General features: G+C 57.1%; 39 protein-coding genes and 3 tRNA genes (2 of these 42 running past the window's edge). 33 read left to right on the plus strand and 9 right to left on the minus strand.

Going from position 1 to position 57,671, the window contains the following annotated elements; translation table 11 throughout:
- Window positions 1–225, plus strand: the 3' end of a protein-coding gene (locus tag PZBJ_RS07660) for an MFS transporter (RefSeq protein ID WP_101761973.1). It extends 939 nt beyond the left edge of the window; the window shows 225 of its 1,164 coding nt (coding positions 940–1,164); its start codon lies off the left edge, out of view; it ends in the stop codon at window positions 223–225.
- Here PZBJ_RS07660 and PZBJ_RS07665 read toward each other — a convergent pair.
- Complete coding sequence (locus tag PZBJ_RS07665; protein WP_101761974.1) at window positions 222–1,142, minus strand: LysR family transcriptional regulator; 921 nt, start codon at window positions 1,140–1,142, stop codon at window positions 222–224. The two genes, PZBJ_RS07660 and PZBJ_RS07665, sit on opposite strands and share 4 nt — an antisense overlap.
- 110 nt (window positions 1,143–1,252) lie before the next feature.
- On the opposite strand from PZBJ_RS07665, the gene lysA reads away from it, so the two are divergent.
- Together lysA and PZBJ_RS07675 are read left to right on the plus strand one after the other, a co-directional pair.
- Window positions 1,253–2,506 (plus strand): diaminopimelate decarboxylase, encoded by a 1,254-nt coding sequence (lysA, locus tag PZBJ_RS07670; RefSeq protein ID WP_101761975.1) that lies wholly within the window; start codon window positions 1,253–1,255, stop codon window positions 2,504–2,506.
- Window positions 2,506–2,955, plus strand: coding sequence for a GNAT family N-acetyltransferase (locus PZBJ_RS07675; protein WP_101761976.1), 450 nt, complete (start codon window positions 2,506–2,508; stop codon window positions 2,953–2,955). Before lysA ends, PZBJ_RS07675 begins: the two co-directional genes overlap by 1 nt.
- Before the next feature lie 155 nt (window positions 2,956–3,110).
- On the opposite strand, the gene galR is transcribed toward PZBJ_RS07675, so the two are convergent.
- Window positions 3,111–4,112 carry an HTH-type transcriptional regulator GalR gene (galR, locus tag PZBJ_RS07680; protein WP_036649453.1) on the minus strand — a complete coding sequence of 334 codons (1,002 nt, stop codon included), beginning with the start codon at window positions 4,110–4,112 and terminating at the stop codon, window positions 3,111–3,113.
- Window positions 4,113–4,309: 197 nt separating this feature from the next.
- Here galR and PZBJ_RS07685 point away from each other — a divergent pair, with 197 nt between their 5' ends.
- The 15 genes from PZBJ_RS07685 (at window position 4,310) to lplT (ending at window position 31,640) form a co-directional block, all read left to right on the plus strand.
- Window positions 4,310–6,571: a molybdopterin-dependent oxidoreductase gene (locus tag PZBJ_RS07685; protein WP_101761977.1), complete on the plus strand. Its 2,262-nt coding sequence runs from the start codon at window positions 4,310–4,312 to the stop codon at window positions 6,569–6,571.
- Window positions 6,572–6,844: 273 nt separating this feature from the next.
- The gene (locus tag PZBJ_RS07690; RefSeq protein ID WP_101761978.1) at window positions 6,845–8,575 is read left to right on the plus strand and encodes a penicillin-binding transpeptidase domain-containing protein; all 1,731 of its coding nucleotides are present in this window, start codon (window positions 6,845–6,847) and stop codon (window positions 8,573–8,575) included.
- Between the two features lie 367 nt (window positions 8,576–8,942).
- Window positions 8,943–11,168, plus strand: coding sequence for a hypothetical protein (locus PZBJ_RS07695; protein WP_206098204.1), 2,226 nt, complete (start codon window positions 8,943–8,945; stop codon window positions 11,166–11,168).
- Window positions 11,158–11,637, plus strand: coding sequence for a hypothetical protein (locus tag PZBJ_RS07700; RefSeq protein WP_101761979.1), 480 nt, complete (start codon window positions 11,158–11,160; stop codon window positions 11,635–11,637). The genes PZBJ_RS07695 and PZBJ_RS07700 overlap by 11 nt, the downstream gene beginning before the upstream one ends.
- 87 nt (window positions 11,638–11,724) lie before the next feature.
- Complete coding sequence (locus tag PZBJ_RS07705) at window positions 11,725–12,162, plus strand: hypothetical protein (protein WP_101761980.1); 438 nt, start codon at window positions 11,725–11,727, stop codon at window positions 12,160–12,162.
- 291 nt (window positions 12,163–12,453) lie between these two features.
- Window positions 12,454–12,642, plus strand: a complete 189-nt coding sequence (locus PZBJ_RS07710; protein WP_101761981.1) for a toxin-antitoxin system HicB family antitoxin — start codon at window positions 12,454–12,456, stop codon at window positions 12,640–12,642.
- 290 nt (window positions 12,643–12,932) lie between these two features.
- Window positions 12,933–14,069 carry an efflux RND transporter periplasmic adaptor subunit gene (locus PZBJ_RS07715; RefSeq protein ID WP_101761982.1) on the plus strand — a complete coding sequence of 379 codons (1,137 nt, stop codon included), beginning with the start codon at window positions 12,933–12,935 and terminating at the stop codon, window positions 14,067–14,069.
- A gap of 9 nt (window positions 14,070–14,078) precedes the next feature.
- Entirely contained in the window at window positions 14,079–17,216 is a 3,138-nt protein-coding gene (locus tag PZBJ_RS07720) for an efflux RND transporter permease subunit (protein ID WP_101761983.1), read from the plus strand.
- Window positions 17,203–18,603 (plus strand): efflux transporter outer membrane subunit, encoded by a 1,401-nt coding sequence (locus PZBJ_RS07725; protein WP_101761984.1) that lies wholly within the window; start codon window positions 17,203–17,205, stop codon window positions 18,601–18,603. Before PZBJ_RS07720 ends, PZBJ_RS07725 begins: the two co-directional genes overlap by 14 nt.
- 142 nt (window positions 18,604–18,745) lie before the next feature.
- Entirely contained in the window at window positions 18,746–19,993 is a 1,248-nt protein-coding gene (locus PZBJ_RS07730; protein WP_101761985.1) for an MdtA/MuxA family multidrug efflux RND transporter periplasmic adaptor subunit, read from the plus strand.
- Entirely contained in the window at window positions 19,990–23,142 is a 3,153-nt protein-coding gene (locus PZBJ_RS07735) for an MdtB/MuxB family multidrug efflux RND transporter permease subunit (protein WP_101761986.1), read from the plus strand. Before PZBJ_RS07730 ends, PZBJ_RS07735 begins: the two co-directional genes overlap by 4 nt.
- Window positions 23,139–26,243: an efflux RND transporter permease subunit gene (locus PZBJ_RS07740; RefSeq protein WP_101761987.1), complete on the plus strand. Its 3,105-nt coding sequence runs from the start codon at window positions 23,139–23,141 to the stop codon at window positions 26,241–26,243. The genes PZBJ_RS07735 and PZBJ_RS07740 overlap by 4 nt, the downstream gene beginning before the upstream one ends.
- A complete protein-coding gene (locus PZBJ_RS07745) occupies window positions 26,244–27,647 on the plus strand; it encodes an efflux transporter outer membrane subunit (RefSeq protein WP_101761988.1) in 1,404 nt (467 codons plus the stop codon).
- A 655-nt stretch (window positions 27,648–28,302) separates the two neighbouring features.
- A complete protein-coding gene (aas, locus tag PZBJ_RS07750) occupies window positions 28,303–30,453 on the plus strand; it encodes a bifunctional acyl-ACP--phospholipid O-acyltransferase/long-chain-fatty-acid--ACP ligase (protein ID WP_101761989.1) in 2,151 nt (716 codons plus the stop codon).
- A complete protein-coding gene (lplT, locus tag PZBJ_RS07755; RefSeq protein ID WP_101761990.1) occupies window positions 30,450–31,640 on the plus strand; it encodes a lysophospholipid transporter LplT in 1,191 nt (396 codons plus the stop codon). The genes aas and lplT overlap by 4 nt, the downstream gene beginning before the upstream one ends.
- A 119-nt stretch (window positions 31,641–31,759) precedes the next feature.
- Here lplT and PZBJ_RS07760 read toward each other — a convergent pair whose 3' ends face one another.
- The 3 genes from PZBJ_RS07760 to mutH all read right to left on the minus strand — a co-directional run bounded on the left by PZBJ_RS07760 (window position 31,760) and on the right by mutH (window position 33,954).
- On the minus strand, window positions 31,760–32,800 hold the full coding sequence (locus PZBJ_RS07760) for an NADP(H)-dependent aldo-keto reductase (protein ID WP_101761991.1): 1,041 nt from the start codon (window positions 32,798–32,800) through the stop codon (window positions 31,760–31,762).
- 144 nt (window positions 32,801–32,944) lie between these two features.
- Window positions 32,945–33,163 carry a YgdI/YgdR family lipoprotein gene (locus PZBJ_RS07765; RefSeq protein ID WP_101761992.1) on the minus strand — a complete coding sequence of 73 codons (219 nt, stop codon included), beginning with the start codon at window positions 33,161–33,163 and terminating at the stop codon, window positions 32,945–32,947.
- Between the two features lie 104 nt (window positions 33,164–33,267).
- The gene (gene mutH / locus PZBJ_RS07770; RefSeq protein WP_101761993.1) at window positions 33,268–33,954 is read right to left on the minus strand and encodes a DNA mismatch repair endonuclease MutH; all 687 of its coding nucleotides are present in this window, start codon (window positions 33,952–33,954) and stop codon (window positions 33,268–33,270) included.
- Between the two features lie 682 nt (window positions 33,955–34,636).
- On the opposite strand from mutH, the gene rppH reads away from it, so the two are divergent.
- The 12 genes from rppH (at window position 34,637) to recD (ending at window position 52,887) form a co-directional block, all read left to right on the plus strand.
- Window positions 34,637–35,164: an RNA pyrophosphohydrolase gene (rppH, locus tag PZBJ_RS07780; protein ID WP_007890933.1), complete on the plus strand. Its 528-nt coding sequence runs from the start codon at window positions 34,637–34,639 to the stop codon at window positions 35,162–35,164.
- Window positions 35,165–35,176: 12 nt separating this feature from the next.
- Window positions 35,177–37,423: a phosphoenolpyruvate--protein phosphotransferase gene (gene ptsP, locus PZBJ_RS07785; RefSeq protein WP_101761994.1), complete on the plus strand. Its 2,247-nt coding sequence runs from the start codon at window positions 35,177–35,179 to the stop codon at window positions 37,421–37,423.
- A gap of 94 nt (window positions 37,424–37,517) precedes the next feature.
- A complete protein-coding gene (gene lgt, locus PZBJ_RS07790; RefSeq protein ID WP_008109262.1) occupies window positions 37,518–38,399 on the plus strand; it encodes a prolipoprotein diacylglyceryl transferase in 882 nt (293 codons plus the stop codon).
- Complete coding sequence (gene thyA / locus PZBJ_RS07795; RefSeq protein WP_101761995.1) at window positions 38,396–39,190, plus strand: thymidylate synthase; 795 nt, start codon at window positions 38,396–38,398, stop codon at window positions 39,188–39,190. Before lgt ends, thyA begins: the two co-directional genes overlap by 4 nt.
- A gap of 177 nt (window positions 39,191–39,367) precedes the next feature.
- A complete protein-coding gene (locus PZBJ_RS07800) occupies window positions 39,368–39,838 on the plus strand; it encodes a prepilin-type N-terminal cleavage/methylation domain-containing protein (RefSeq protein WP_101762023.1) in 471 nt (156 codons plus the stop codon).
- Window positions 39,829–40,368: a prepilin peptidase-dependent protein gene (locus PZBJ_RS07805; RefSeq protein WP_101761996.1), complete on the plus strand. Its 540-nt coding sequence runs from the start codon at window positions 39,829–39,831 to the stop codon at window positions 40,366–40,368. Before PZBJ_RS07800 ends, PZBJ_RS07805 begins: the two co-directional genes overlap by 10 nt.
- Window positions 40,365–40,787 (plus strand): DUF2509 family protein, encoded by a 423-nt coding sequence (locus tag PZBJ_RS07810; protein WP_101761997.1) that lies wholly within the window; start codon window positions 40,365–40,367, stop codon window positions 40,785–40,787. The genes PZBJ_RS07805 and PZBJ_RS07810 overlap by 4 nt, the downstream gene beginning before the upstream one ends.
- The gene (locus tag PZBJ_RS07815; RefSeq protein WP_146001291.1) at window positions 40,720–41,061 is read left to right on the plus strand and encodes a prepilin-type N-terminal cleavage/methylation domain-containing protein; all 342 of its coding nucleotides are present in this window, start codon (window positions 40,720–40,722) and stop codon (window positions 41,059–41,061) included. The genes PZBJ_RS07810 and PZBJ_RS07815 overlap by 68 nt, the downstream gene beginning before the upstream one ends.
- Before the next feature lie 69 nt (window positions 41,062–41,130).
- Complete coding sequence (gene recC / locus PZBJ_RS07820) at window positions 41,131–44,511, plus strand: exodeoxyribonuclease V subunit gamma (RefSeq protein WP_101761998.1); 3,381 nt, start codon at window positions 41,131–41,133, stop codon at window positions 44,509–44,511.
- 107 nt (window positions 44,512–44,618) lie between these two features.
- Window positions 44,619–47,516 (plus strand): pitrilysin, encoded by a 2,898-nt coding sequence (gene ptrA / locus PZBJ_RS07825; RefSeq protein ID WP_101761999.1) that lies wholly within the window; start codon window positions 44,619–44,621, stop codon window positions 47,514–47,516.
- Complete coding sequence (gene recB / locus PZBJ_RS07830; protein WP_101762000.1) at window positions 47,513–51,052, plus strand: exodeoxyribonuclease V subunit beta; 3,540 nt, start codon at window positions 47,513–47,515, stop codon at window positions 51,050–51,052. Before ptrA ends, recB begins: the two co-directional genes overlap by 4 nt.
- Window positions 51,049–52,887 (plus strand): exodeoxyribonuclease V subunit alpha, encoded by a 1,839-nt coding sequence (gene recD / locus PZBJ_RS07835; protein ID WP_101762001.1) that lies wholly within the window; start codon window positions 51,049–51,051, stop codon window positions 52,885–52,887. Before recB ends, recD begins: the two co-directional genes overlap by 4 nt.
- A 142-nt stretch (window positions 52,888–53,029) precedes the next feature.
- Here recD and argA read toward each other — a convergent pair whose 3' ends face one another.
- The gene (gene argA / locus PZBJ_RS07840) at window positions 53,030–54,358 is read right to left on the minus strand and encodes an amino-acid N-acetyltransferase (protein ID WP_007891884.1); all 1,329 of its coding nucleotides are present in this window, start codon (window positions 54,356–54,358) and stop codon (window positions 53,030–53,032) included.
- Window positions 54,359–54,591: 233 nt separating this feature from the next.
- Between argA and amiC the strand changes: the two genes are divergently transcribed.
- Window positions 54,592–55,827 (plus strand): N-acetylmuramoyl-L-alanine amidase AmiC, encoded by a 1,236-nt coding sequence (amiC, locus tag PZBJ_RS07845; protein WP_146001292.1) that lies wholly within the window; start codon window positions 54,592–54,594, stop codon window positions 55,825–55,827.
- Window positions 55,828–55,899: 72 nt separating this feature from the next.
- Here the strand turns inward: amiC and PZBJ_RS07850 are convergent.
- From PZBJ_RS07850 to PZBJ_RS07860, 3 genes are all read right to left on the minus strand, one after another.
- Window positions 55,900–55,976 (minus strand) — tRNA-Met (locus tag PZBJ_RS07850).
- A gap of 51 nt (window positions 55,977–56,027) precedes the next feature.
- Window positions 56,028–56,104, minus strand: a tRNA-Met gene (locus tag PZBJ_RS07855).
- A gap of 53 nt (window positions 56,105–56,157) precedes the next feature.
- Window positions 56,158–56,234: transfer RNA gene (locus tag PZBJ_RS07860), tRNA-Met, on the minus strand.
- 204 nt (window positions 56,235–56,438) lie between these two features.
- Here PZBJ_RS07860 and mltA point away from each other — a divergent pair.
- The gene (mltA, locus tag PZBJ_RS07865; protein WP_101762003.1) at window positions 56,439–57,587 is read left to right on the plus strand and encodes a murein transglycosylase A; all 1,149 of its coding nucleotides are present in this window, start codon (window positions 56,439–56,441) and stop codon (window positions 57,585–57,587) included.
- A gap of 28 nt (window positions 57,588–57,615) precedes the next feature.
- Window positions 57,616–57,671, plus strand: the 5' portion of a protein-coding gene (gene tcdA / locus PZBJ_RS07870; protein WP_101762004.1) for a tRNA cyclic N6-threonylcarbamoyladenosine(37) synthase TcdA. It continues 751 nt past the right edge of the window; the window shows 56 of its 807 coding nt (coding positions 1–56); its start codon is at window positions 57,616–57,618; its stop codon lies beyond the right edge, outside the window.

Here is a 57,671-nt window from a genome sequence, read left to right on the forward strand (position 1 = left end):
GTGCGCCACGGCAAAGATGCGCCGAATCTGGTCTCTACGCTGAATATCTCCGCTTTCAACGTCGGCAATGCGCTCGGCGCGTGGGTCGGTGGCGCGGTGATCGAGAAAGGGTACGGCCTGACGTCGGTGCCGGTTGCCGCTGCTGCGCTGGCCGCGGTCGGACTGGTGATCTGCCTGATCACCTTCCGCAAAGCGGGCGGGCAGGGCGAAGCGGTCAACGCTTAAGCCAGCCGCTCGGCAATACGTTGTGGAAACGCCGCCACGTGCTGTTGCAGGTGGTCGCAGAAGTGATCGACCAGCGCCGAAGCCGGTCGATGCTGCGGCCGCACTAAACTCACGGTGAAGGGCACGGCAATATTGAAGCGACGCATCACCACACCGCTGTCGGCGTAATCCAGCGCCGTCAGCGGATTCACAATCGAAATCCCCACGCCCGCGCGCACCATCGCGCACACTGACGCCGCGCTGTGCGTCTCCAGCACCAGACGACGCTCCACATTCTGCTCATGAAACAGGGAATCCAGCAGCTGGCGATAGCTATCGCTGCGCGACAGGCTGACGTAGTTTTCACCGTGGAAATCCTGCGGCGTCAGCACCTCGCGCTGACACAGCGGATGCTGTGGCGGCAGCACGCACACTTCGTCACAGGTCAGCAGCGGCAAGCGTTCGGTGCCCGCCGGTGCGTGTTGGGTTTCGGTCAGGCCGAGATCGTAACGCTGTGCCGACAGCCACTCTTCCAGCAACGGCGACTCCTGCGGAATGATATTCAGGCTGACCTGCGGATAGCGCTGAAGAAAGGGCTGCAGCAGCGGCGGCAACAGCGACTGAGAAAACACGGGCAGGCAGGCGATCGACAATTCACCCTGACGAAACTGACGCAACCCTTCGGCGGCATCCATGATGCGATCTAGCCCGTACCACGAGCGCTGCACCTCTTCGTACAGCCGCAAGCCTTGTACCGTGGGCTGCAGGCGGCCGCGCACCCGTTCGAACAGCTGCAGGCCGAGCTGCTGCTCAAGGCGCGCCAGTTCGCGGCTCACCGTAGGCTGCGAAGTGTGCAGCAGCGTCGCGGCCTGCGTCAGGTTGCCGCTGGTCATCACCGCGTGAAAAATTTCGATATGTCGCCAGTTAATTTTTGCCATTGTCTCCTCCAGATAACCCATATCATATTTGTATAGACGTCGCTAAAACAGATATTTTTCTGAATTGATGCGCTGTGGCTAAATAGCCTCAATGACACAGGAGAATTGACATGCCACGCCCACTCAACAACACCGAAACCGCGTTAACTGCCGCCAACTTACTGCCGCTGGCGCAGCGTTATGCCGGCCCATTCTGGGCTTATGATGCGGCGATTATTCAGCAGCGCATTGCGCAGCTCGGCGCCTTCGACGTGGTGCGTTTTGCGCAAAAAGCCTGCTCCAACATCCACATTTTGCGTCTGATGCGTGCGGCGGGTGTCAAAGTCGATTCGGTGTCGCTGGGTGAAATCGAGCGTGCTATTGCCGCCGGTTATCAGCCGGGCGGCGAAGATATCGTCTTCACCGCCGATGTGTTTGATCAGCCAACCCTGACGCGTATCGCCGAGCTGAAAGTGCCGGTCAATGCCGGTTCGGTGGATATGCTGCATCAACTGGGCGAGCTGTCACCGGGCCACGCGGTGTGGCTGCGCATCAATCCGGGTTTTGGTCACGGTCACAGCCAGAAAACCAACACCGGCGGTGAGAACAGTAAACACGGCATCTGGCACAGCGATCTGCCGCTGGCGCTGGCGGCGATTCAGCAGCACGGCCTGCGTCTGGTCGGCCTGCATATGCACATCGGTTCCGGCGTGGATTATGGCCATCTGCAGCAGGTGTGTGACGCGATGGTCGATCAGGTGGTGGCGTTTGGGCAGGATTTGGAAGCGATTTCTGCCGGTGGCGGTTTGTCGATTCCGTATCGTTTTGACGAGGAAGCCATTGATACCCAGCACTATTACGGCTTGTGGAACGGCGCGCGTGAGCGTATCGCTGCGCACCTCGGTCACCCGGTGAAACTGGAGATTGAGCCAGGCCGCTTCCTGGTTGCTGAATCGGGCGTGCTGGTGTCACAGGTACGCGCGGTAAAAGAGATGGGCAGCCGTCACTTTGTGCTGGTCGATGCCGGTTTCAGCGATTTGATGCGTCCGTCAATGTACGGCAGCTATCACCACATTTCTCTGCTGCCGGTCGATGGCCGCGCGCTGGGCGACGCCACCGTGGAGAGCGTAGTGGCCGGTCCGCTGTGTGAATCGGGCGACGTGTTCACGCAACTGGAAGGTGGCAAAGTAGAAACCCGTGCGCTGCCTGTGGCGCAGGTCGGCGATTATCTGGTGTTCCACGATACCGGCGCATACGGCGCGTCGATGTCGTCGAACTACAACAGCCGTCCACTGATTCCGGAAGTGCTGTTCGAGAATGGCGCGGCGCGTGAAATTCGTCGTGCGCAGACCATTCAGGAGCTGCTGGCGCTGGAGCTGATTTGATGAAGATCGTCGCGCTCAGCGAGGTGCCGCATCACGCCACGCAGATCACCGACTGGCTGTGGCAGGCGTTTGGTGACGGTACGTCGCGTGAGTTTTACCACAGCATTGTGCGCAGCAGCCTCAACGGCGCCGACTTTCCGGTGACCTTCGTAGCGCTCGACGGCGACATACCGCTCGGCACGGTGGGATTCTGGCGCTGCGATTTGATTAGCCGTCAGGATCTCACGCCGTGGGTGGCGGCGCTGTTTGTTGAGGAGTCCGCGCGCGGCAAGGGATTGAGCAAAGCGCTGCAGCAGCATGTGATCGATTTCGCGCAGCAGCGCGGTCATGACAAGCTGTGGTTATGGTCCACCTTTGGCGGCTATTACGAACGTTTTGGCTGGCAGTATCAATGCGACGCGCTGGAGTTCCCGGATGTGCGGGTGAAGGTGTATTCGCGGGATTTGTGATAGTTGGGTGCGCGTTGTCCCTCATCCCAGCCTTCTCCCGCAAGCGGGAGAAGGAGCCGCCCGAGCAAGCTGTAAATCCGAGGTTCACTCCACCTAATCATTCCCTCTCCCGCTTGCGGGAGAGGGTTAAGGTGAGGGAAAGCGCGCACCAGGATTTAACCCGGCCCACTCACCGAATGCCGTCTTACCAGCGTGGGGCTAAACATATTGGTCACTTCCGGCATCTCGCTGCCATTGGCTAACGCCAGCGCCAACTGCGCGGCCTGTTGCGCCATCGTGACAATTGGATAACGCACCGTCGTCAAACGCGGGCGCACATAGCGCGACACCAGCACATCATCGAAGCCAATCAGCGACATCTCTTCCGGCACGCGAATGCCGTTATCACTCAGCACCGCCAGCGCACCGGCGGCCATCGAATCGTTGTAACAGGCCACCGCCGTGAACTGCTTGCCGCGTCCCATCAATTCGGTCATCGCCTGTTCGCCGCCCACCTCGTCTGGTTCGCCCCACGCCACCAAACGGTCGTTACACGGCAAACCGTGCTCTTTCAGCGCGTCGTAATAGCCTTGCAGACGATCTTCGGCATCGGAAATGGTGTGCGTGGAGCAAATAAAGGCGATTTGCGTATGGCCTTGCTGAATCAGATGGCGCGTTGCCAGCCAGGCGCCGTAGCGGTCATCCAGCGCGATGCAGCGATGTTCAAAGCCTTTCAGCAGGCGATTCAGCAGCACCATGCCCGGCACTTGCTTCATCAGCATCTCTAAATCGTCGTCGGGGATTTTCTTGGCATGCACCACTAAGGCGGCGCAGCGATGGCGCATCAGTTGCTCAATCGCCTGACGCTCTTTTTGCTCATTGTGGTAACCGTTACCAATCAGCAAAAAGTTGCCGGTCTGGCCTGCAACTTCATCCACCGCTTTGACCATCGCGCCAAAAAACGGATCGGAAACATCGCCCACCACTAAACCCAGTGTTTCGGTGGATTGCTGCGCCAGGGCGCGTGCGTTGGCGTTCGGGTGATACTGCAACTGCTCCATTGCCGCCGTAACGGCGAGGCGAGAACTCTCGCTGGCTTTGGGCGAATTATTGATGACGCGGGAGACGGTCGCAACCGACACCCCAGCCATACGGGCAACATCCTTAATGGTAGCCATGCGATTATCGACATCCGGGAAAACGTTTACACATGCCACCAGTGTTACGGAAAACCCACCCTGTAGCAACCCGGCAGAATGCCAGCGCTGTCGCAAAAGCACGGAAAATCAGGCGCTCACAGCCGCGCTTTAGCTCGATTACAGGCTCATGTTATGCTGCCAGACACAATCACACCTGCCTGCCGGACCCAAAAACCATGAAAACTCGCGTGCCACACCTGGCGCACTGGGGCGCATTCACTGCCGTCACCGAAAACGATCGCCTGATTGGCTGTGAACCCTTCTTCGCCGATGCCGATCCCTCGCCGATGCTTAACACCATTCCTGAACTGGTCTATTCGGATAAGCGTATTCGCCAGCCGATGGTGCGCCGTTCATGGTTGAAGTCGCGTGAGAACAGCGATCGCACCTTGCGCGGTCGGGAAGATTTCGTGGCGGTGGATTGGGATACCGCGCTGGATTTGGTGGCGGAAGAGAATCGCCGCGTGCGCGATCGCTACGGCGCAGCGGGCATTTTCAACGGCTCTTACGGCTGGTCATCGGCGGGACGCGTCAACCACGCGCGCACGCTGATCCGTCGCTTCTATTTTCAGGGCGGCGGCGGCGTCGATCAGCAAGGTAACTACAGCTGGGGCGCGGCGCAGTTCTTCCTGCCGTACGTGATTGGCACCTACATGCCGCTCACCGGCCGCGTCACCGACTGGCCGGAAGTGGTGCAGCACGCCGACATCTTTATCGCCTTCGGCGGCCTGGCGCTGAAAAACGCGCAGGTGGCGTCCGGCGGCGCAGGGCAGCACAGCCTGAAACCGGCGCTGGAGCAGCTCAGCGCCAAAGGCACGCCAATTATTAACATCAGTCCAATGCGCGATGACTGCCCGGCGTTCGTCAATGCCGAGTGGATTCCGATTCGCCCGAACACCGACGTGGCGCTGATGCTGGCGCTGGGTTTTGAAATCACCAGGCGTAACGCGCTGGATGAAAGCTTCCTCGCCAGCCACTGTACCGGCTGGCCGCAGCTGCGCGGCTATCTGCTCGGTGAAAGCGATGGCATCGCCAAAACGCCTGAGTGGGCCAGCAGCATTACCGGCATTCCGGCGGCGCGCATTGCTTTGCTGGCGCAGCAGCTGATCGGCAAACGCAGCTTTATTACCTGCTCCTATTCGGTACAGCGCGCCCATCGCGGCGAGCAGCCGTACTGGATGATGATTGCGCTGTCGTCAATGCTCGGTCAGCCAGGCTTGCCGGGCGGCGGTTTCTCCTTTGGTCATGGCTCGATGAACAGCGTCGGCAATCCGCGTCAGGATGGCCCGGCACCCATGATGAGCACCGGCCCGAATCCGGGCAATTTGTCGATTCCAGTGGCGCGCATCAGCGACATGCTGCTCAATCCCGGCCAGCCGTACGCATTCCAGGGTGAAACCCAGCACTATCCGGATATCCATTTGGTGCACTGGGCGGGCGGCAATCCGTTCCATCATCATCAGCAGCTCAATCGTCTGGTGGAAGGCTGGCAGCGCCCGGATACCGTGATTGTGCAGGATATCGTCTGGACGCCGGCGGCGCAGATGGCGGATATCGTGTTGCCCGCCACCACCACGCTGGAGCGCAACGACATCGGCGGATCGTCGCGCGATCGCTTCGTGCTGGCGATGCATCAGGCGATCAAGCCGCAGCATCAGGCGCGCAATGATTTCGACATCTTCGCTGATATCGCCGATCGCCTCGGCTATCGTGATGTGTTCACCGAAGGGCGCAATGAGATGCAGTGGATCGAGCATCTGTATCAGCAGTGCGCGGTAGCGCATGCGCGGCGTGATATTCCGTTCCCGGAGTTCGGGGAATTCTGGGAGCGCGGTTTTGTCGAGATTCCCGAAGGCGGCAAGCCGTTCGTGTTTATGGATGATTTCCGCGCTAACCCAGAAACGCATCCAATTCAAACCGCCAGCGGCAAGATTGAGCTGTTCTGCCAAACTATTGCCGATTATCAGCTGGAAGATTTCGCCGGACATCCCGAGTGGCGCGAGCCGCAAGAGTGGCTGGGCGCGCCGCTCAGTTCACAGTTCCCGCTGCATATGATCTCGATTCAGCCATCCGATCGTCTGCACAGCCAGATGGACGCCACCGCCACGGTGCAAGGCAACAAAACCGCCGGACATGAGACGCTATATATGCATCCGCAGGATGCGGCAACGCGTGATATTCAGGATGGCGATGAGATTGAGGTGAGCAATGCGCGCGGGCGCATGCTGGCCGGTGTGCGCCTGACCGACGGGGTAACGCCGGGCGTGGTGATCATCGCCACCGGCGCCTGGTTCGATCCTGGCTTTGGTCGCGCCTGGCAACCGTGGGATCGCGCCGGCAACCCGAATGTCCTGACATTGGATATCGGCACCTCGTCGTTAACGCAGGGTCCTAACGCCATGAGTTGCCTGGTGGAAATCAAAAAACATCTGATGTGAATGGGCAACGAATAATCTCATCGCTGGTTACATTTTGCCGGTAACTGTTGCGTTTAGGCGATGGTTTCCCAGCGTGCCACCTTGCTACAGTCAGGGTCCCAGAGGTATTGATGGGTGAACATCAAAAAGTTTTCTTGATTACACCGACCTGCGCAGATGCGCAGGTTTTTTTTTGCTTAACGAATCGAAACACAGTTTTCCTGTCAACTCGCTTTACGTTTCTTTATAACTGCAAGCAATAAGCTTCAGATTCACTTACAGCAGCGGATTGCCATGCCTCAAATAAAAAAATTTCTGGGAAAAGACCAGATAAAAGCGCCCTTTAACCCGTTTCGTTTTCGCCTGATCTGCCTTGGCGTGTTCTGCTGTTTGGTGCTGTTGCTGATTTGCGTTGGTGACCTGCAGCTGATCAAGCATCCGATGCTGGAGCACGAAGCCGATCAGCGCTCGCTGCGTACCGTAACGTTGCCAACTAACCGTGGCACCTTGCTGGATCGCGACGGCCAGGCATTAGCGCTGAGCGTTCCGGCGCGTGACATCATCGCCGATCCAATGCGCGTGCTGGAGGCAAATCCCGATTTCACCAGCGCCAAATGGGCTTATCTGGCGGCCGCGCTCAATCAGCGTCCGGAAGATCTGCGCGCGGCCATCACCGCCAACCCGAAAAAACGCTTCCTCTATCTGGGCCGCAAAATCGAACTCGGCATCGCCAAAGATATCGCCGAGCTGAAACTCAAAGGTATCAGCTCGGTGTATAACGACAGCCGCTTCTATCCAATGAGTGAAGCAGCTGCGCCGCTGATTGGTATTGTAGGGGCCGACAGCAATGGCCTGAACGGCATCGAGAAGGGCTTCGACCATGTGCTGCAGGGCGATCCAGGTAAAGAGGTTTATCGTCAGGATGGTGAAGGCAACATCATTGCGATGATCGATTACCAGCCGCCACAGCAGCCGCCAACCGTGCAGCTCAGTATCGATAAGTTCGACCAATTCACGCTCTACAGCAAACTGCGCGACGGCGTGCTGCTTAACAAAGCGGATTCGGGTGCGGCGGTATTGGTGAAAATCGATACCGGCGAAATTCTGGCGATGGCCTCTTATCCGTCGTTCAACCCGAACAACTATGAAAATGCCACGCCGGCGCAGATGCGTAACTCGGCGATCAACGACAGCTACGAACCCGGCTCCACGGTGAAACCGCTGGTGGTGATGGAAGGGCTGGAGCGCCATCTGGTGCGCGCCGATTCGGTGATCGATACCACGCCGTACAGCGTCAACGGCCACTTAATTCGCGACGTTGGTCACTGGCCGCGCCTCACCATGACCGGCATTTTGCAGAAATCGAGTGACATCGGCGTCTCGCACATTGCGCTGGCGATGCCCGCTGAAGCGCTGGTTAATACCTATCAGGCATTTGGCCTGGGTAAACCTACCGGGCTGGGATTGACCGGTGAGAGCGTGGGGTACTTCCCGCTGCACCGCGAGCGCTGGGCCGATATCGAACGCGCCACCTTTGCCTTTGGCTACGGCCTGCGCGTCACGCCGCTGCAGATTGCGCGTGAATACGCCACGCTTGGTTCGTACGGCGTTTATCGTCCACTGTCGATCACCAAAGTGACGCCGCCGGTGTTAGGCAAACAGGTGGCGAATCCGCAGGTGGTGCAAACCGTGGTGCATATGCTGGAGAGCGACGTACTGCCGGGCGGGACCGGGGTAAGAGCGGCGGTGCCGGGTTATCGTCTGGCGACCAAAACCGGTACCGCAGAGAAGATGGGCACCAGCGGTAAGTACGATGGCGGTTATATCAACTACACCGCCGGCATCGCGCCTGCCAGCCATCCGGAAGTGGCGCTGGTGGTGATGATCAATCATCCCACCGCGGGCGATCACTTTGGTGGCTCGGTGGCAGCACCGATCTTCGGCAACATCATGGGCCCGGTACTCAAGCACATGAACGTGGCACCCGATGCGATCTACAGTAAACCTTCTTCAGACAAATCTTAGTTAAATCAAAAGTGTAAGTGAGGTGTGGAGAATATTCACACCTCGTTTCACTTCCCCAAACACCGTTGCTTTTTGCACCTGTCTTTCACCGACTCAACGGTGCGAGTATGGAGATCCCAGAGGTATTGATGGGTGTGAAACAAGCTGCTTTGGCAGTACCCTGTTATTACACCGACCCACGCAGATGCGTGGGTTTTTTTTGCCTGTAATTTAGCTCCGAACTGATCATCTTAATTACTCACTGCCTGTAATTTGTTCTTTTCTTTTTTAAAAGCCATGCGAAGATTGTGCCTTAAGGTTTTTCACAGGATTCAAACGAATCGGTGCCGCCTTACATCACAGGATGAACGACAGCTAAGGATGCGTTATGAAATTCTCCTATCCCATCAGAAACCTCAATGGCAGTGAATTCCAATCACATGATGAGGTGATGAGCCTTATCGCCAGTGAACCGCATGGATCCTGGGCTATTGGTGCCAACGGCTTCTGGCATGGCGGAATACATATCAGTGATGTCTCCCAGCCATTTTCGGCACTCATACCAGATGCACAGAACAGTGAAGATCCTGTGCCGCTGCAATTCATGACTGATGGCACAATCGTTGCCTATCGCTTAAATGACACCTACCCAACAGCGCGGCATTGCGGCACGACGCTTTGTCATAGTTCTTCGTTTGTGTTGGTGAAATCGCTTTGCAAACCAAATCCGGACAGAGAAGAAACCTGGTTAGAATTCTATTGCCTGTACATGCATCTTGCTGCACTCAACGATTATCCCTCATCGCAGTGTTACAAAGTTGCTGCTGATCGCCGTGGTATCACACTGCGGCGTTTCAAAAAGGGGCATTTTGGCGTGCCTGAAGGTGACGAAGCTAAAAGGCAATACGCGCTTTATCCTGCGCCACCAAGAAGCGGTCAGGTCATTAATGATGGCGACCGGATTGTAGTCTCACGGCAAGGTCGGTTTTATCTTCACAAGAATGGAAAAAGCGAACTTAATACTTTCGGCCTTGCCAGGTTGCTGAAGGCTGGCAAGCCGGGCAAAGAACAGTTTTGGGTAACATTAGATCCTGAGCTGCTGGAGCCTGATGGGGAGATGTATGATCTTCTGCCAGACTGGATGGCAATTGCCGCCGATAAGGGCATCTCTAATGATGTAATAATTACGGATGAAGGTGATAAATGGAAAGTCAACGCCGGGACGCCATTAGGATTTATGGGCCTTACCGAAAGGCCAGATACGACTGAGTTAGTTAAAAAGGAATGGTTCATTCATTTGGAATGCCTGAGTGTTGATAGCAGAATGCCTCGCTTTCTTTCTAATCCAGGCCGCGTTCAAACCGATAAGCGTATGCTCAGAGCCGCAAAGGGTGAGCTGATTTATCTTCGAGATGATTTCCGTGAAACACCTGAATTTAGAGAGACGGGCGTTCCGTTAGGAGCACAGCAATTTTTGTCGCGTGATTCAGCCGTACCTCTCCTCGATGATGCCGAACGCTGGTGGTATAACGTCAGCGGTTCAGGCTGGTTGCCACAAGATAAAGTTCTAATAACCGAACAGTTTGATTTGCTGAGCCAGGGTTTCACCCCTTTAGAAGAAGTGACCGTTAATGATGTATCAGAAACATTCAAAGAGAACTGGGTTATTACTGCTCTGGAACTGATAGCAAGCAGTGCAGAGCACCAACGGGTTATGAAGCACGCTTTTGTTCCTGATAACTATCGCAGGCTTATCGCTAAGCTGGAAAATCCGCAATACGATGGCGTTAATGCCGTGCGTGGCGCCTTACGCGTTCGTCATTCTTTAGTTCGGGATGTCGTTGATCGGCTTGTTATTCGGCACCACAGCGAATGGTATGGATCGATCTCAAGCGGTCGTTGGAACGGGGTTTATAAAGATCTGGATGTTTTCGACAAGAAATATTGTGAGAAATGGCAATCCGATATGGAGTGGATGAGCCAGGTTGAGCCGTTTAATCAGGACGAACCAATATGGCATTTTCATCCCATAGTATTTCTCGACGCATTAAAAGAATCAAAGAAGAAAGGGTGGGCACATAGTCCATTCGCTAATTTATTAGGTCGAGTGGAATCAAATAATGATTACACTGCCTATAATCGTACTTATCCGCATCCTAAACCAACTAATAGTGAAGCAAAGTATGGGACAAGCCTTACTTCGTTGACTATTCAACAAGTCATGGACGCTCAGAAAAAACACGATATGTTTGCTACAGGCCGGTTTCAAATAATACCATCAACTCTAAAAGATGCCGTAAGTAAACTCGCACTTGATATGAATGCGTTGTATGACGAAAGTCTTCAGGATAAAATATTTGAAGAATATCTCATTAAGATTAAACGTAAACCTATTATTAATTTCTTAGAGGGGGATGGTAGCGTTGAAGACGCAATGTATGCATGGGCTATGGAATTTGCTTCTGCGGGTGTGAGGAAAGGGAAGAAGATCTCAAGAAATCGAATTGCAGATAGTGAAGGGGTTTCTTACTACACTGGTGATGGGCTAAATAAGGCTCATATCTTACCCGATAAAATGAAAGAACTATTGGAGGAGTCTAAAAATGGAATTTAATCGTTTTTGCAAGGGATTATTATTTATTCTATTGTTAGGGCTTGAATCAGGCATTTCACAAGCGGAGACACATTTGTCTCTTTCTGATTTTAATGTCCATGATTCATACAAGGGACCGGTAAACCACAGAGAAAATGTTAAAAATCTGTCACCAAATCTTGCATGGGAATATAAAAATGCTAAAAAAATAAATTTTGCTGGGCATTATGTCCTCTTCACTTTCGGCAGTGGTGGTGGTTCATTAGGTTATGGCTTACTGGACGCTAGGTCGGGAATCTTAGTGGAAAGTGAAATTCCAAATTATTATGCTGAGGGATTAGAGAGCGATCAATTTAACATCAATAGTTCATTAGTTATCATAAAAGGGCAAGCTCTTGATGATGAAGATAATACAATAAAATATTTTTCACTAAAAGATGGTGCGTTGAAACTAATTAAAACAGTCAATGTAGCTTCTGAAAATGAATGAATATTATTGGACAAGATGAAAAGCATTAATCATATCTGTCCACAAAAATTCTTTTCTAGACTTTAGTGGACATTAACAGGACATTTCATGATGAAATTTTTGGCTACTATTTTTTTTATTGTGTCTTTAACCGCTAAGGCTGATCTACCCAATGGAATTTGGTCTACAGAGTGTGGAGCAAGTGATGCATTTGACCTTAAGATCTCCAATTCTCTTTCAGATCTGGTCGTCAATGACAATCAAATCGTAGTGCAGTACGCATCCGTAATGGCTTCAGAAAATAAGGTGGACCTCTATTTTATCAAGCCTATCGACTTGGGACGTGGTGGAATGACCATTAACTGGAGCAATGTCAGTGGAGAAATGAGAATTGCAGAGCTAGCATTTTCTGGTGACAGCGGCGTCCTTAACTGGAGTGGGCTTTATGATATTAGCGACAACAAATATGTTTGGATAAATGAGCCCGACTTTGTTCAAAATTATTCTGAACATGGAGCCATCAACTTAAAACATTGCTCGCATTAAGTTCTAATCGCTAGCAAGGAAGTAACCCCTTAATTCAGCCCCATCCCAGATTACTCAGTCCGTTCGTGGAAGAGGTATGTGTTTTTCACCCAATATTTACCACCGCGCGAACTCGCTCACACCTCTTGTCTGAGTCTTAACACTTCCCCGGCAACATAAAAATATCTGGTTGTGTAACCTGTATGTAACGCACCGCGATGTCGCATTCCATGGCGGTTCGCTAGCCCCTTACGGTGTTGGTAGCGCTTTAGGGGGCGATTTTTTATTGCGATTCGTTGAGGCCAACCCGCGATGCCAAAAACCAAAGACCGCACGCCAAAAGGCGAGGGCCGCTCTTCGGCGTTTCAGTTACGTATTCACCCGGAGCTGCACGAGCAGCTGCGCAGTTTGACCGACGACGACAACGTTACGCTGTCGTGCTGGTTAAAAGAGCTGGCGCGTCGCGAGCTACGCCGTCGCGGCATCGAACCGAAGGGTTAATCGTAAGGTCGTCATTTATGACGACCTTGCCAATGGCCGTACTGTGCGGCCTTCGGAACGGTCACCATGAATGGCGACCCTACGGGTGAGATATGCACGGACGGAATCGCCATCAAAAACCCGCAAAACGCTAAAAATCCCAACGATTTATGGCACGAAAGGTTTACCATTTTCCTTTGGAAAATATATTTTACGCAACCTTAACAACCCCGCTGAATCCGCCTCCCTACAATGGCTTTTTGAGTCATTACCTTCGTGACTATTCCCTTCCTATCTTTTAGAGAACAACTATGCGCCTGAAACTTCTTTCTGCCAGCGTGGTGTTTTTACTGGCAGCCTGTGACCAGGGCGGAGCAAAGCCCGCCGCATCCGCCACCCCGCAAGTGGGGGTGGTCAACCTGAAAGCGCAACCCGTTACGCTTGTCAGCCAATTGCCAGGCCGCACCACGGCGGTGAGAACTGCGCAGGTGCGTCCGCAGGTGAGCGGCGTAATTGAAAAAATCCTGTTTACCGAGGGCGGTGAAGTGAAAGCCGGCCAGCCGCTGTATCAAATCGATCCGGCCACCTATAAAGCCGCCTACGACAAAGCGATGGCGACCTGGCAGAACGATGCGATGGTGGTGAAGCGCTATCAGCCGCTGGCCAACGCGCACGCCATCAGCCAGCAAACCTACGACGATGCGGTCGCCGCCGCGCGTGAAGCGCAGGCCGACGTGGAAACCGCCAAAGTGAATCTCGACTACACGCTGGTGAAAGCACCGATTTCCGGCCACATTAGCCGCTCGCTGTACACCGCCGGTGCGCTGGTCACCAACGGGCAAGCCGATTATCTCGCCACCATCACTCAGCTTGATCCGATCTATGTCGATGTCAGCGAATCCTCCACCGATCTGCTGCGCCTGCGCCGCGCGCTGGCCGACGGCAAAATCACCAAAGTGGCCGACAACACCGCCGCCGTGGGCTTGTCGCTGGAAGATAACAGCCAGTACGCCGAGCAGGGCAGGCTGGCGTTCTCGGAAGTGAACGTCGATACCGCCACCGGCACCGTGGTGCTGCGCGCGGTGTTCCCGAACCCGAATAACGAACTGCTGCCGGGCATGTACGTGCATGCCAGCTTCCCGCAGGGCATTCAGCAGCAAGGCATTTTGCTGCCGCAAGAGTCGATCATGCATGACACCAAAGGTCAGCCATATGTCTTTGTGGTGAAAAGCGACAACACCATCGAGCAGCGTAGCATCCACACCGGCGAGATGATCAATGGAGAATGGCTGGTGACCTCGGGCTTGCAGCAAGGGGAAAACGTGGTGGTGAACAACCTGCAAAGCGTGCGCAGCGGGGTGAAAGTGACCACCACCGCCGCCAACACCAACGACACGCCATCCGCCAATGCGGTGAGTCTTTCGATGACTGACGCAGCGGCGCAATAAGGGGGCGGCATGTCGAAGTTTTTTATAGAACGTCCAATCTTCGCCTGGGTTATCGCCATTATCGTGATGCTGGTCGGCGCGATTGCCGCCATCAGTTTGCCGGTCAATCAATATCCCAATATCTCCGCGCCAGCGGCCTCTATCTCGGTGACCTATCCGGGTGCCAGCGCCGAAACCACACAAAACACCGTGGTGCAGGTCATTGAGCAGCAGCTGAACGGTCTGGATGGTTTGCGCTATCTGGAGTCGAGCAGCGCCTCGGACGGCAGCGCGCAGATCATCGCCACCTTTAATCAGGGCATCAATCCCGATATCGCCCAGGTTCAGGTGCAGGATCGCGTGTCGCTGGCGGAGTCGCAGCTGCCCACCGATGTCACCCAGCAAGGTATCCGCATCCGTAAGTACCAGAAAAACTTCATGATGGTGATCGGGCTGATCGCCAAAGACGGCAAGCTGACTAACGGCGATCTGGCCGACATGCTGGTGTCGAAACTGGAAGATCCGATCTCGCGTACGCCGGGCGTCGGCGACTTCATGGTGCTGGGATCCGAATACGCGATGCGCATCTGGCTCGATCCGGCCAAATTGTACAAATACAACCTGATGCCGAGCGATGTCACCACCGCGATTGATAACCAGAACGTGCAGGTGTCGTCCGGTTCACTCGGCGGTTTGCCGACCATTCAGGCCGCAAAAACCCAGGCGACGATCCTCGGCAAAACCCGTTTCACCACCGTGCAGCAGTTTGAGAATGTGCTGCTGAAGGTGAACAGCGACGGCTCGCAGGTGCGGCTGAAAGATGTGGCCAGCGTCGCGCTCGGGCCGCAAAGCTACGGCATCGATGCCACCATGAACGGTAAACCGGCCGCCGGTATCGCGTTGCGTCTGGCAACCGGTGCCAATGAACTGGATACCGCCAAGGCGGTGCGCCAAACCATCGCCGACCTGAAAGATTCGCTGCCGGATAACGTCGAGATTCAGTATCCGTACGACACCTCGCCGGTGGTCAGCGCCTCGATTGAAGAGGTGGTGAAAACGCTGATCGAAGCGGTGGTGCTGGTGTTCTTCGTGATGCTGATCTTCCTGCAAAACCTGCGCGCCACGCTGATCACCACGCTGGTGGTGCCGGTGGTGCTGCTGGGCACTTTTGGCATTCTTTCGGCGTTTGGTTACAGCATTAACACCCTCACCATGTTCGGCATGGTGCTGGCCATCGGGCTACTGGTGGATGACGCCATTGTGGTGGTGGAGAACGTTGAGCGCGTAATGCACGAAGAGCAACTCGACCCGAAAGCCGCCACCATTAAATCGATGCAGCAGATTCAGGGCGCGCTGTTTGGCATTGCGCTGGTGCTGTCGGCAGTGCTGCTGCCGATGGCGTTCTTCTCCGGATCGACCGGTGTGATTTACCGCCAGTTCTCGGTCACCATCGTCTCGGCGATGGCGCTGTCGGTGATCATGGCGCTGATCTTCACGCCTGCGCTGTGCGCCACCTTGCTGAAACCGGCGGCGGCGGAGCACAAAACCACCGGATTCGCCGGTTGGTTTAATCGCAAGTTCGACAGCGGGGCGATGCACTACACCCACGGCGTCAGCAAAGTGATTTCCCGTCGCGGCCTGTTCCTGGTGATCTATCTGGTGATCGTCGGCGTGACGGGATTTTTGTTCACCCGCGTACCGACCACCTTCCTGCCGGGTGAAGATCAGGGCTTGATGATGGTGCAGATCACGCTGCCGGTGAACTCGTCATCGCAGCGCACTCAGCAGGTGATCAACGATCTCAACGCCTATCTGCAACAGAACGAAGCGTCGGTGGTGACCACCACCTTTGGCGTGGCGGGCTTTAACTTTGCTGGTCGCGGTCAGAGCAACGCCATGGCTTTTGTGCGCCTGAAAGATTGGGGCGACCGCACGCACAGCGGGCAAAGCGTGCAGGATTTGGCGAACCGCGTGATGGCGCACTTCGCCAACTATCAGAACGCCAAAATCTTCGCCATGGTGCCGCCGGCGGTGATGGAGCTGGGCAACGCCACCGGTTTCGATCTCTATCTGCAGGATACCGGCGCGCACAGCCATCAGCAGATGATGGATGCCGCGCATCAGCTGATTACGCTGGCGAACAACGATCCACATCTGGCGCAGGTACGTCTTAACGGGCTGGAAGATGAGCCGCAGTATCAGCTGGAGATCAATGATGAGAAGGCCAGCGCGCTCGGCCTGAGCATGACCGACATCAACAACACTTTGTCGGTGGCGTGGGGCTCCAGCTACATCGATCAGTTCATGTATAACGGCCGCGTGAAAGAGGTCTATCTGATGGGCAAAGCGGACTCGCGCGTCACACCGTCGGATCTCGACAAATGGTACTTCCGCAACAGCAGCGGCACCATGGTGCCATTCTCCGCCTTCGCCTCGGGCAAATGGGTGTACGGCTCGCCGCACTTTGAACGCTTTAACGGCTTAACCGCTGAGGAGATCCTCGGATCGCCCGCGCCGGGCCAGAGTACCGGTGAAGCGATGAAGGTGGTGGAACAGCTGGCGAAGCAGCTGCCGCACGGTTTCCGCGTGCAGTGGTACGGCATTTCGTATGAGGAGCAGGCCTCCGGCAGCCAAACCACGCAGTTGTATCTGATCTCGATTCTGGTGGTGTTCCTGTGTCTGGCGGCGCTGTACGAGAGCTGGTCGATTCCGTTCTCGGTGATCATGGTGGTGCCGCTCGGCATCCTCGGCACCATTAGCGCGGTGCTGCTGCGCGGCCTGCAGAACGATGTTTTCTTCCAGGTTGGCCTGCTGACCACCGTGGGGCTGGCGGCGAAAAACGCCATCCTGATCGTCGAGTTTGCCAAAGAGCTGCATGAGCGCGAGGGCAAAACGCTGGTGGAAGCGGCGGTAGAAGCGGCGCGGCTGCGTATCCGTCCGATTATCATGACCTCAATGGCGTTTATTCTCGGCGTGCTGCCGCTGACCATATCCAACGGCGCGGGCGCCGGCAGCCAGCATTCGATTGGTACGGCGGTGGCGGGCGGTATGATCACCGCGACTTTCCTCGCCATCTTCTTTGTGCCGATGTTCTACGTGGTGGTTTCGCAGTTCTTTGCGCGTAAGAAACAAACATCCGCAGAGGTGGTTAAAAATGAACATGAATAACTTCCGTCTGGCGCTGTTGCCGCTCGCGCTGGCATTGGCCGGTTGTACGCTGGCACCGCACTATCAGCGCCCGGCGCTGCCGGTGGACGCTAAATACGATCAGGCGACGCCCGTCGGCAACGTCGCCGATTTGCCGTGGCAGAACTTTTTCACTGACGCCACGCTGCGCAACCTGATTCAGCTGTCGCTGGATAACAACCGCGACCTGCGCGTGGCGGCGCTGAACGTGCAAGAGGCGCAGCAGGGCGTCACGGTGCAGCGCGCGGCGCTGATGCCGTCGATCAACGCCACGGCCAGCCAGACTTCGGCGCATGAACCGGCCAATCTCTACAACACCAAAACCAGCGGCGCGGTGACCTATCACGAGCTGAACAGCGGCTTGAGCGTCACTTCGTGGGAGCTGGATTTCTTTGGTCGCCTGCAAAGCCTGAGCGATCAGGCGCAGGAAACCTATCTGTCGAGCGCCGCCACCGAACGCGCCACGCGCATTTCACTGATCGCGGAAGTGGCGACGGCGTGGCTGACGCTGAGTTCGGATAACGATCTGCTGCATCTGGCGCAACACACCGCGCAAAGCCAGCAGGAATCGTATCGCCTGACCAAGCTCAGCTACGACGGCGGTGCCAGCAGCGATCAGGATCTGGCGCAGGCCGAAAGCACGGTGCGGGCGGCGCAGGCGGACGTGGCGAGTTACACGCGTCAGGTGCGGCAGGATGTGGATGCGCTGCGCTTGCTGGTCGGCACCGATCTGCCTGCCACGCTGCTGTCGCACGCCACGCTGGACGCCAACTGGCAGTTCCCGGCCACGCCCGCTGGTTTACCGTCGGATCTGCTGACGCGCCGCCCGGATATCATGGCAGCGGAGCACACGCTGAAGGCGGCCAATGCCAATATCGGCGCGGCGCGTGCCGCCTTCTTCCCGAGCATCACGCTGACCGCGTCCGGCGGCTCCACCAGCAGCTCGCTTGGCAGCCTGCTGGGCGGCGGCACCGGCGCATGGTCATTCATGCCATCGATTAACCTGCCGATTTTTGACGGTGGTAAAAACCAGGCCAACCTAAATATCGCGCATATCGAGAAACGCATTGAGATAGCTGACTATGAGAAGGCGATCCAGACCGCGTTTAAAGAGGTGAACGATGCGCTGGCCGGTCAGGATACCTGGCAGGATCAGCTGACGGCGCTGCAACAGGAGGTTGGCGCCAATCAGCGCGACTACGACTATTCCGTATTGCGCTTCAAGCAAGGCGTCGACAATTATCTCAATGTGTTAGTGGCCCAGCGATCGCTTTACAGTGCGCAGCAGTCGCAGATCAGCGCGCATCTCGGCCAATTGAGCCAGAAAATCACCCTGTACAAGGCGTTAGGCGGCGGCTGGAAATCTTAATCACCTTAACGAAACCCTTACGGTTCGCGTATGGAATTCGCGCGGGCATTCAACCGATAATGCGCGTAGTGATGATTTCCCCTTGAAATAGTCCCCTGTTTTACAGGGGATTTTCCGTTTTCTGGCTAACCTGAAGATCCTGATGACTAACAACGCTTTCCGCTCCCCGTTTTCCCGCTGGCTGAAATGGCTCCTGTTGTTGCTTGTGCTGTTGATTGTGGCGGGCGTGATCTGGCGCGTGGTCGGTGGTCACGGCGGCATGCCGGGCGGCGGAAAGCCGCCGGGCGCACGCGGCGGTCATCGCGGTGGCGCGGGTGGCCCGCCGGGCATGGCGATGATGATGGGCGGTGCCACGCTGGTACACAGCGGCGTCGCCAGCAGCGCGGATGTGCCGGAATACCTCAACGCGCTCGGCACGGTGATCCCCAATGCCAGCGTCACCGTCACCAGCCGCGTCGCCGGACAGCTGGAGAAAGTGTTCTTCACCGAAGGGCAGAAAGTCAGCGCCGGCCAGCTGCTGGCGCAGATCGATCCGCGCAGCTATCAGGCCACGCTGGCGCAGTATCAGGGCGATCTCAATCAGAATCAGGCGTTGCTGAAAAGCGCGCAGTTAACGCTGGTGCGTTATCAGAAACTGGCGGCGCAGGACTCGCTGTCGCGCCAGGATCTCGATACTCAAACCGCCACCGTTGGCCAGTACAAAGGCGCGGTCGCCGCTGATGAAGCGCAGATCGCCAGCGCCAAACTGGATATCGAGTATGCGCGCATCACCTCGCCAATCAGCGGACGCGTCGGTTTGCGTCTGGTCGATCCCGGCAATATGGTGCAAACCACCGATACCACTGGCATTGTGGTGGTGACGCAGATGCAGCCCGCCGCCGTGACCTTTAGCGTGCCGCAGGGCAACATTCCGCAGCTGACCAAAGCGCTGCACGGCGGGCAAAGTCTGCCCGCCACCGCCTTTGATCAGGACAACAGCCGCGCGCTGGCGCAGGGCGAGGTGAAGTTCATCAGCAACCAGATCGATACCGCGACCGGCACCATTGAGCTGAAAGCCACCTTCCCGAATGAAGACGAATCGCTGTTCGCTAACCAGTTCGTCAATCTGCGGCTGCAAACCAACATCCTGAAAAATGCCACGGTGATCCCGGCGCAGGCGCTGCAGCTGAGCAGCGACGGCAGCTTCGTGTTTGTTATCAATAAAGACAACACCGTGACGCGCAAAGCGGTCACCACCGGGCCAACGTTTGGTGAAGATCAGCAGGCGATTCTCAACGGAGTGGAACCGGGCGATCGTCTGGTGACCGAAGGCATCGATCGCCTGACCAACGGCAGCAAAGTGCAGCTGGCGGATGAGCGCAAAACCACCGCGACCGCCGAGGCCAAATGAATCCGTCTCGCCTGTTTATCCAGCGTCCGGTCGCCACCATTTTGCTGATGGTCGGCGTGCTGATCGCCGGGATCTTCTCTTACCGTTTTCTCTCCACCTCGGCGCTGCCGCAGGTGGATTACCCAACCATTCAGGTCACCACGCTCTATCCCGGTGCCAGCCCGGATGTGATGGCGTCTTCTGTCACCTCGCCGCTGGAGCGCCAGCTCGGGCAAATGGCTGGGTTGAGCCAGATGACCTCCACCAGCTCAGGCGGATCGTCGATCGTCACGCTGAAGTTCAGCCTCGATCTTTCGCTGGATGTCGCCGAGCAGGAAGTGCAGGCGGCGATCAATGCCGCCAATAACTTGCTGCCGAGCGATCTGCCCAATCCGCCGACCTACAAAAAGGTCAATCCAGCCGATACCGCCGTGATTACGCTGGCGGTGAGTTCCGACACGCTGCCGCTGACGCAGGTGCAGGATCTGGTGAACACGCGCGTGGCGCTCAAGCTGTCGCAGATTAATGGCGTCGGCATGGTGACGCTAGCGGGCGGCCATCAACCGGCGATTCGCGTGCAGATGGACCCGAAAGCGCTGGCGGCGCATCAGCTGTCGCTGGAGGACGTCAACACGCTGATCGGCAACAGCAACGTGAACGGCTCGAAAGGCGGCTTCGACGGCAAATATCACTCGGTGACCATCGACGCTAACGATCAGCTGCGCACCGCCGATGAGTACGGCAATTTGATCATCACTTACCAAAACGGTGCGGCGCTGCGGCTAAAAGATATCGCGCATATCGAACAGGGACCGGAGAACAGCTTCCAGTCGGCGTGGGCCAACAACAGTCCGGCGATTGTGATTAGCGTGCAGCGCCAGCCGGGCGCCAACGTGATTCAGGTGGTGGACAGCATCAAAGCGCAGCTGCCGAAGCTGCAGGCGGCGCTGCCGGACGGCGTGAAGATGAGCATCTTGTCGGATCGCACGCAAACCATTCGCGCCTCTATCAGCGACGTGCAATTTGAGCTGATGCTGTCGGTGGCGCTGGTGGTGATGGTGACGTTCCTGTTCCTGCGCAACGTGGCGGCGACGCTGATTCCCAGCGTGGCGGTGCCGCTGTCGCTGATTGGCACCTTCGGCGTGATGTATCTGGCCGACTTCAGCCTGAATAATCTGTCGCTGATGGCGCTGACCATCGCCACCGGCTTCGTTATCGACGATGCGATTGTGGTGGTGGAGAACATTTCACGGCGGCTGGAAGAGGGCGAAACGCCGATGCAGGCGGCGCTGAAAGGCTCGCAGCAGATTGGCTTCACCATCATCTCGCTGACCTTCTCACTGATTGCCGTGCTGATCCCGCTGCTGTTTATGGGCGACGTGGTTGGGCGGTTGTTCCGCGAATTTGCCATCACGCTGGCGGTGTCGATTCTGGTGTCGATGGTGGTGTCACTAACGCTGACGCCGATGCTGTGCGCCTATCTGTTGCAGCACATTCCGCCGGAAAAACAGTCGCGCTTTTCGCGTAAAGGCGGCGAACTGTTCGACAAGCTGGTGCGCGGCTACGACCGCATGCTGACGGTGGTGCTGAACCATCAGAAGCTGACGCTGCTGGTGGCGCTGGCGACCTTTGCGCTCACCGCGCTGCTGTATATCGCCATCCCAAAAGGCTTCTTCCCGACCCAGGATACCGGGCTGATTCAGGGCGTCACCGTGGCGTCGCAGGATGTGTCGTTTAGCGAGATGTCGAAGCGACAGCAGGCGCTGGCGAAAGTGATTCTGCAAAATCCGTCGGTAGAGAGTTTGTCCTCAACCATCGGCATTGATGGCAGCAACACCAGCCTGAATAGCGGGCGCATCCAGATCAACCTCAAGTCGTTTGACCAGCGCGACGACAAAGCCGACGTGGTGATCAAACAGCTGCAACAGGCGGCGCAGCAGGTGGCGGGCATTCAGCTCTATCTGCAACCGGCGCAGGATTTGACCGTTAACGATCAGGTGTCGCCGAGCCAGTATCAATTTACGCTGGATGATGCCGACAGCGAAAACCTGGTGCGCTGGACGCCAAAGATGGTCGCCGCCTTGCAGCAGCGTCCGGAGTTTAACGGCGTGGTGAGTAACCTGCAGGATCAGGGCCGCGTGGCCTATGTCGAGCTGAATCGCGATAAAGCGGCGCGCTACGGCATTACCGCCGCCGACGTCGATACCGCGCTGTACAACAGCTTCGGTCAGCGTTTGGTCTCCACCATCTTTACCCAGGCCAATCAATATCGCGTGGTGCTGGAAGTGGCGCCGCAGTATCAGCAATCGCCCGCTTCGTTTGATGATGTCTATTTGCCGGTGACCAGCGCGAGCAGCAGCACTTCCACCACGGATGACACCACCACAACCACCACCGACATGGTGAAGCTCACGTCCATCGCCACCATTCACCAGCGCACCGGTTCGCTGATGCACATGCGGCTCAATCAATTCCCGGCGGTGATGGTGTCGTTCAATCTCAATAAAGGCTATTCGCTGGAAGAGGGGCAGAAGGCGATTGCCGCAGTGACGCAGCAACTGAATTTGCCGTCGAGCATCACCTTGCGTTATCAGGGCGAAACCTCGGCATTCCAGAGCGCCACCGGCAACACGCTGTGGCTGATTCTGGCGGCATTAATCACTATGTACGTGGTGCTCGGCATTCTCTATGAGAGCTTTATCCATCCGGTGACCATTCTCTCGACGCTGCCCTCGGCGGCGGTCGGCGCGCTGTTGACGCTGCTGCTGGCGGGCAGCGAGTTCAGCCTGATCGCGCTGATTGGCGTGATTCTGCTAATCGGTATCGTCAAGAAGAACGCGATTATGATGATCGACTTCGCGCTGGAGGCGGAAAACAAGCAGCACATAAGCGCGCGGGACGCGATTCATCAGGCCTGTTTGCTGCGCTTCCGCCCGATTCTGATGACCACCATGGCGGCGCTGCTCGGTGCGCTGCCGCTGATGCTGGCGTCCGGCTCCGGTGCCGAGCTGCGTCAGCCGCTCGGTCTGGTGATTGTTGGCGGTTTGATCGTCAGCCAGGTGCTGACGCTGTTCTCCACGCCGGTGATTTACCTGTGGTTTGATGGCATCGCGCAGCGCGGCAAGCGCTACATGCAGCGCAAGCAGCAGCAGGCGCGGGGCGAGCGATGAACCTCACCCGACTGTTTATCTTCCGTCCGGTTGCCACGCTGCTGCTGACGCTGGCGATCCTGCTGCTGGGCGCGTTGGGCTATCGGCTGCTGCCGGTGGCGCCGCTGCCGCAGGTGGATTTCCCCACCATTATGGTCAGCGCCAGCCTGGCCGGTGCCAGCCCGGAGACCATGGCGGCTACCGTCGCTACGCCGCTGGAGCGTTCGCTGGGGCAGATTGCCGGCGTCACCGAGATGACCTCGACCAGTTCGCAGGGATCGACCAGCGTGATTTTGCAGTTTGATCTCGATCGCGACATCAACGGCGCAGCGCGTGACGTGCAGGCGGCGATCAACGCCGCACGCAGTTTGCTGCCGAGCGCGATGGAGTCGCTGCCGACCTATCGCAAAGCCAATCCATCGGATGCGCCGATTGTGATGCTGGCGCTAACGTCCGCCACGCGCACACCGGGCGAACTCTACGATCTGGCCGAAAGCAAAATCGAGCAGGCGATGGGCCAAGTGAAAGGCGTGGGCGAAGTGTCGCTGATGGGCAGCGCCTTACCGGCGGTGCGCATCGATCTGCAGCCGCTGAAGCTGACGCAGTATGGCATCTCGCTGGATACGGTGCGCAGCGCCATCGCCAACAGCACCAGCAATAAGCCAAAGGGGATTTTGCAGGGCAGCAGCCAGTCGTGGGTGGTGGACAGCAACGGCCAGCTGGATAAAGCCGCGCAGTATCAGGATCTGATTGTCACGTATAAACAGGGCAAAGCGGTGCGGCTGCATGATGTCGCCACCGTGTATGACTCGGTTGAAGATCAGTATCAGGCCGGTTTCCTCAATGCCATGCCATCGGTGATGGTGGGCATTAAGCGCCAGGCCGGTGCCAACATGCTCGACACCATTGATGCCATCAAAGCGCAACTGCCGGCGCTGGAAAAAAATCTGCCCGCCGATACGCAACTGAAAGTGGTGGTGGATCGCTCGCCGACGGTGCGCGCCTCGCTGTATGACACCGAAGAGACGCTGCTGGTGGCGATGCTGCTGGTGATCGCCGTGGTGTTTGTGTTTCTGCGTAACGTGCAGGCGGTGATGATCCCGGCGCTGGCGCTGCCGGTCTCGCTGATTGGCACCTGCGCGGTGATGTATCTGCTGGGTTACAGCCTCGATAACCTGTCGCTGATGGCGCTGATTATCGCCACCGGCTTTGTCGTCGATGACGCGATTGTGGTGCTGGAAAACATCACGCGCCATATCGAAGAAGGGCTCAGTCCGCTGCGCGCGGCGCTGCGTGGCGCGCAGGAAGTGAGTTTTACCGTGCTGTCGATGACCATGTCGCTGATTGCGGTGTTCATCCCGATTCTGCTGATGGGCAGCATCGTCGGACGCTTGTTCCGCGAATTTGCCGTCACGCTGACGGTATCGCTGCTGATTTCGATGTTTGTCTCGCTGAGCCTGACGCCGATGCTGTGCGCGCGCCTGCTGAAGCCAAAGCCCAAAGTCACACAACGCCCGCATCCGCTGTATCAGTTTATCGAAAACCAACTTAACGCATTGCTGGCGGCTTATTCGCGTGGGTTAACCTGGGTGATGGCGCACCAAAAGCTGACGATGTTTAGTCTGGTGCTGACCGTGCTGCTCAACCTGTTTCTGTTTTCCGTGGTGCAGAAAGGCTTTTTCCCCAATCAGGATACCGGCCTGCTGATGGGCGCGCTGCGTGCCGATCAGAATATCTCCTTCCAGGCGATGAAGCCGAAAATGCTGCAGTTCACCCACATCATCCAGTCCGATCCGGCGGTGGAGAGCGTGATGTCGTCGATGGGCAGCGGCATGTTCGGCTCGCGCAACAGCGCCAACTTCTTTGTGCGCCTGAAGGATTTTGACAAGCGCGATGCCACCGCCACCGAAGTGGCGAACCGCCTGAGTATGAAAACCAGCCATATTGCCGGCGCGCAGATGTTCCTGATGGCGGCGCAGGATCTGCACATCGGCGGGCGCAGCGCCAACGCCACCTATCAATACAGTTTGCAGGCCGACGATCTCGATCTGCTACGTGAGTGGACGCCCAAAGTGCAGGCGGCGCTGGCGGCAATCCCGCAGCTGAATAGCGTCGATTCCGACGCGCAAACCGGCGGTCAGGAAGTGGTGATTAATATCGATCGTGACCGCGCGAAACGGTTGGGCGTTAACGTGCAGATGCTCGACACCCTGCTGAATAACGCCTTCAGCCAGCGCCAGGTTGCCACGCTCTATCACACGCTTAATCAGTATCATGTGGTGATGTCGCTGCAGGATAGCTACACGCGCGATCCGGCGATTTTGCAGCAGCTGTATGTGATTAACGACAGTGGCGATCGCGTGCCGCTCGCCGCATTCGCCAGCTTAAAAGGCGGTAACGCGCCGCTGTCGGTGGCGCATCAGGGCCAATCCGCCACCAGCACCGTGGCGTTTAACCTTAACGACGGCGTGTCGCTGGAGCAGGCGCAGGCGCTGATTAAGCAGGCGATGGCGCAGCTTGGTTTGCCCTCCAGTATTCAGGCCGGTTTTGCCGGCACCGCCGCCGCCTTCGCCCAGCTTACCGCCACCATGCCGTGGCTGATTATCGCGGCGCTGGCGGCGGTGTATATCGTGCTCGGCGTGCTATATGAGAGTTACATCCACCCGATCACCATTCTCTCAACGCTGCCGTCGGCGGGCGTGGGCGCGCTGCTGTTGCTGCTGCTGACCAACACGCAGCTGACGGTGATCGCGCTGATCGGCATCATCCTGCTGATTGGTATCGTGAAAAAGAACGCCATCATGATGATCGACTTTGCGATTCACGCCGAGCGTAGCCAAGGCATGACGCCGCAGCAGGCGATCACCCAAGCCTGCTTGATGCGTTTCCGGCCGATCATGATGACCACGCTGGCCGCCTTCTTTGGCGCGCTGCCGCTGGCGCTGGGCAGCGGCGGCGATGCCGACTTACGTAGCCCGCTCGGGCTGGCGATTGCCGGTGGTTTGGCGCTGAGCCAATTATTAACGCTGTTTACTACGCCGGTGGTTTATCTCTGGCTCGACCGTTTAAGCCGCGCCACGCAACGTCAGTGGCAGCGGTTGCGTCATGTGGAATCCCGATAGATGAAAATGTCTCTGAAAATTACGCCGTTGCTCACCGTGATGTTGCTGGCGGGCTGCGCGGTTGGCCCCGATTATCAGCGCCCGAGCATGGCGATGCCGAGCCATTTCAAAGAAGCCAAAGGCTGGACGCAGGCGACGCCGCAGGATGCAAACAGCAAAGGTGAATGGTGGCTGGTGTATCACGATGCCACGCTGGATAGCCTGCTGAAGCAGGTGAGCATCTCCAACCAGAACGTTGCCAGCTATGCCGCGCAGTACCGCGAAGCGCAGGCGTTAGTTGGGCAATCACGCGCGGAGTTGTTGCCGTCGGTAAGCTACGACGCCAGCAGCACGCGCAGCGGCAGCCGCGCCAGCGCCAGCGGACAACGTAGCGTCAGCAACAGCCATGCCGCCGATCTCAGCGCCAGCTGGGAGCTGGATGTGTGGGGCAAACTGCGGCGCACGCTGGAGGAGAACAACGCAAGCGCCGAAGCCAGCAAGGCCGAGCTGGCGAATATCACCTTGAGCGCGCAGTCCGAACTGGCGCAGGACTATTTCCAGCTGCGCATCATCGACGAGAAAATCGCGCTCTATCAGCGCAGTATCGCGGCCTATCAACGCTATCTGACGGTGATTGAAAACAAATACGCGGCGGGCAGCGAATCACGCGCCACCTTAGCGCAGGCGCAGATGCAGCTGGAGAGCGCCCGCGCCTCGGCGCAGGATTACCAGTGGCAGCGTGCACAGATGGAGCACGCGATTGCCTTGCTGCTGGGCCGAGCTCCGGCGGATTTCTCCTTGCCGGTGGCGAAGCTGGAGGCCGCGCTGCCCGCGATCCCGAACAGCGTGCCGTCGCAACTGTTGCAGCGCCGTCCCGATATCGCCTACGCCGAGCGCAACGTGGCGGCGGCGAATGCGGCGGTCGGCGTGGCGATTGCCGGTTACTATCCCGATTTGACGCTGAGCGCCAGCGGCGGCGTGAGTTCATCGGCGATCAACAGTTTGTTCTCGCTGCCCAATCGCGTCTGGTCTTTGGGGCCGGAGCTGAGCGGTACGCTGTTAGATTTCGGCGCCACCTCAGCGAAAGTCGAACAGGCGCGCGCCGCCTATGATGCCAGCGTTGCCAGCTATCGCCAGTCGGTGCTGACCGGCATGGGCGAAGTGGAGGATTATCTGGTGCAGCTGAATACTTTGCAGGGCGAAATCGCCGCACAACAGCGCGCCACCGACGCGGCGCAGGAATCGGCGCGCGTAACGCGCAATCAGTATGATGCCGGAATGATCGACTATCTCGACGTCGCCACCACCGAAAACAGCAGCCTGAGCGCGCAGCAGAGTTTGCTGTCGCTGCAGAGCACGCAGTGGGTCAGCAGCGTCGGCCTGATCGCCGCGCTGGGCGGTGGCTGGCAGACGGATACGCGGTAAAACCAGGTCGCCATGAATGGCGTAATGCTTGTTAGTTAAGAAAGCATTTTTGGTGCGGGCTCTGACACATCTGCTGCGTCGCGGGCCGTCCTCGCGCCGCTAACGCGGTGCCTTCGGCTTCCACGTCGTGCCGACGGATCGTTCGTGGATCGGCCGTCCTGGCCGCCCCGAACTGCCTCACGCATCCCTGCGTGAGGCTCCTGGCCCAACGTAAAAGCCTCAGCGCTGCGAATGGCCCTTTGCCGCAGGTGACGCGCCAGCGCCTCTGGCAAATGAGCCCTTTTTAGCAGCACTCACTGAAGCTTCGGAGCAGGCCGGGGACGCTATTGGGCCGGCAATCCGCAGCGCTGAACGAAGCGAGGAAGCCAGGAGAGCCCGCAGGACGCGGGCGAAAGGCGGAGCCGGGACAAGGAAGTCCCGTCTCCGCCGGTCCGTCAGGCAAACGAGCGAAGTGAAGGCACCGCGCTAGCGGCGCGAGGACCGCCGGCCCAATAGTGGCCCCGGCCTGCGCACTCATCGTTGGCTTAACTGACAAGGATTACGCCATGAATGGCGGCCCTACGACCGCTATTGCGTTTAAATCACCACGCCACTTGTCGAAAATCCCCAGATCCTGCATCGTAAGAGCCATTTTTACGATTGCTAAGGAGCTGGCATGCTACTCACTTTTTTCCGTTTCCTGTTCCGCCTGCTGTGGCGTGTGGAACTGCGCGGCGACCTCGCGGCACTGCATAAAGAGAAAGTGCTGATCACCCCCAATCACACGTCGTTTCTGGATGGGGTATTACTGGCGCTGTTTCTGCCGATCAAACCGGTGTTCGCGGTCTATTCGTCGATCAGCGATCAATGGTTTATGCGTCTGCTGAAGCCGATTATCGACTTCGTTCCGCTCGATCCCACCAAGCCGATGTCGATCAAACATCTGGTGCGCATGATCAATCAGGGCCGTCCGGTGGTGATCTTCCCCGAAGGGCGCATCACCGTGACCGGATCGCTGATGAAGATCTACAGCGGCGCCGGCTTTGTGGCGGCGAAATCCGGTGCCACCGTGGTGCCGATGCGTATCGAAGGCGCGGAATATACGCCGTTTGGTCGTCTGGCGGGCGTGTTTAAACGGCGCCTGTTCCCGCGCATCACCTTAACGGTGCTGCCGCCAACGGTAATCCCAATGCCTGAAGCCAAACGCGCGCGCGATCGCCGCACGCTGGCGGGCGAGCACCTGCATCATGTGATGATGGAAGCCCGCATGGCAGTGCGTCCGCGTGAGACGCTGTTCGAGGCTTTCCTCAATGCGCGTCAGCGTTATGGCGCGATGAAGCCGTGCATCGAAGACGTCAACTTCAAACCGGATAGCTATACCGGTTTGCTGAAGAAAGCGCTTGGCGTGGGCCGCATTCTGGAGCGCTACAGCCAGCAAGGTGAATACGTCGGTCTGCTGCTGCCGAACGCCACGGTGACAGCGGCGGCGATTCTCGGTGCCTCGCTGCGCGGGCGCATTCCGGCGATGCTCAACTACACCGCAGGCGTGAATGGCATGCGTGCGGCGTTGACCGCATCGCAGGTGAAAACCGTGTTTACCTCGCGGCAGTTCCTCGAAAAAGGCAACCTGTGGCACTTGCCGCAGGGACTCAGCGAAGTGCAGTGGATCTATCTGGAAGATCTGAAAGATACCGTTACGCTGCAGGACAAGTTGTGGATTGTGGCGCATCTGCTGATGCCGCGCCGTGCGCTGGTGGCGCAGCAGCCGGAAGATGCGGCGATGGTGCTGTTTACCTCCGGTTCGGAAGGCCATCCCAAAGGTGTGGTGCACTCGCATAAAAGTCTGTTGGCGAACGTTGAGCAGATTCGTACCGTGGCGGATTTCACCCCGCGTGACCGCTTTATGTCGGCGCTGCCGCTGTTCCATGCTTTCGGTTTAACCGTTGGCCTGTTTACCCCGTTGCTGACCGGCGCGCAGGTGTTTCTCTATCCGAGCCCGCTGCATTACCGCATCGTGCCGGAGCTGGTTTACGACCGTAACTGCACCGTGCTGTTTGGTACCTCAACCTTCCTTGGCAACTATGCGCGTTTCGCCAGCCCGTACGATTTTGCGCGTCTGCGCTATGTGGTGGCGGGCGCGGAGAAACTGCAGGAAGCGACGCGTCAGATCTACATGGAAAAATACGGCATCCGTATTCTCGAAGGCTACGGCGTGACGGAGTGCGCGCCGGTGGTGGCGATCAACGTGCCGATGGCGGCAAAAAATCACACCGTGGGCCGCATTCTGCCGGGCATGGATTCGCGTCTGATTTCGGTGCCGGGCATTGAGCAGGGCGGTCGCCTGCAGCTGCGCGGTCCGAACGTGATGAACGGGTATCTGCGCGTGGAAAATCCAGGCGTGCTGGAAGTCCCGGTCGCCGATAACGGCGAAGGCGAGATGGAAGCGGGCTGGTACGACACCGGCGATATCGTCAGCTTTGATGAAGGCGGTTTCTGCCAGATTCAGGGCCGTGCGAAACGCTTCGCCAAAATTGCCGGTGAGATGGTGTCGCTGGAGATTGTGGAGCAGATTGCGCTGAAAGCCTCTAACGAGAAGCAGCATGCGGCGTCGCTGCGTCCGGACGGTAATCGAGGCGAAGCGTTGGTGCTGTTTACTACCGACAGCGAGTTGGGCCGCGACACGCTGCTGAAAGCGGCGCGTGAAATTGGCGCGCCGGAACTGGCGGTGCCGCGCGATATCCGCGTGATGAAACAGCTACCGATGCTGGGTAGCGGCAAACCGGACTATGTCAGCCTGAAGCAGCTGGCGGAAGAGGAGCAGGCATGAGCCAGGCGTTAAATAACGATGCACCGCTGTTATCGCGCAACATGCTGGCGGTGATTGTGGCGCAGTTCTTCTCGGCATTTGGCGACAACGCGCTGTTGTTTGTGACGCTGGCGGTGCTGAAAAATCAGTTCTATCCGGACTGGAGTCAGCCGATCCTGCAAATGCTGTTTGTGGCCACTTACATTCTGCTCGCGCCGTTCGTGGGCCAGATGGCGGATAGCTTTGCCAAAGGTCGGGTAATGATGTTCGCTAACAGTCTTAAGCTGCTCGGCGCGCTGGTTATCTGTTTCGGCTTCAATCCGTTCCTCGGCTATACGCTGGTGGGGATTGGCGCGGCATCCTATTCGCCAGCCAAGTACGGCATCCTGATGGAGATCACCAGCGGTGAACGCCTGGTCAAAGCCAACGGCTTAATGGAAGGTTCGACCATTGCGGCGATTCTGCTGGGTTCGGTGGCGGGCGGTATTCTGGCGGACTGGAACCTGGTCGCCGCGCTGGTGGTGTGTGCCATGACCTATGCGATGGCGGTGGTGGCGAACATCTTTATTCCGCGCCTGACGGCAGCGCGTCCCGGTCAGAGCTGGCATTTTGGCGCCATGCTGCGCAGTTTCATCGCGGCCACTAAGCTGCTGTGGCGCAACGGCGAAACGCGCTTCTCGCTGCTCGGCACCAGCTTGTTCTGGGGCGCGGGCGTGACGCTGCGTTTCCTGCTGGTGCTGTGGGTGCCGGTGGCGCTCGGCATCAGCGATAACAAAACCCCGACCACGCTGAATGCCATGGTGGCGATTGGCATCGTGATTGGTGCGGCAGCGGCAGCGAAGCTGGTGACGCTGCAAACCGTGCGTCGCTGCATGCCAGCCGGTGTGCTGATTGGCGTGATGGTTGTGGTGTTCGCGTTGCAAACCAGCTTGCTCAATGCCTATCTGGTTTTGATGCTGATTGGTGCGCTGGGTGGTTTCTTCGTGGTACCGCTCAATGCGCTGCTGCAGGAGCGCGGCAAGGCGTCCGTGGGTTCGGGCAACGCGATTGCGGTGCAAAATCTCGGTGAGAATACCGCGATGCTGCTGATGCTGGGATTGTATACCGTGGCGATTAAGCTGGGCGCGCCTGCGGTGGCGACCGGCGTCGGATTCGGCGCGATTTTCGCCGTGGCGATTGCGGTGTTGTGGTGGAAAGCGCGGAAGTAACAAAAGCATAGCGTCGTAGCGGGGCAATGTATTGCGCAATGGCGAATGCCGCACAAGTGGAAAAATGTGCGGCGTTTTTAAAGCGCGCGATAAATCGCGCCGCTACGGTGTGGTGCGATTTATGGCGCTGGATAGGTAAACTGGCGATGAATCGCTTCCAGTTCCTCTAACACCTCGGCATTCAGCGTCAGATTGAAACTCTCAACGTTAATCTTCAGCTGCTCCAGCGTGGTGGCGCCCAGCAAGGTGCTGGCGACAAACGGCTGTTGACGCACATACGCCAGCGCCATCTGCGACGGATCCATATTGTGTTTCTGCGCCAGCCAAACATAGGCTGCAATCGCCTGCTGAGACTGATCGCCGCTGTAGCGGGTAAAGCGGCTAAACAGCGTATTGCGCGCACCGGCGGGTTTCGCACCGTTCAGGTATTTGCCACTCAACGTACCAAACGCCAGGCTGGAGTACGCCAGCAACTCGACGCCTTCATGCTGGCTGATCTCCGCTAAACCAACCTCAAAACTGCGGTTCAGCAGGCTGTACGGGTTCTGGATGGTGACGATACGCGGCAGCTCATGCTTTTCAGCCAACTGCAGATAACGCATCACGCCCCACGCAGTTTCGTTCGACACGCCAATGTAGCGAATCTTACCGGCGCGCACCTGTTCGGTCAGCGCTTCCAGCGTCTCCAGCAGCGTCACCGGCACGCTGGAATCGGTGTATTGATAACCCAGCTTGCCGAAGTAGTTGGTCTGACGCTGCGGCCAGTGCAGCTGATAGAGATCGAGATAATCGGTGTTCAGACGTTTCAGGCTGGCATCCAGCGCTTCGCGGATGTTTTTGCGATCCAGCGCCTGGTTCGGGCGAATCGAGGCATCCGCGCCGCGTACCGGACCTGCTACTTTGCTGGCGAGGATGATTTTGTCACGGCTGCCGCGCTTCTTCAGCCAGCTACCAATGTATTGTTCGGTTAATCCCTGGGTTTCCGGGCGCGGCGGCACCGGATACATTTCTGCGGTATCAATCAGGTTGATGCCACTGCTAACCGCGTAATCAAGTTGTGCGTGGGCGTCGGCTTCGCTGTTCTGCTCACCAAACGTCATGGTTCCAAGCCCCAGCTGACTCACTTCCAGCGTGCTATGGGGAATACGGTGATAGTGCATGTGCCGGCATCCTTTTTTCATTATGAAAGGGAATGTTGTGTCCTTTGGGACTATAGCGTGTGAAGCGGCGCGGAAGGAAGAGGGGAAAGTTCGGGAAATCGCCTGCACAAGGGGAAAACGCGTGCAGGCAGGGCAATTTGGCACTTAACGCTCAATGATGGTTGAAACCTCGTCACCATTGATCTGCATCTGATGGCCTTGCTCATCGGTGTACTGTACCAATCCGGTCTCTTTATCGATGGCGGGTTTGCCATCTGTCATAATCATGCGGCCATCTTTGGTCGCCATGACGTAATCACTGCTACAACCACTCAATAACAGCGTCACCAAGGTTAAACCTACTGCACTCACCAACCCTTTCATTCTTATCTCCTTCTCGCGACTTCAACAGCAAAAGTGTAGTAATAAATGCTTTCGTCGTTAGGAGTAATCGCATCATTCCTAAAATTATCGGCAGCAATATGCATTTACAGTAAAAAATGTCGCGCCAAAAGCGGACCGGTGAAGCTCTTCTTCAGATAAAAGCCGCGCGGCAGCGTCATGATCGGCTCGCCGTGTTCGCCAATCGCTTCGGTCAACGCTTTGCTATTAGCGGCTTTAGGGCGGATTTGCAGCCAGGCACCGTGCCGTGCGGTGATGCGCTCCACCTGACCGAGCACAATCATGTCCATTAACTCTTCCCAGTCTTCGCGCAGCTGTTGCTCCTCTTCTGCACTCGGATGCCACAGCAGCGGCGAACCGACGCGGCGCTCGGCCAGCGGCAAAGCACGATCGCCTTCGATCGGGATCCACAGCACCCGCGCCAGTTTGTGCCGCACATGACTGGTTTGCCAGGTTACGCCGCTATTACCGGTTAACGGCGCGACGCACACGAAGGTGGTCTCCAGCGGTTTGCCCTGCGCATCTACCGGAATCGTTTTCAGCTCAATGCCGAGATGGGCGAAATCCTGCTCGGCTTTGCTGCCAGCGCTGGCACCCAAATGCAGCTCTAACAGCATGCCAACCCAGCCTTTATCGCGTTTCAAATCTGCCGGAATCGGCAGGTTAATCTGCCCCGCCAGCGCGGCAAAGGTTTGTCCCGCCAGCTGCTGTGCGCGCTGCAGTAATTCCGCTTCGTTTTCAGGTGGCGATGGCAATAACGGTGAGAAGTGCATGCTAAAACCTACATTGGTTAAAGAGTGAACAGTAAACGCGAGCCGGGTTTGTCCACATGGCAGTTAGTTGAATAAAGGTGATAATAGCATGATTCAGAATGCTTTTTTATTTCAATAGAATGGGACGATCCAGTGATATGGCCCGGTTATCCCAGCTTGTTATCGACAATGAACAGGTGTTGAACCTGGTTATCCACAGAAAAGTGGGGTAACACCCTTTTGGCCATACCCCTGTTTCCATTTACAGCCTTGACTTTCGCGTTTTGAACGCTTTTTTTCCTTTCTTTGACCAGGTTTAGGGCATTCTCTGTGGATAAAAACGTCGGTGATGGATCTTTAACCGATCGAAAAAACTGAGCGGAGTATAACTACGGATCCTGGTAACGATTTAACGGTTAATAAGTTATATCTCAATGAATATTATGATTTTTTTTAGTGTTGCTATGTTGGGTGATGAGATTTATCCGAAGGGGTTATTCAATTCATTCCCGTGTTCTGCACAAAGCTATCCACAGAAAAGGTGAATAAGATCGCCGATAAATGGGGGCATCTGTTTATAACTTGGCTAATCTCTGTGAGTTATCCTGTTTTTATTCCGCCTGCGGCCCGCTATCCAGTGGTTTACCGCCTGTAAGGAGTGTGAAACAATCAGGCTATTCAAATTTAGCTTTGAGGTAGTCCAGTGATCGATGATGATGGCTACCGCCCGAATGTTGGTATCGTAATCTGTAACAGGCAAGGACAAGTGTTGTGGGCCAGGCGCTTTGGACAGCACTCCTGGCAATTTCCTCAGGGAGGCATCAATCCGGGTGAAACTGCTGAACAGGCGATGTATCGCGAGCTGTTCGAAGAAGTGGGTTTACACCGCAAAGATGTTCGAATACTTGCTTCAACCCGAAACTGGTTACGCTACAAGTTGCCAAAACGTTTGGTGCGTTGGGACACAAAGCCGGTGTGTATCGGCCAGAAACAAAAGTGGTTTCTTCTGCAGTTGATGTGCAGTGACGCGGAAATCAATGTGCAGCACAGCAGCACGCCCGAGTTTGATGGTTGGCGCTGGGTTAGCTTCTGGTATCCGGTACGTCAGGTGGTCTCTTTCAAGCGCGATGTGTATCGCCGCGTGATGAAAGAATTCGCGGGCGTAGTGATGTCTATGCAGGAGAGTGCGGGGCAGCGTAATAACGCCGCCCAACGACGTAAAAGAGGATAGGCCACGCCCTTTATGCTCACTCAGTTACGCGAAATAGTAGAGAAAGTGGCGAGTGCTCCACGTCTGAATGAAGCACTCGACATTCTGGTAAACGAAATTTGCCTTGCGATGGAAACCGAGGTTTGCTCGGTTTATCTCGCCGATCACGATCGTCGTTGCTACTACCTGATGGCGACACGCGGGCTAAAAAAGCCGCGTGGTCGTACGGTCACGCTGGCGTTTGACGAAGGCATTGTTGGCCTCGTTGGACGCTTAGCCGAGCCGATCAACCTCGCCGACGCGCAAAGCCATCCCAGCTTCAAATACATTCCTTCTGTTAAAGAGGAGCGTTATCGCTCCTTCCTCGGCGTGCCGATTATCAGCCGCCGCCAGCTGCTTGGCGTGTTGGTTATCCAGCAGCGCGAACACCGTCAGTTTGATGAAAGCGAAGAGTCATTCCTCGTCACGCTCGCCACGCAAATGGCGGGATTGCTGTCGCAGTCGCAGCTCGGTCAACTGTTTGGTCAATTCCGTCAGACGCGGGTAAAAGCGATTGCCGCTGCGCCGGGTGTGGCGGTCGCGCCGGGTTGGGTGGATGAAACTCAGCCGCTGCTCGATCAGGTTTCCGCTGCGTCCACGCTTGACGTGCAGCGCGAGCGCGAGCGCCTGGTGCTGGCGATGGGCGAGGCCGGCAACGAATTCCGCCGCTTCAGTAAACGCTTTGCTGCCAGCGTGCAGAAAGAGAGCGCGGCGATCTTCGATCTCTATTCGCACCTGCTCACCGATGCGCGCCTGAAAAAAGATCTGTTTGATGAGATCGAGCGCGGATCGGTAGCGGAGTGGGCGGTAAAAACGGTGATCGAGAAGTTCGCCGAGCAATTCGCCAATTTGCAGGATCAATATCTACGCGAGCGCGCTGGCGATCTACGCGTGCTCGGTCAACGTCTGCTGTTCCACCTCGATGATTCCCTGGTCGGCACCAATGCCTGGCCGGAACGCTTCGTGTTAGTCGCGGATGAACTCACTGCCACCACGCTGGCTGAATTGCCGCAGGAGCGTCTGGCGGGCGTGGTGGTGCGCGACGGTGCCGCCAACTCGCATGCGGCGATTTTGACGCGCGCGATGGGCATTCCCACCGTGATGGGCGCCGATATCCTGCCGGCGCAGCTTAACAAGCGCTTGCTGATTGTTGATGGTTATCGCGGCGAAGTGCTGATCGATCCGGAACCGGTGCTGGTGCAGGAGTATCAGCGCTTAATCAGCGAAGAGAACGCGCTGAGCAAAATGGCCGAAGGCGTGGTCGAGCAGCCCGGCGAGCTGAAAAGCGGTGAGCGCGTTCAGGTGATGCTGAATGCCGGCCTCAGCCCGGAACACGAGCAGGCGCTGGATAACTGGGTGGATGGCATTGGCCTGTATCGCACCGAAATACCGTTCATGCTGCACAACGGCTTCCCGTCCGAAGAGGAGCAGGTGGCGCAGTATCAGGGCATGCTGCAGCTGTTTTACGACAAACCGGTGACGCTGCGTACGCTGGATGTCGGCGCGGATAAGCAACTGCCGTACATGCCGATCAGTGAAGAGAATCCGTGCCTTGGCTGGCGTGGCATTCGCTTAACGCTCGATCAGCCGGAAATCTTCCTGGTGCAGGTGCGCGCCATGCTGCGTGCCAACGTGGCCTCCGGTAACCTGAGCATTCTGCTGCCGATGATCAGCCATATCGATGAGATCGATGATGCGCGTCGTCTGATCGCTCGCGCTGGCCGCGAAGTGGAAGAGATGCTCGGCTATGTGATTCCCAAGCCGCGCATTGGCATCATGATTGAAGTGCCGTCGATGCTGTTTATGATCCCGCATCTGGCGGATCGCGTCGATTTCGTCTCGGTTGGCACCAACGATTTGACGCAATATCTGCTGGCGGTTGATCGCAACAATACGCGCGTGGCGAACCTGTATGATTCGCTGCATCCGGCGATGCTGCGGGCGCTGCACACGATTGCCAGCGAAGCCCGCCAGGCCAAGCTGGAGCTCTGTTTGTGTGGTGAAATGGCTGGCGATCCAATGTGTGTCGCGCTGTTAGTGGGCATGGGATATCACCATCTCAGCATGAACGGCAAGAACGTGCCGCGGGTAAAATATCTGCTGCGCCATCTCGATTTTGAAGAGGCACAGAAGCTCAGCGAGCATGGACTGGCCGCGCATACCGCCTCGGAAGTGCGCCATCTGGTCTCCACCTTTATGGAGCGCCGTGGTTTAGGCGGTTTGATTCGCGGCGGGCGTTAACGTTTACAACTTCACAACCTGTAAAAAAAGTGGCTGTGCTATCATGCGCAGCCTTTTATTGTCCCGTTTCAGGGCAGAAAAATGATGGTGAAAGATGACTGACGGCTACATTTCGTTTCCCCAATTCGATCCGGTAATTTTCTCTATCGGACCGGTTTCGCTTCACTGGTACGGCTTGATGTATCTGGTGGGCTTTGTATTTGCTATGTGGCTGGCGACGCGACGCGCCAACAAACCTGGCAGCGGCTGGAAAAAAGAGGAAGTGGAAAACCTGCTGTATGCGGGCTTCCTCGGCGTATTCCTCGGTGGACGTATCGGCTATGTGTTGTTCTACAACCTGCCGTTGTTCCTTGAGAATCCGCTGTATCTGTTTAAGGTCTGGGATGGCGGCATGTCGTTCCACGGCGGCCTGATTGGTGTGATTGTGGTGATGCTGATTTTCGCACGCCGTACCAAGCGCACTTTCTTCCAGGTAGCGGATTTCATTGCACCGCTGATCCCGTTTGGTTTGGGTGCCGGTCGTCTCGGTAACTTCATCAACGGCGAACTGTGGGGCCGCGTGGCGCCTGATTTCAAATACGCGATGTTGTTCCCCGGTTCACGCAGCGAAGACATCGCGCTGGCAGCCAACAATCCGCAGTACCAGGAATTGTTGAACACCTACGGCGTGCTGCCGCGTCATGCGTCGCAGCTGTATGAGCTGTGCCTCGAAGGCATCGTGCTGTTCATCATTCTCAACCTATTCATTCGCAAGCCGCGCCCCATGGGCAGCGTCTCGGGCCTGTTCCTGATCGGCTACGGCGCATTCCGCATCATCGTGGAGTTCTTCCGTCAGCCGGATGCGCAGCTTGGTCTGTTTGAAGGCGGCGTCAGCATGGGGCAGATTCTGTCGATCCCAATGATTCTGGCCGGTGTAATTATGATGATCTGGGCGTATCGTCGTCGCCCGCAGCAACAAACTCGTGAGGTAAAATGAAACAGTATCTGGACCTAATGCAACACGTGCTGAATGAAGGCGCAGAAAAGGCCGACCGTACCGGCACCGGCACGCTCTCCATCTTTGGCCACCAGATGCGTTTCAATTTGCAGGATGGTTTTCCGCTGGTCACCACCAAGAAAGTGCACCTGCGCTCGATCATTCATGAGCTGTTGTGGTTCCTGAAAGGTGAGACCAACATCGGTTACCTGAAAGAGAACAAGGTCACCATCTGGGACGAATGGGCCGATGAGAACGGCGATCTCGGCCCGGTCTACGGCAAGCAGTGGCGCAGCTGGGGCAGCGCCTCGGGTGAAGAGATTGATCAAATCAGTAAAGTGATTGAGCAGCTGAAGCGTGACCCCGATTCGCGTCGTATCATTGTCTCGGCATGGAACGTGGGCGAGCTGGATCAAATGGCTCTGGCGCCTTGCCACGCCTTCTTCCAGTTCTACGTGGCTAATGGCAAGCTCTCTTGCCAGCTCTATCAGCGCTCATGCGATATCTTCCTGGGGCTGCCATTCAACATCGCTAGCTACGCGCTGCTGGTGCATATGGTGGCGCAGCAGTGCGATCTCGATGTGGGCGATTTTGTCTGGACCGGTGGCGATACGCATCTGTACAGCAACCATTTAGAGCAGGCGCGCCTGCAGTTAACGCGTGAGCCGCGTCCGTTACCGAAGCTGGTAATCAAGCGTAAACCGGCTTCTATCTTTGATTATCAGTTCGATGATTTCGAGATTGAAGGCTACGATCCGCATCCAGCCATTAAAGCGCCCGTCGCCATTTAAGGCCACTCCCGCAAGGTCGCCATTCATGGCGACCACGCCCATATCGCACCACAATCCTGAATCTGTCTCACAAAATGCTGTACCTCTCTGCACCTCTCCTCGATTTCCTGCGCAACGTTTCCCAACGTCGACTTCTCCCCCTTGTTGAACGTCATGTTGCTGGGCACATTAGCCGCCATGAACAGAAACGTTAACCACGGCTTCACTTTGCCCGAACTGTTATTGGTGATGGTGATCGCCGGCATACTTAGCGTCGGCGCGCTGCAAGGTTGGCAGCGCTGGCAGCAATATCAACAGCTGCGCGACAGCGTACTGCAACTGCAGGGATTTCTGCTGCGTTTGCGCGCCCATGCTAACTGGCACAACCGCGATCTCACGCTGTGGGTACAAAGCGGTGAAAACGGCTGTCTTGGGGCGGGACCTAAACCTGCAGAAGGCTGTGCACTGCCCTCGCGCTGGTTATTTAAACCGCCGCACGACAGCGTGCGCCTTGTCGGCATCAATGGTGACGTCGGTTTTTACGGTCGGCGTGATGTCGCGCGTCCTGGCAGCATCGATCTCGCCAGTGCGGCGGGACGCTGGCGCTTAATTATCTCCGCCAGAGCGCGCATCCGTGCCTGTCAGCCGGGAGAGAAAGGATGCGAATAACGCAACGCGGATTCAGCCTGCTGGAGATGCTGATTGCCATGGCGATTGGCGCGGTACTGATGATCAGCGTCGGGCGATTTTTACCGCTGCTGCTGGAGCAGAATCTGCGCCTGCAACAGCGCGTGCAGTTACAGCAGGAGCTGCAGCAGATCGCCAATACGCTGCAAAAAGCGCTGCGCCGTGCCGGCTATTGCCACGGCCAGTGCAGCGGTTCGGCGCTAACGATTGCCGCCAGCGGCAGCTGCGTTTTACTGCGCTGGGATGAGAACAGCAACGGGCGCTGGGAAGGCGTGGGCCACAGCGAAAGTGACTATTACGGCTATCGGCTGCGCAGCGGACAGCTTGAAATGCAGCGTGGCGTGGATGAGTGCAACAGCAGCGGCTGGGAGAAACTCTCCGATCCGGCATTTCTCACCATCGATACCTTCAAGCTTGAACGGCAGGGATCGCGCTTGGTGCTGCAACTGGCGGGACACGCCAACAGCCAAAGCGTGGAGCTGGCAAGCTGGATAGAAGGAATCAATCTGTGAAGCAGCGTGGCAATAGCACGCTGGGCATGGTGCTGATGATGTTACTGATGGGCGGATTGACGCTACACGCCACGCGAACGCAGCTCTCGCAAGGCATGGTGTTAGTGGCTGATGAGCAGCTGCACAGTCAGGATTTCTGGCAGGCGCAGGCGGCGTTAGCGTGGGGCAGCGTGCAAAACTGGCCGCAGGCCACCGGCTGGCAATGTCAGCAATGGACAGCAGAACAGTGGCAAAGCTGCCTGCTACGAATGGAGGATGACAATGCGTTGTTATCGGGACATGGAGAAGGGCGCGCGCTGTGGCTCTATCGTTGGGTATCCATCCCCAACACGCAACCCCAGCCGCAAGCGCATGGCTGGATCGATTACTGCCCGCTGTCGCAGCCGGCGCTGTGCCAGCCAGAAGCAGCAGGGCTTTAGCCTGGCGGAAACGCTGGTGGCGATGCTGTTGCTGGCGATGACCATCAGCACATTGCTGCAATATCATCGCGCGCTGGCGCTGGGTTTTAGCCAGCAGTGGCAGCAGCGTCAGGCGTGGCGCGTTGCCGGTCAGGCGTTGCTTGGCCATGACGTTGAGGGATGGCAGAGTCAGCGCCAGCAGCAGAGCCTGGCGGGCGGCTGCACGCTGGAGCGCGTCACGGTCATGGGGCCACAGCAGCGTTCCGCCTCACTGGCGCAGCTCAATTGCCACTAGCGGTAGGCATCGCAGGTGATAAACGGTAGAGTGGCTCGGCTGCGTTGTTGTCTTGTGTTTAGGAGAAATATGTTCCGGGTCTATCACTCTAATCAGCTTGATCTGTTGAAAAATCTGGCAGGTATTCTGATTGAAAATCAACCGCTGACCGATCCGCTGGCGGCTGAACAGGTGCTGGTACAAAGCCCAGGCATGGCGCAGTGGCTGCAAATGGAACTGGCTAACAGTTTCGGCATTGCCGCCAACATTGATTTCCCGCTGCCTGCGAGCTTCATCTGGAACATGTTCGTTAAGGTGCTGCCCGATATTCCTGAAGAGAGCGCCTTCACCAAGGCCAGCATGAGCTGGAAGCTGATGCATCGCTTGCCAACTTTGCTGGAGCAGGACGCTTTCCAGCCGCTGCGTCACTACCTCAATGATGACGACGACAAGCGCAAGCTGTATCAGCTCAGCGCCCGAGTTGCCGATCTGTTTGACCAATATCTGGTGTATCGCTCGGACTGGCTCAACAGCTGGGAGCGCGGTGAACGGATTGATGGCTTAGGCGAATCGCAGCAGTGGCAGGCGCTGCTGTGGTGCGATCTGGTTAACTTTACCGAAAGCCTGGGTCAACCGATGTGGCATCGCGCCAACCTCTATGCGCGCTTTATCCAAAAGCTGGAACAGGCGCAAATGCCGCCGCCGGGCTTGCCGCAGCGCGTGTTTATTTGCGGTATCTCCGCGCTGCCGCCGGTTTATTTGCAGGCGTTGGAAGCGCTGGGCCGTCACATTGATATCCATCTGCTGTTCACCAATCCCTGCCGTCACTATTGGGGCGACATTCAGGATTATGCCTTTTTGGCGAAGCTGCAAAGCCGCCAGCGCCGCCGCATCCAGTCGGATGAGCTGCAGCCGCTGTTCCGCGATCCAGCTAGCGCGTCAGCATTGTTTAACGATATCGGCGAGCAGCAGCTGACCAATCCGCTGCTGGCGTCATGGGGCAAGCTGGGGCGCGATAACCTGTTTCTGCTGAGCCAGATGGAATCCGCCGCCAACGACATTGATGCTTTCGTCGAGGTGCCTCAAGACAATCTGCTGCACAGCTTGCAAGCGGATCTGCTCAATCTGGACGATAAAGCGGTCATTGGCCTCAACGCCGGTGAGCTGGCGAACAGCGCCGAAAAACGCCTGCTTGACCCTGAAGATCGCTCAATCACGCTGCAGGTGTGCCACAGCGCCCAGCGTGAAGTTGAAGTGCTGCAGGATCATCTGCTCACGCTGATGGAAGAAGATCCCGAACTCAAGCCACGCGACATCATCGTGATGGTGGCGGATATCGACAGCTACGCACCTTTTATTCAGGCCGCTTTTGCTAGTGCGCCGAGCGAACGCTATTTGCCGTTCGCCATCTCCGACCGACGCGCCAGTCAGGCGCACCCGGCAATTCTGGCGCTGCTCAGCTTGCTGTCGCTGCCTGAAAGTCGCTTTGCCTCCGAAGATGTGCTGGCGCTGCTTGAGGTTCCCGCATTAGCGCAGCGCTTCTCGGTGGATGAAAGCGGGCTGCGCCTGCTGCGCCGCTGGGTGATGGAATCCGGCATTCGCTGGGGACTGGACGATGCCAGCGTGGAAGCACTGGCGCTGCCGGTAACCGGACAACACACCTGGCGCTTCGGCCTGCAGCGTATGCTGCTCGGCTATGCGCTGGAGAGCCGCAACGGCGACTGGCAAGGGATCCTGCCGTATGACGAATCCAGCGGTTTGATCGCTGAGCTGGCGGGGCATCTGGCGGAACTGCTATCGCGACTCGAAGAGTGGCGTGCGCGTCTGGCAAAAAAGCGCACGTTAGCGGAGTGGCAGCCTCTGTGTCGTGAGCTGATTGAGTGCTTCTTTAGCGGAGACGCCGAAAGTGAAGCCGCGCTGCTGCTGGTGGAAACGCAGTGGAAACAGATTATCGAGCAGGGCATGCAGGCGGCGTATCAACAGCCGATTCCGGTTACGCTGCTGCGTGATGAGCTGCGTTCACGCCTCGATCAACAGCGTATCAGCCAGCGTTTCCTCGCCGGTCCCATCAACTTCTGTACGCTGATGCCGATGCGTTCGATTCCCTTCAAAGTGGTGTGTTTGCTGGGCATGAACGATGGCGTCTATCCGCGCACTTTAGCGCCGCTGGGTTTCGACCTGATGCAGCAACAGATGCGCAAAGGCGACCGTAGCCGCCGCGATGATGACCGCTATCTGTTCCTCGAAGCGCTGATTTCGGCGCAGCAGCAGCTCTATATCAGTTACATCGGCCGGGCGATTCAGGACAACACGGAGCGCTATCCATCGGTATTAGTGAGCGAGCTGGTGGATTACCTGGGGCAAAGCTTCCGTCTGCCGGGTGATGAAGCGCTCGAACCTGATATCAGCGAGCAGCGCGTGCGTGAACATCTGCAAAAGCTGCATAGCCGCATGCCGTTTGCCGCAGAGAACTTCCAGCCGGGCGCTCACGGGCAAAGCTTTGCTGCGGAGTGGTTGCCCGCAGCCACCGGCAGCGGCGTGGCACAGCCGGATTTTGTGCAGCCCTTGCTGCCTGCACCGATAGAAACCTTGTCGCTGGAGCAACTGCTGCGTTTCTGGCGCCATCCGGTACGCGCTTGGTTCCAGCAACGCTTGGGGGTGGCTTTCTGGATGGAAGAGAGCGAGCTGCCCGACAGCGAACCGTTCGCGCCTGACAGCCTGGAACGCTACCAAATCAACGCGCAATTGCTGAATACGTTGGTCAACGGTGACGATCCGGCGCAGCTGTATGCGCGTCACCGCGCCGCTGGCAATCTGCCTTATGGCGCGTTCGGGGAACTTTTCTGGCAGAGCCAAACCGAAGAGATGCAGGAAGTGGCCGCCGAGGTGAGTGGTCAACGCCAGCCCGCTGAAAGTTGGGAAATCAATCTGACGATCGGCGCAGTGCAATTGACCGGCTGGCTGACGCAGGTGCAAGCTGATGGCCTGCTGCGCTGGCGTCCGGGCGTGCTGAACATGAACGATGGTCTGCTGCTATGGCTGGAACATCTGGTGTATTGCGCGTTGGGCGGCAGCGGTGAAAGCCGCATGTACGGCCGTAAACAGAGTCACTGGCGCTTCGCGGCGCTGCCTGCTGAACAGGCGCTGTCGCTTCTGCATGCGTATGTTGCGGGTTACCAGGCTGGATTAGTCGAGCCGCTGATGCTGCTGAATAAATCCGGCGGAGCCTGGCTGGAAGCCAGCTTTGATAGCAAGTCGCAGCAGTTGCTGGAAGACGAAGCCACGCAGAAAAAGGCACTTAACAAATTGCTGCAAGCCTGGCAGGGTGGTTTCCAGGTGGAAGGCGAGGGCAGCGATCCCTATCTGCAACGCCTGAGTCGCTCATTGGACGATGAGGCCGTGCAGGCGATTACTGCCGCCGCACGCCAATGGTATTTGCCGGTGCGCCTGGCGCATCAAAATGATGAATAGCAATGGGATACGCCCTCGTTTGAGGTTGTTCCTGACACGATAAGAAAGTTTGTCTATTTCACCGCTGGGCACACAGCCAGCGGAAAAGGGTAACGTAAGGGGTTTAAATGCGGATTTACGCACGCTGGATTGGAGCGCTGCTGCTGAGCACGTTAGCGCTGAATGCCTTTGCCGATACCGATCGCGGCTGGCAACCCATCAATGACACCATTCGTAAAAGCGATCACGATCCACGCAGTTATCAGGCGATTACGTTAAACAACGGTATGACCGTGCTGCTGGTCTCGGATGCCGAAGCGCCTAAATCGCTGGCGGCGCTGACCTTACCGATCGGTTCGCTGGATGATCCTAATCAGCAGCTGGGTCTGGCGCACTATCTCGAACACATGGTGTTAATGGGCTCAAAGCGTTATCCGCAGCCTGATAATCTCGCCGAATTCCTGAAAAAAAATGGTGGCAGCCACAATGCCAGCACCGCGTCGTATCGCACGGCGTTCTATCTGGAAGTGGAAAACAGCGCGTTGCAGCCCGCAGTTGATCGTCTGGCCGATGCGATTGCTGAACCGCTGCTCGATCCGGTTAATGCCGATCGTGAACGCCATGCGGTTAACGCAGAACTGACCATGGCTCGCTCACGCGATGGCTTGCGTATGGCACAGGTGGGTGCAGAAACTCTCAACCCTGCGCATCCCGGCTCGCGCTATTCCGGTGGCAACCTTGATACGTTGAGTGACAAGCCGGACAGCAAATTGCATCAGGCGCTGACCGATTTTTATCACAGCCACTACTCCGCCAATCTGATGAAGGCGGTGATTTACAGCAACAAACCGCTGCCAAAGATGGCCGACATTGCGGCAAAAACCTTTGGTCGCGTGGCTAATCATCAAACGACGGTGCCAGAGATTGACGTGCCGGTAGTGACCGACGCGCAGAAGGGCATCATTATCCATTACGTGCCCGCACAGCCGCGCAAGCAGTTGAAAATTGAGTTCCGCATCCCGAACAACAGCGGCCAGTTCCGCAGTAAAACCGATACGCTGATCAGCTACATTCTGGGCAATCGCAGCAAAAACACCCTCAACGACTGGCTGCAAAAGCAAGGGCTGGCGGATGGCGTCAGCGCCGGTGCAGACCCGATGACCGAGCGCAACAGCGGCGTCTTCGCTATCAGCGTGTCGTTAACCGACAAAGGTCTGGCGCAGCGCGATGAAGTGGTGGCTGCGGTGTTCAACTACCTTGATATGCTGCGCACCAAAGGCATCAGTAAAGAATACTTCGATGAAGTCTCCCACGTGCTGGCGCTGGATTTCCGCTACCCATCAATTACCCGTGATATGGATTACATCGAGTGGCTGGTAGATACCATGCTGCGGGTGCCGGTTGAACACACGCTGGATGCGCCTTATCTGGCCGATCAGTTCGATCCCGCGGCAATCAAAACGCGTCTCGACGAAATGACGCCGCAGAACGCGCGCATCTGGTACATCAGTCCGCAGGAGCCGCATAACAAAGAAGCCTACTTTGTGAATGCGCCCTATCAGGTGGACAAAATCAGCGGCGCCCAAATTAGCGACTGGCAGCAACGTGCCGCGCAGCTCCAGCTGTCGATGCCCACGCTGAATCCCTACATTCCGTCGGATTTCGCCCTTATCCCCTCCGATGGCAAAACCTACGATCATCCGGTCGCACTGACCAATGGCGACAGCATGCGTATTTACTGGATGCCAAGTCAGCAGTTTGCCAGCGAACCGAAAGCCGCTATTACCTTAGCGCTGCGCAATAAATCGGCGATCAGCGACGCGCGCCAGCAGGTGCTGTTTGGGTTGAATGACTATCTCTCCAGCCTGGCGCTGGATGAGTTGAATTCGCAGGCTTCGGTTGGCGGCATCAGTTTCTCCACCGGGGAAGATGATGGCATCGTGTTTAGCGCCAGCGGGTTTACCCAACGTCTGCCGGAATTGCTGAAGAAGCTGGTGGAGGGTTACGCCACCTTTACGCCGGATCAGCAGCAGCTGGAACAGGCCAAATCCTGGTACCTGGATCGACTGGAAGCGGCAGAGAAGGGCAAAGCGTTTGAGCAGGCGATTCAGCCGATGCAGATGTTGTCGCAGCTGCCTTACACCCAACGTGAAACGCGCCGCAATCTGGTGAAAGATATTACTCTGAAAGAGGTCACCGATTACCGCGATGCGCTGATTCATCATGCAACCCCGGAGATGATGGTGGTGGGCAATCTCTCTGTAGAGCGCGTGAAACAGCTCGGCGATGAGCTGCAGCAACAGTTGCACAGCGATGGTCACGGCTACTGGCACAGTGATTATGTGGCGGTGGATAAAGCAATGAAGGCCAATCTGCAGAAAGCCGGCAGCAGTACTGATTCGGCGCTGGCCGCGCTGTATGTGCCGTTGGGCTACAGCGAATATCAAAGCATGGCCAACAGCACCATGCTGAACCAGATCGTTCAACCCTGGTTCTACAACCAGTTGCGCACCGAAGAGCAGCTCGGCTATGCGGTGTTTGCTTACCAGATGCCGATCGGACGCCAGTGGGGCATCGGATTCCTGCTGCAAAGTAATAGCAAGCAGCCGGCGTTTTTACTGCAACGCTTCCAGGCGTTTTATCCGCAGGCTGAACAGCGTCTGCGCAGCATGAAAGCGGAAGATTTCGCCCAGTATCAGCAGGCGCTGATCAACGATATGAAGCAGCGTCCGCAAACGCTAGATGAAGAGGCGAACCGCTTTAACCGTGACTTTAAACGTCAGAACTTTGCCTTCGATACGCGTGAAAAAGCGATTGAGCAAATTCAGCAGCTGACGCCAGCCGGCCTGGCCGACTTCTTCCATCAGGCGGTTTTAGCGCAGCAAGGCATGGCGATGATTTCGCAGATCGGTGGCAGCCATGATGGCGCGACCAAAGATGACTACGCCCACCTGCCGGGCTGGACCACATGGGATGAGGTTCAGAAGTTGCAGCAGTCGTTGCCCGTGAAGAGTGATGCGCAATGAGTCTGCTACCTGAATCGCTCAATCCTCTGACGCTGCCGCTGCGCGGTGAGCGTCTGATTGAGGCCTCAGCCGGCACCGGCAAAACCTTCACCATCGGCCTGCTCTATCTAAGGCTGCTACTGGGATTGGGCGGACAACATGCTTATTCGCGCCCGTTGTCGGTAGAAGAGATTCTGGTCGTGACCTTTACCGAGGCCGCGACCGCTGAACTGCGCGGGCGTATACGCGCCAACATTCACGAGCTGCGGCTGGCCTGCCTGCGCGGCGTCAGCGGCAACCCGATGCTGATGCAGCTGCTGCAGGAGATTCCACAGCCCGCCGATGCGGCTTCGCTGCTGCTGGCCGCTGAACGACAGATGGATGAAGCCGCCATCTTCACCATCCACGGCTTCTGCCAGCGCATGCTGAATCTCAACGCCTTTGAGTCCGGCATGCTGTTTGAACAGCAGCTGATTGAGGATGAACAGCTGCTGCTGCGCCAGGCGACTGCCGATTTCTGGCGTCGTCACTGCTATCCGCTGACGCTGGATGTCGCGCGAGTGATTGTCAGCGAATGGAACGGCCCGGAGCAGTTGCTTTCCACCTTGCGTCCGTGGTTGCAGGGCGAATCGCCCAGCCTGCGTCTGCCGCCTACCGACAGTGAAACCCTGGCTTCGCGCCACAGCGAAAACCTGGCGCGTATCGCCGCGATGAAAGCGCAATGGCTGACGGTGGGTGACGAAGTGCTGACGCTGGTGGGGCTATCTGACGTGGATAAGCGCAGCTACAGCAGCAAGAATTTGCCGGTTTGGGTCAATAAAGTCAGCTTTTGGGCGCAGAGCGAAACGCGTGATTATCAAGTGCCCGCCGAACTGGCGCGCTTCGGTCAGCGCATGCTTGAAGAGAAGACCAAAAAGGGCAGTCCGCCGCATCACAGTGTGTTTGACGCCATCGACACTTTCCTTGCTCAGCCGCTGTCGCTGCGCGATCTGGTGATTGCGCGTGCGCTGGTAGAGGTGCGCGCTGCGGTGCGCAAAGAGAAACGTCAGCAGGCACTGTTGGGTTTTGATGACCTGCTGAGCCGCCTCGACGAAGCACTGCAGCAGCCGAGCGGTGAGCAACTGGCTCAGGCGATTCGCCAGCGTTTCCCGGTGGCGTTGATTGATGAGTTCCAGGATACCGATCCGCTGCAATACCGTATTTTCCGCACGCTTTATATCAATCAGCCAGCGCATGCGCTGCTGTTGATTGGCGATCCCAAACAGGCGATTTACGCCTTTCGTGGCGCGGATATTTTTACCTATATCCGCGCGCGCAGTGAAGTCAGTGCGCACTACACGCTGGATACCAACTGGCGCTCGTCGCCTGCGATGGTCAACAGCGTTAACCATCTATTTGCGCGCCTCGACGCGCCCTTCCTGTTCGCTGAGATCCCGTTCCAGCCGGTGCAGTTTGCGCCTCCCAACCAGCAACTGTCGCTCACTATCGATCAGGTTGAGCAAGCGGCGTTACGCTTCTGGCTGCAGCCGGGTGAAGGCTGCAGCGTTGGAGATTATCAACAACGTATGGCGCAGCAGTGTGCGGCCGATATCAGTCGCTGGTTGCAGGCCGGGCAGCAGCAGCGCGCGATGCTGGGCAAAGCGCCCAATTTGCGGCCGGTACAAGCCTCTGACATCACAGTGTTAGTGCGCAGCCGTAACGAAGCTAACCTGATTCGCGAAGCGCTCAATCTGCTCGGTATTCCGTCGGTTTACCTGTCGAATCGCGACAGCGTTTACACCACGCCGGAAGCGCGAGAGCTGTTATGGCTGTTGCAGGCGGTACTGGCACCGGAGCAGGAGCGTATGCTGCGTACCGCGCTGGCAACCTCGCTCTTTGCCTTTGATGCCTCGCAGCTGGATGCGCTGGATCAGGATGCGCGCGGCTGGGATGAACTGGTGGATACCTTTGCCCGCTGGCAGCTGGTGTGGCAGCAGCGTGGCGTCTTGCCGATGCTGCGCGAGATGATGCTGGAGCGTCAGCTGGCGGAAAATCTACTGGCATCGGAGAACGGCGAGCGTCGTCTGACGGATTTACTGCATCTCGGCGAACTGCTGCAGGAAGCGGCTGCGCAGCTGGATAGCCCACACGCGCTGGTGCGTCATCTGGCACAGCAGATCGCCCGCCCGGATAGCCAGTCTGCCAGCCAGCAACTGCGTCTGGAGAGCGATCGTCATCTGGTGCAGATTGTCACCATCCACAAATCTAAAGGGCTGCAATATCCGCTAGTGTGGCTGCCATTCGCCGCCGGTTTTCGCGAGGCGGATACCGCGCTTTATCACGATCGTGAGAGCTTTAACGCGGTCCTGGATCTGCAAGCCGATGAAGAGAGCCTGGCGCTGGCCGAACAGGAGCGTCTGGCGGAGGATTTGCGCCTGCTCTACGTGGCGTTGACCCGTTCGATCTATCACTGCAGCGTCGGCGTGGCACCGCTGTTTCGCGGCACGCGTAAGAAAGAGGGCGAGAGCGATTTGCATAAAAGCGCGCTCGGTTTTCTGTTGCAGCGCGGTGTAGCGGCAACAGCCGAACAGCTCGGCGCGTTGCTGCATAACATGGACGCGGCGGGCACCGAGGTGGTGCTGGCTGAAGATATGCAAGCCGAGCGCTGGCAGGTTGAGGCGGTCGCCGATAGCGAGTTGGGGGCGCGAAGCGTAACGCGCGTGCTGGCCGATCCGTGGCGCGTAACCAGTTACTCTGGTTTGCAGCAGCACAGTTCTCATCGTCTGCTTGAGGTGATGCCGAATTTCGATGTGGAAGCAGCCGGCGAAGAGGATCGGGAAGAGGAAGGGGAAGCGGCGCTTACGCCCCATCACTTCCCGCGCGGTGCCGCGCCGGGAACGTTTTTGCATGAGCTGTTCGAATCGCTGGATTTCCCGCAGCCGCCTTCCGAGGAGAAGCTGGCGCAACATCTGCAGCAAAACGGCTATCCGCTGCACTGGCAGCCGATGCTCAGTGCGTGGATCAGGCGTGTATTGAGCACGCCACTTAACGCGCAGGGTATTCATCTGGCGCAGGTGCAGAGTAGCGATCGTTTGGTGGAGATGGCATTCTATCTGCCAATTGACAATGTGCTGACCGCGCGTGAACTGAGCGCGTTGATTGCTCAGGATGCGTTATCGGCGCAGGCTCCGCCGCTCGATTTCCGTCAGGTGCAGGGCATGCTGAAAGGCTTTATCGACCTGGTGTTCCGCTGGCAGGGCAAATATTACCTGCTGGATTATAAATCCAACTGGCTCGGTGACAGCCATGAAGCTTATACGCCGCAGGCAATGGCGCAGGCGATGATCGACCACCGCTACGATTTGCAGTACCAGCTCTATACGCTGGCGCTGCACCGCTATTTACAACATCGCGTGCCGGATTACGATTATGAGCAGCATTTCGGCGGCGTATTTTATCTCTTCCTGCGTGGCATGGACGGCAGCTCGCCAGACAACGGCGTGTTTCATACCCGTCCCACCTTCGACTTCATTTCACAACTGGATAGCCTGTTTCGCGGGCCGGGAGCGACAGCATGAGCGGTATGACCGCGCTTTTAGCACAGGCGGCTGAGCTGCGTTTGCTGCGTTCGCTGGATGTCCAGTTCGCTCAACTGCTGGCTGATGATGATCAACCGGCGCGTTTGCTGCTGGCGGCCTGCCTGAGCGCGGAAGCGGGAGATGGGCATGTCTGTTTGCCGTTATCACAGCTGAGCCGCGACAACCTGTTTAAAGGGCGTCATGCGGAGCTGGCGCAGGCTATCTGGCAAGCGGCAGGCGAACCGCAGGATTGGCCGGCAATTTTAGCCGGCTGGTCGGCACTGAGTAGCAGCGATTGCGCGGCACCCATCGTGCTGAGCGAAGGCCGTCTCTATCTGCATCGCCTTTGGCACAACGAAGGGCAGGTGGCGCGTTTCTTTCAGTCACAGTCGACAGCACAGCCTTTTGCGCCTGAACGGGTCAGGAAAGTGCTGGATCAGCTGTTTGGCAGCGAGCCGGATAACTGGCAGAAGATTGCGGCTGCGGTGGCGCTGACGCAGAAAACTGCGGTGATCTCGGGCGGTCCCGGAACCGGAAAAACCACCACGGTGGCAAAACTGCTGGCGGCACTGATCCGTCTTAGCGAAGGCGCGTTACGTATTCAGTTGGCTGCGCCGACCGGCAAAGCGGCGGCGCGTCTCACCGAATCGCTGGGCAAGGCGCTGCAAAAGCTGCCTGTGAGCGAGGCGGAGCGGCAGCGCTTTCCGGCCGATGCCACCACGCTGCACCGCTTGTTAGGCGCGCAGCCGGAAACGCAGCGCCTGCGCTATCACGCCGGCAATCCACTGCATCTGGATGTGCTGGTGGTGGATGAAGCCTCAATGGTCGATCTCGGCATGATGGCGAATTTGATTGCCGCATTGCCAGCGCAGGCGCGCGTGGTGTTCCTCGGCGATCGCGATCAGCTGGCATCGGTGGAAGCGGGCGCAGTGCTCGGTGATATCTGTCGCTGTGCCGAAGCCGGTTACAGCCCGATGCGCGCTGCGCAGCTGAGTGAGCTCACCGGCAGCGGGGTGGCGGGCATCGATGACAGCAGCGCACCCGCGGTACGCGACGCGATTTGCCTGCTGCGTAAAAGCTACCGCTTTGACGCCAACTCCGGCATTGGCCAACTGGCCGCAGCGGTTAACGCCGGTGATGCAAAGGCGGTTGAAGCCGCATTCAAGGCTGGTTTCAGCGATATCACCCGTCAACCTTTGCAGGATGCTGATGCGTATCAGGCGATGCTGACAGAGATTGCCGCCGGTTATCAGCCGTTCCTGAAACTCATTCGCCAACGCGCTGATCCTGCTGAGATTATCGCGGCGTTTGGCCGATATCAGCTGCTGTGCGCACTGCGTGAAGGGCCGTTTGGCGTGCAGGGATTGAATCAACGTATTGAGCAGAAGCTGATGCAGCTGCAGCTGATTCGTCGTCCAACCGGCGGCAGTCGCTGGTATCAGGGACGTCCGGTGATGGTGACGCGTAACGACAGCGCGCTGGGCCTGTTTAACGGCGATATCGGCATTACGCTGTTTGATGAGGAAGGCCTGCTGAAGGTGTTCTTCCCATTGCCGGATGGCAGCATCAAGGCGGTGCAACCGAGCCGATTGCCAACGCACGATACCGCGTGGGCGATGACGGTGCATAAATCGCAGGGTTCGGAATTTGACCACACGGCGTTGGTGATGCCGGCGCAGTTCCTGCCGGTGTTAACGCGCGAGCTGATTTATACCGCGATTACCCGCGCGCGTAAGCAGCTGACGTTGTACAGCGATGACTGCGTGTTCCGGCGTGCCGTGCAGTTACGTACCCAGCGACGCAGCGGATTACTGGAGCGGTTGAGCGGGGAGTAATTAAGTATCGATTCCGCACAATCCGTAGCGGCGCGATGAATCGCGCATATCAATGGCGGCAGCTTGCCCATGCGGATATTGCGCAATAAATTGCGCCGCTACGGTATGTGCAACTACGCAACGGCACAGTTAAATGATGCGACTACCCCAAATCCGCCATCAGCACTTTTGAACGGCGCTGGTAGTTATACATCTGCTTCTTGCTCTCGGGCAGGGACTCAATATCCACCGGCGTAAAACCGCGCTCCTGGAACCAGTGAATGCTGCGCGTGGTTAACACAAACAGCTTCTTTAGCCCCATCTGACGTGCCTGCAACGCCACGCGATCCAGCAACAGTTCGCCACGCGACGAGCTGCGGTAATCCGGATGCACTGCCACACAAGCCATCTCACCAATCTGCTCGTCCGGGAACGGATAGAGCGCGGCACAGGCGATGGTTAAATTATCGCGCTGAATAATGGTGAACTTATCAATCTCCATCTCCAGTTGCTCACGTGAGCGACGCACCAGAATCCCTTGCTGCTCCAGCGGGCGAATCAGTTCGAGAATACCGCCGATATCGTTGATGTTGGCGCGACGAATCTGCTCGGCCGACTCCATCACAATCTGGGTACCGATACCGTCGCGCGAGAACAGTTCTTGCAGCAACGCACCATCTTCCTGATAGCTAATCAGGTGGCTGCGACGCACGCCGCTGCGGCAGGCTTTGACCGCACCACGTAAGAACCGCACGGTGCCAGAGAGGAAATCGCCATCGCTCTCCATTTCGTCGATGCGCGCCTGGGCTTCGTTCGGGAATAATTCAGAAATAATCGCGCCTTCGCGATTGGTCACGCCCTGCTCGGAGCAGAAACCAATCATCTTCTCGGCCTTCAATTTAATTGCCAGCTGCGTCGCCACTTCTTCTGACGTCAGGTTAAAACTCTCGCCGGTCACAGAAACCGCTACCGGACCGAGCAGCACAATCGCATCGTTATCCAGCTGACGATGGATCGCTTCCTCATCAATACGACGAATACGCCCGCTGTGGCAGTAATCAACGCCATCATCCACCCCCAGCGGCTGCGCAATGATGAAGTTGCCGCTCACTACGTTAATGTGCGCGCCTTGTAGCGGCGTGTTGTTGAGGCTCATCGAAAGACGCGCGGTGATATCCAGCTGTAAACGACCGGCGGCCTGCTTTACCAGCTCAAGCGATTGCGCATCGGTAACGCGCGTATGTTTGTGGTAAATCGGTTCCAGCTGTTGCTGGGCCATGCTGGCGTCAATCTGCGGACGCGCACCATAAACCACCACTAAGCGAATGCCGAGGCTATGCAGCAGACCGATGTCATTAACGATGCTTGAGAAGTTCTCATGCTCGATGGCTTCGCCACCCAACATGATGACAAACGTCTTGTCACGATGGGTATTTATATAGGGAACGGTGTGGCGAAAACCCTGAACCAGTTCTGTACTGCGTTCCTTCACGGCAAAGCCCTCTATGCATGTTTATTCGTAATTTTCGTATTTTTATGCTCTTTTGCTCTTTATTGCAAGCGCCGGGCCTGACGTTACTTTACGATTTTCATGATGCAACACGCGCTAACAGACTGCATTATCTGGTTTTTCCGGCAAGACAAGACAATTCTCATCGAGCAAAGTTTTCACTTTCTTGCCATCGAGTGATGATTTTTTAGACATAACACAGCAGTTGGAGCGGCATGTCCGAAGCTTTTACACGACGACGATTATTACAGGGCGCTGGCGCATTATTAATGCTAAGCGTGACGCGTACCGGGCTGGCTGCCAGCCAGCATATTGTGGCGGTGCGCATCTGGCCCTCATCGACTTACTCCCGCGTAACCCTGGAATCAAACGTTCCCCTCAAGTACAAACAGTTCACGCTGGGGAATCCCGATCGTCTGGTTATTGATATCGAAAATATGCACATCAACCCGGTCCTGAAAGGAGTAGATAAGCTGGTGCGCGTGGACGATCCCTATATCAAAACCGCACGCGTCGGTCAGTTTGATGCCAATACGGTGCGACTGGTGCTGGAACTCAAGCGTAGCATTGCGCCCAAGACATTTACTCTTGCGCCAGTGGCAGGTATCAAGCATCGCTTAGTGGTCGATCTCTATCCTAATCAGCAATCACGGGAAGAGGATCCGCTACTGGCATTACTGCAGAATTACAATCAGGGCGATTTAGAACGCGATCAGCCGGTGCAGGCGGCGCTGCCGGGCAAAGCGGGGCGCGATCGACCGATTATCATCATGATCGATCCTGGCCATGGCGGTGAGGATCCCGGCGCGCATGGCAAATACAAAACGCGTGAGAAAGATATCGTGTTGAAGATCGGTCGCTATCTGAAGGCGCTGATCGACAAAGAGCGCAACATGAAAGCTTATATGACGCGCAATGAGGATGTGTTTATCCCGCTGCGTGTCCGCGTGGCGAAGGCGCGAAAGCAGCGTGCGGATTTGTTTATTTCGATCCATGCTGATGCCTTCACCAGTCGGGCCGCGCGCGGTTCGTCGGTGTTTGCCCTTTCGACCAGCGGCGCTACCTCAGCGGCGGCGCGCTTCCTCGCACAAACGCAGAATGAAGCCGATTTGATTGGCGGCGTCAGCATGAGCGGCGATCGCTATCTCGACCACACCATGTTCGACATGGTGCAGCGGCAAACCATCAGCGACAGCCTGAAGTTTGGTAAAGAGGTGCTGTCACGCATGGGACATATCAATCACCTGCACAAGCGCACCGTCGATCAGGCGGGATTTGCCGTGCTGAAAGCGCCGGATATTCCCTCGATTTTGGTGGAAACCGCGTTTATCAGTAATGTCGAAGAGGAGCGCAAGCTGCGCACGGCGCGCTATCAGCATCAGGTGGCTGAGGCGATTCTGCATGGGATTAAGGCGTATTTTGATAAGGGTGCGGCACTAGCGCATCGCTGAGGAGGGCGGCAGCAATGCCGCTTTTTCCGGACGCCAGAAACAAAAAAACACCCGTTAAGGTGTTTAAATGATTGGTTGCGGGGGCCGGATTTGAACCGACGACCTTCGGGTTATGAGCCCGACGAGCTACCAGGCTGCTCCACCCCGCGTCCGTCTGTCGCATTAAGCGACTTTTCACATTGTATTCTTCTTAAGACAATTGGTTGCGGGGGCCGGATTTGAACCGACGACCTTCGGGTTATGAGCCCGACGAGCTACCAGGCTGCTCCACCCCGCGTCCGACTGACGCGTTACACGACACTTCACATTGTCTCTTCATTTAAGAAGAATTGGTTGCGGGGGCCGGATTTGAACCGACGACCTTCGGGTTATGAGCCCGACGAGCTACCAGGCTGCTCCACCCCGCGTCCGTGGATGCGCACTATACTCTGGACGCGCGGCGATGCAACCCCTTTTTGAGACAAAACGCCAAATTTACAGTCAGTTGATGAATAAACTCGCCATTGGGTGAATTATTGTACAGATGTGAGCGCGACCGCTTAGGGCAGATTTCAATCTCTCTGTCCCTTTGCTATCTTCGCCGGGCAAACAATCGATAAAAAGAGAAGGTTATGAAAGGACATTGGGCGAAGTATGCACTTACTGGCGCATTTATCGCGCTGTTAGCGGGCTGTAGTTCCAAACCGACCGACCGCGGTCAACAGTATATCGATGGCAAGCTGGAGCAACCGCTTGGGCTGGTCAACCAACCGAATGCTAAAGGGCGTCCGGTGAACGGCAAAGACTTTAGCGATCAGGTAGTGCAGATTCAAACCGCCTCATCCGGCCTGTTCGGGCGCAACAACGGTACTTACAGCGCAGTGCAAAACTGGCTGCTGTCCGGCGCGGATACGCGCCAGCTCAACCAGTTTGGTTTGAATGCTTATCAGATGGAAGGCACTGACAATTACGGCAACGTGCAGTTCACCGGTTACTACACGCCGGTTGTGGAAGCGCGTTATACCCGTCAGGGCGAGTTCCAGTATCCGATTTATCGTATGCCACCGCGTCCGCGTGGACAGAAACTGCCGAGCCGCGCTTCTATCTATAATGGTGGGCTCGACGATCGCTACATCATTGCCTACAGCAATTCGCTGATCGATAACTTCATGATGGATGTGCAGGGCAGCGGCTACGTTGATTTTGGTGATGGTCGTCCACTGCGCTTCTTTGGTTACGGCGGCAAAAATGGCTGGGCTTATCACAGCATCGGTAAAGAGCTGATCGATCGCGGTGAAGTGAAGCGCGAAGATATGTCGATGCAGGCGATTCGTCAGTGGGCGCAAGAGCATTCGCCACAGGAAGTGCGTTCGGTGCTGGAAACCAACCAATCCTTCGTCTTCTTCAAACCGGAAGAGTATGTGCCGGTGCGCGGTGCCAGCGCGGTGCCGCTGATTGCCAAGGCTTCCGTTGCCTCCGATCGTTCATTGATTCCGGCCGGAACCGTGCTGTTAGCCGAAGTGCCGCAGCTGAACGAGAAGGGCAAGTTTAATGGCAAATATGAGATGCGTCTGATGGTGGCGTTAGACGTGGGTGGCGCGATTAAAGGCCAGCACTTCGATATCTATCAGGGCGTTGGCCCGGATGCGGCGCATCTGGCCGGTTTCTACAACCATTATGGCCGCGTCTGGGTGCTAAAAGCCGCGCCGGGCACCGGTCAGCCGCTGTTTAGCAACCCACAAAATGGCAACAACGGTTCGCTGCTGTTAGGTTCTAATTAATGTCCCGTTTTCCCGGAAAGGTTTGGTTATGACAGTAGTAAGCGACGCCTGGCGACAACGTTTTGGCGGCACCGCGCGTCTCTA

This window comes from Pantoea endophytica, from assembly GCF_002858935.1.
GTDB lineage: Bacteria > Pseudomonadota > Gammaproteobacteria > Enterobacterales > Enterobacteriaceae > Pantoea > Pantoea leporis.

Bases quoted from the DNA above. Each gene is read 5' to 3' on its own strand.
- PZBJ_RS07765 (WP_101761992.1), bottom strand. From the start codon at position 33,163: ATGAAAGGGTTGGTGAGTGCAGTAGGTTTAACCTTGGTGACGCTGTTA.
- mltA (WP_101762003.1), top strand. From the start codon at position 56,439: ATGAAAGGACATTGGGCGAAGTATGCACTTACTGGCGCATTTATCGCG.
- PZBJ_RS07725 (WP_101761984.1), top strand. From the start codon at position 17,203: ATGAACATGAATAACTTCCGTCTGGCGCTGTTGCCGCTCGCGCTGGCA.
- galR (WP_036649453.1), bottom strand. From the start codon at position 4,112: ATGGCTACCATTAAGGATGTTGCCCGTATGGCTGGGGTGTCGGTTGCG.
- lplT (WP_101761990.1), top strand. From the start codon at position 30,450: ATGAGCCAGGCGTTAAATAACGATGCACCGCTGTTATCGCGCAACATG.
- PZBJ_RS07745 (WP_101761988.1), top strand. From the start codon at position 26,244: ATGAAAATGTCTCTGAAAATTACGCCGTTGCTCACCGTGATGTTGCTG.
- recB (WP_101762000.1), top strand. From the start codon at position 47,513: ATGAGTCTGCTACCTGAATCGCTCAATCCTCTGACGCTGCCGCTGCGC.
- aas (WP_101761989.1), top strand. From the start codon at position 28,303: ATGCTACTCACTTTTTTCCGTTTCCTGTTCCGCCTGCTGTGGCGTGTG.
- PZBJ_RS07715 (WP_101761982.1), top strand. From the start codon at position 12,933: ATGCGCCTGAAACTTCTTTCTGCCAGCGTGGTGTTTTTACTGGCAGCC.
- recC (WP_101761998.1), top strand. From the start codon at position 41,131: ATGTTCCGGGTCTATCACTCTAATCAGCTTGATCTGTTGAAAAATCTG.
- amiC (WP_146001292.1), top strand. From the start codon at position 54,592: ATGTCCGAAGCTTTTACACGACGACGATTATTACAGGGCGCTGGCGCA.
- PZBJ_RS07815 (WP_146001291.1), top strand. From the start codon at position 40,720: ATGGCTGGATCGATTACTGCCCGCTGTCGCAGCCGGCGCTGTGCCAGC.
- PZBJ_RS07805 (WP_101761996.1), top strand. From the start codon at position 39,829: ATGCGAATAACGCAACGCGGATTCAGCCTGCTGGAGATGCTGATTGCC.
- PZBJ_RS07700 (WP_101761979.1), top strand. From the start codon at position 11,158: ATGGAATTTAATCGTTTTTGCAAGGGATTATTATTTATTCTATTGTTA.
- PZBJ_RS07800 (WP_101762023.1), top strand. From the start codon at position 39,368: ATGAACAGAAACGTTAACCACGGCTTCACTTTGCCCGAACTGTTATTG.
- PZBJ_RS07665 (WP_101761974.1), bottom strand. From the start codon at position 1,142: ATGGCAAAAATTAACTGGCGACATATCGAAATTTTTCACGCGGTGATG.
- recD (WP_101762001.1), top strand. From the start codon at position 51,049: ATGAGCGGTATGACCGCGCTTTTAGCACAGGCGGCTGAGCTGCGTTTG.
- PZBJ_RS07730 (WP_101761985.1), top strand. From the start codon at position 18,746: ATGACTAACAACGCTTTCCGCTCCCCGTTTTCCCGCTGGCTGAAATGG.
- PZBJ_RS07675 (WP_101761976.1), top strand. From the start codon at position 2,506: ATGAAGATCGTCGCGCTCAGCGAGGTGCCGCATCACGCCACGCAGATC.
- thyA (WP_101761995.1), top strand. From the start codon at position 38,396: ATGAAACAGTATCTGGACCTAATGCAACACGTGCTGAATGAAGGCGCA.
- PZBJ_RS07720 (WP_101761983.1), top strand. From the start codon at position 14,079: ATGTCGAAGTTTTTTATAGAACGTCCAATCTTCGCCTGGGTTATCGCC.
- PZBJ_RS07690 (WP_101761978.1), top strand. From the start codon at position 6,845: ATGCCTCAAATAAAAAAATTTCTGGGAAAAGACCAGATAAAAGCGCCC.
- PZBJ_RS07735 (WP_101761986.1), top strand. From the start codon at position 19,990: ATGAATCCGTCTCGCCTGTTTATCCAGCGTCCGGTCGCCACCATTTTG.
- ptrA (WP_101761999.1), top strand. From the start codon at position 44,619: ATGCGGATTTACGCACGCTGGATTGGAGCGCTGCTGCTGAGCACGTTA.
- PZBJ_RS07740 (WP_101761987.1), top strand. From the start codon at position 23,139: ATGAACCTCACCCGACTGTTTATCTTCCGTCCGGTTGCCACGCTGCTG.
- PZBJ_RS07695 (WP_206098204.1), top strand. From the start codon at position 8,943: ATGAAATTCTCCTATCCCATCAGAAACCTCAATGGCAGTGAATTCCAA.
- mutH (WP_101761993.1), bottom strand. From the start codon at position 33,954: ATGCACTTCTCACCGTTATTGCCATCGCCACCTGAAAACGAAGCGGAA.
- PZBJ_RS07705 (WP_101761980.1), top strand. From the start codon at position 11,725: ATGATGAAATTTTTGGCTACTATTTTTTTTATTGTGTCTTTAACCGCT.
- PZBJ_RS07710 (WP_101761981.1), top strand. From the start codon at position 12,454: ATGCCAAAAACCAAAGACCGCACGCCAAAAGGCGAGGGCCGCTCTTCG.
- PZBJ_RS07685 (WP_101761977.1), top strand. From the start codon at position 4,310: ATGAAAACTCGCGTGCCACACCTGGCGCACTGGGGCGCATTCACTGCC.
- PZBJ_RS07760 (WP_101761991.1), bottom strand. From the start codon at position 32,800: ATGCACTATCACCGTATTCCCCATAGCACGCTGGAAGTGAGTCAGCTG.
- ptsP (WP_101761994.1), top strand. From the start codon at position 35,177: ATGCTCACTCAGTTACGCGAAATAGTAGAGAAAGTGGCGAGTGCTCCA.
- lgt (WP_008109262.1), top strand. From the start codon at position 37,518: ATGACTGACGGCTACATTTCGTTTCCCCAATTCGATCCGGTAATTTTC.
- lysA (WP_101761975.1), top strand. From the start codon at position 1,253: ATGCCACGCCCACTCAACAACACCGAAACCGCGTTAACTGCCGCCAAC.